The 53,431-nt window shown below is 62.0% G+C and carries 63 protein-coding genes (1 of these 63 cut by a window edge); 53 read left to right on the top strand and 10 right to left on the bottom strand.

Annotated features, from left to right (window positions below; all coding sequences use genetic code 11):
- The 38 genes from AB4Z43_RS32110 to AB4Z43_RS32295 form a co-directional block, all read left to right on the top strand.
- On the top strand, positions 1-454 hold a 454-nt coding region (locus tag AB4Z43_RS32110), incomplete at its 5' end, for an EF-Tu/IF-2/RF-3 family GTPase (RefSeq protein ID WP_441940753.1).
- Between the two features lie 69 nt (positions 455-523).
- Positions 524-832 (top strand): 30S ribosomal protein S10, encoded by a 309-nt coding sequence (gene rpsJ, locus AB4Z43_RS32115; RefSeq protein ID WP_010909272.1) that lies wholly within the window; start codon positions 524-526, stop codon positions 830-832.
- Between the two features lie 61 nt (positions 833-893).
- On the top strand, positions 894-1,607 hold the full coding sequence (gene rplC, locus AB4Z43_RS32120; protein WP_010909273.1) for a 50S ribosomal protein L3: 714 nt from the start codon (positions 894-896) through the stop codon (positions 1,605-1,607).
- On the top strand, positions 1,607-2,227 hold the full coding sequence (rplD, locus tag AB4Z43_RS32125) for a 50S ribosomal protein L4 (protein WP_019857964.1): 621 nt from the start codon (positions 1,607-1,609) through the stop codon (positions 2,225-2,227). The genes rplC and rplD overlap by 1 nt, the downstream gene beginning before the upstream one ends.
- Positions 2,224-2,517, top strand: a complete 294-nt coding sequence (locus AB4Z43_RS32130; protein ID WP_010909275.1) for a 50S ribosomal protein L23 — start codon at positions 2,224-2,226, stop codon at positions 2,515-2,517. The genes rplD and AB4Z43_RS32130 overlap by 4 nt, the downstream gene beginning before the upstream one ends.
- Positions 2,518-2,539: 22 nt before the next feature.
- Positions 2,540-3,373 carry a 50S ribosomal protein L2 gene (gene rplB / locus AB4Z43_RS32135; protein ID WP_010909276.1) on the top strand — a complete coding sequence of 278 codons (834 nt, stop codon included), beginning with the start codon at positions 2,540-2,542 and terminating at the stop codon, positions 3,371-3,373.
- A 16-nt stretch (positions 3,374-3,389) separates the two neighbouring features.
- On the top strand, positions 3,390-3,668 hold the full coding sequence (gene rpsS / locus AB4Z43_RS32140; protein WP_006205463.1) for a 30S ribosomal protein S19: 279 nt from the start codon (positions 3,390-3,392) through the stop codon (positions 3,666-3,668).
- Between the two features lie 2 nt (positions 3,669-3,670).
- Entirely contained in the window at positions 3,671-4,060 is a 390-nt protein-coding gene (gene rplV, locus AB4Z43_RS32145) for a 50S ribosomal protein L22 (RefSeq protein ID WP_010909277.1), read from the top strand.
- The gene (gene rpsC / locus AB4Z43_RS32150) at positions 4,060-4,785 is read left to right on the top strand and encodes a 30S ribosomal protein S3 (protein WP_010909278.1); all 726 of its coding nucleotides are present in this window, start codon (positions 4,060-4,062) and stop codon (positions 4,783-4,785) included. Before rplV ends, rpsC begins: the two co-directional genes overlap by 1 nt.
- 27 nt (positions 4,786-4,812) lie before the next feature.
- On the top strand, positions 4,813-5,226 hold the full coding sequence (rplP, locus tag AB4Z43_RS32155; protein WP_010909279.1) for a 50S ribosomal protein L16: 414 nt from the start codon (positions 4,813-4,815) through the stop codon (positions 5,224-5,226).
- 13 nt (positions 5,227-5,239) lie between these two features.
- Entirely contained in the window at positions 5,240-5,440 is a 201-nt protein-coding gene (rpmC, locus tag AB4Z43_RS32160) for a 50S ribosomal protein L29 (RefSeq protein ID WP_006205459.1), read from the top strand.
- A gap of 11 nt (positions 5,441-5,451) precedes the next feature.
- Positions 5,452-5,691: a 30S ribosomal protein S17 gene (gene rpsQ / locus AB4Z43_RS32165; protein ID WP_010909280.1), complete on the top strand. Its 240-nt coding sequence runs from the start codon at positions 5,452-5,454 to the stop codon at positions 5,689-5,691.
- A gap of 84 nt (positions 5,692-5,775) precedes the next feature.
- Positions 5,776-6,144 (top strand): 50S ribosomal protein L14, encoded by a 369-nt coding sequence (gene rplN / locus AB4Z43_RS32170; protein ID WP_006205457.1) that lies wholly within the window; start codon positions 5,776-5,778, stop codon positions 6,142-6,144.
- 12 nt (positions 6,145-6,156) lie between these two features.
- Entirely contained in the window at positions 6,157-6,471 is a 315-nt protein-coding gene (rplX, locus tag AB4Z43_RS32175) for a 50S ribosomal protein L24 (RefSeq protein ID WP_441940761.1), read from the top strand.
- A complete protein-coding gene (gene rplE / locus AB4Z43_RS32180; protein WP_010909281.1) occupies positions 6,464-7,042 on the top strand; it encodes a 50S ribosomal protein L5 in 579 nt (192 codons plus the stop codon). Before rplX ends, rplE begins: the two co-directional genes overlap by 8 nt.
- A 27-nt stretch (positions 7,043-7,069) precedes the next feature.
- Positions 7,070-7,375, top strand: coding sequence for a 30S ribosomal protein S14 (gene rpsN, locus AB4Z43_RS32185; RefSeq protein ID WP_010909282.1), 306 nt, complete (start codon positions 7,070-7,072; stop codon positions 7,373-7,375).
- Between the two features lie 12 nt (positions 7,376-7,387).
- Positions 7,388-7,786 (top strand): 30S ribosomal protein S8, encoded by a 399-nt coding sequence (gene rpsH / locus AB4Z43_RS32190; protein WP_006205453.1) that lies wholly within the window; start codon positions 7,388-7,390, stop codon positions 7,784-7,786.
- Positions 7,787-7,874: 88 nt separating this feature from the next.
- A complete protein-coding gene (rplF, locus tag AB4Z43_RS32195; protein ID WP_441940764.1) occupies positions 7,875-8,408 on the top strand; it encodes a 50S ribosomal protein L6 in 534 nt (177 codons plus the stop codon).
- Between the two features lie 86 nt (positions 8,409-8,494).
- Positions 8,495-8,854 carry a 50S ribosomal protein L18 gene (rplR, locus tag AB4Z43_RS32200; RefSeq protein ID WP_010909284.1) on the top strand — a complete coding sequence of 120 codons (360 nt, stop codon included), beginning with the start codon at positions 8,495-8,497 and terminating at the stop codon, positions 8,852-8,854.
- Positions 8,855-8,930: 76 nt separating this feature from the next.
- The gene (gene rpsE, locus AB4Z43_RS32205) at positions 8,931-9,500 is read left to right on the top strand and encodes a 30S ribosomal protein S5 (protein ID WP_027046810.1); all 570 of its coding nucleotides are present in this window, start codon (positions 8,931-8,933) and stop codon (positions 9,498-9,500) included.
- 24 nt (positions 9,501-9,524) lie between these two features.
- Complete coding sequence (gene rpmD / locus AB4Z43_RS32210; protein WP_006205449.1) at positions 9,525-9,722, top strand: 50S ribosomal protein L30; 198 nt, start codon at positions 9,525-9,527, stop codon at positions 9,720-9,722.
- A 22-nt stretch (positions 9,723-9,744) separates the two neighbouring features.
- Positions 9,745-10,218 carry a 50S ribosomal protein L15 gene (gene rplO / locus AB4Z43_RS32215; protein ID WP_010909286.1) on the top strand — a complete coding sequence of 158 codons (474 nt, stop codon included), beginning with the start codon at positions 9,745-9,747 and terminating at the stop codon, positions 10,216-10,218.
- A 194-nt stretch (positions 10,219-10,412) separates the two neighbouring features.
- On the top strand, positions 10,413-11,753 hold the full coding sequence (gene secY / locus AB4Z43_RS32220; RefSeq protein ID WP_019857971.1) for a preprotein translocase subunit SecY: 1,341 nt from the start codon (positions 10,413-10,415) through the stop codon (positions 11,751-11,753).
- Positions 11,750-12,346, top strand: a complete 597-nt coding sequence (locus AB4Z43_RS32225) for an adenylate kinase (RefSeq protein ID WP_019857972.1) — start codon at positions 11,750-11,752, stop codon at positions 12,344-12,346. Before secY ends, AB4Z43_RS32225 begins: the two co-directional genes overlap by 4 nt.
- A gap of 218 nt (positions 12,347-12,564) precedes the next feature.
- The gene (gene rpsM / locus AB4Z43_RS32230; protein ID WP_006205445.1) at positions 12,565-12,933 is read left to right on the top strand and encodes a 30S ribosomal protein S13; all 369 of its coding nucleotides are present in this window, start codon (positions 12,565-12,567) and stop codon (positions 12,931-12,933) included.
- 158 nt (positions 12,934-13,091) lie between these two features.
- The gene (gene rpsK, locus AB4Z43_RS32235; protein WP_006205444.1) at positions 13,092-13,481 is read left to right on the top strand and encodes a 30S ribosomal protein S11; all 390 of its coding nucleotides are present in this window, start codon (positions 13,092-13,094) and stop codon (positions 13,479-13,481) included.
- Positions 13,482-13,585: 104 nt separating this feature from the next.
- Positions 13,586-14,596 (top strand): DNA-directed RNA polymerase subunit alpha, encoded by a 1,011-nt coding sequence (locus AB4Z43_RS32240; RefSeq protein ID WP_006205443.1) that lies wholly within the window; start codon positions 13,586-13,588, stop codon positions 14,594-14,596.
- Positions 14,597-14,700: 104 nt separating this feature from the next.
- A complete protein-coding gene (gene rplQ / locus AB4Z43_RS32245; protein ID WP_010909289.1) occupies positions 14,701-15,132 on the top strand; it encodes a 50S ribosomal protein L17 in 432 nt (143 codons plus the stop codon).
- Positions 15,133-15,313: 181 nt separating this feature from the next.
- Complete coding sequence (locus AB4Z43_RS32250) at positions 15,314-16,807, top strand: DegQ family serine endoprotease (protein ID WP_441940769.1); 1,494 nt, start codon at positions 15,314-15,316, stop codon at positions 16,805-16,807.
- 41 nt (positions 16,808-16,848) lie between these two features.
- Positions 16,849-18,156, top strand: a complete 1,308-nt coding sequence (locus tag AB4Z43_RS32255) for a replication-associated recombination protein A (protein WP_441940771.1) — start codon at positions 16,849-16,851, stop codon at positions 18,154-18,156.
- A gap of 17 nt (positions 18,157-18,173) precedes the next feature.
- Positions 18,174-18,845, top strand: a complete 672-nt coding sequence (locus tag AB4Z43_RS32260; RefSeq protein WP_441940773.1) for a DUF930 domain-containing protein — start codon at positions 18,174-18,176, stop codon at positions 18,843-18,845.
- A 176-nt stretch (positions 18,846-19,021) separates the two neighbouring features.
- Positions 19,022-19,852 (top strand): aspartyl/asparaginyl beta-hydroxylase domain-containing protein, encoded by an 831-nt coding sequence (locus AB4Z43_RS32265; RefSeq protein ID WP_064982878.1) that lies wholly within the window; start codon positions 19,022-19,024, stop codon positions 19,850-19,852.
- Positions 19,853-20,180: 328 nt separating this feature from the next.
- On the top strand, positions 20,181-21,833 hold the full coding sequence (locus AB4Z43_RS32270) for a hypothetical protein (RefSeq protein WP_202379242.1): 1,653 nt from the start codon (positions 20,181-20,183) through the stop codon (positions 21,831-21,833).
- 47 nt (positions 21,834-21,880) lie between these two features.
- Positions 21,881-22,255: a fluoride efflux transporter CrcB gene (gene crcB, locus AB4Z43_RS32275; protein ID WP_038652633.1), complete on the top strand. Its 375-nt coding sequence runs from the start codon at positions 21,881-21,883 to the stop codon at positions 22,253-22,255.
- Positions 22,256-22,316: 61 nt separating this feature from the next.
- Complete coding sequence (locus AB4Z43_RS32280; protein ID WP_019857981.1) at positions 22,317-23,297, top strand: RluA family pseudouridine synthase; 981 nt, start codon at positions 22,317-22,319, stop codon at positions 23,295-23,297.
- A gap of 47 nt (positions 23,298-23,344) precedes the next feature.
- On the top strand, positions 23,345-24,214 hold the full coding sequence (locus tag AB4Z43_RS32285) for a DMT family transporter (RefSeq protein ID WP_064983542.1): 870 nt from the start codon (positions 23,345-23,347) through the stop codon (positions 24,212-24,214).
- A gap of 12 nt (positions 24,215-24,226) precedes the next feature.
- Positions 24,227-25,018, top strand: a complete 792-nt coding sequence (locus AB4Z43_RS32290) for an ATP12 family chaperone protein (protein WP_038646671.1) — start codon at positions 24,227-24,229, stop codon at positions 25,016-25,018.
- A 183-nt stretch (positions 25,019-25,201) separates the two neighbouring features.
- Positions 25,202-27,091 carry an MFS transporter gene (locus AB4Z43_RS32295; protein ID WP_069092115.1) on the top strand — a complete coding sequence of 630 codons (1,890 nt, stop codon included), beginning with the start codon at positions 25,202-25,204 and terminating at the stop codon, positions 27,089-27,091.
- Positions 27,092-27,172: 81 nt separating this feature from the next.
- Here the strand turns inward: AB4Z43_RS32295 and AB4Z43_RS32300 are convergent, their stop codons facing one another.
- Entirely contained in the window at positions 27,173-27,364 is a 192-nt protein-coding gene (locus tag AB4Z43_RS32300; RefSeq protein ID WP_019857985.1) for a DUF2735 domain-containing protein, read from the bottom strand.
- 316 nt (positions 27,365-27,680) lie between these two features.
- On the opposite strand from AB4Z43_RS32300, the gene AB4Z43_RS32305 reads away from it, so the two are divergent.
- Positions 27,681-28,721 carry a glutamine synthetase beta-grasp domain-containing protein gene (locus tag AB4Z43_RS32305; protein WP_010909300.1) on the top strand — a complete coding sequence of 347 codons (1,041 nt, stop codon included), beginning with the start codon at positions 27,681-27,683 and terminating at the stop codon, positions 28,719-28,721.
- Between the two features lie 112 nt (positions 28,722-28,833).
- On the opposite strand, the gene AB4Z43_RS32310 is transcribed toward AB4Z43_RS32305, so the two are convergent.
- The 3 genes from AB4Z43_RS32310 to AB4Z43_RS32320 form a co-directional block, all read right to left on the bottom strand.
- Positions 28,834-28,998 carry a P1 family peptidase gene (locus AB4Z43_RS32310; protein ID WP_317452340.1) on the bottom strand — a complete coding sequence of 55 codons (165 nt, stop codon included), beginning with the start codon at positions 28,996-28,998 and terminating at the stop codon, positions 28,834-28,836.
- Between the two features lie 696 nt (positions 28,999-29,694).
- Positions 29,695-31,104: a type I glutamate--ammonia ligase gene (gene glnA / locus AB4Z43_RS32315; protein WP_010909302.1), complete on the bottom strand. Its 1,410-nt coding sequence runs from the start codon at positions 31,102-31,104 to the stop codon at positions 29,695-29,697.
- A gap of 62 nt (positions 31,105-31,166) precedes the next feature.
- Positions 31,167-31,505, bottom strand: coding sequence for a P-II family nitrogen regulator (locus AB4Z43_RS32320; protein WP_006205430.1), 339 nt, complete (start codon positions 31,503-31,505; stop codon positions 31,167-31,169).
- A 356-nt stretch (positions 31,506-31,861) separates the two neighbouring features.
- Here AB4Z43_RS32320 and AB4Z43_RS32325 point away from each other — a divergent pair, with 356 nt between their 5' ends.
- Positions 31,862-33,400, top strand: a complete 1,539-nt coding sequence (locus AB4Z43_RS32325; RefSeq protein ID WP_064982885.1) for a bifunctional ADP-dependent NAD(P)H-hydrate dehydratase/NAD(P)H-hydrate epimerase — start codon at positions 31,862-31,864, stop codon at positions 33,398-33,400.
- The gene (locus AB4Z43_RS32330; RefSeq protein ID WP_064982887.1) at positions 33,397-35,397 is read left to right on the top strand and encodes a hypothetical protein; all 2,001 of its coding nucleotides are present in this window, start codon (positions 33,397-33,399) and stop codon (positions 35,395-35,397) included. The genes AB4Z43_RS32325 and AB4Z43_RS32330 overlap by 4 nt, the downstream gene beginning before the upstream one ends.
- A 36-nt stretch (positions 35,398-35,433) precedes the next feature.
- Here the strand turns inward: AB4Z43_RS32330 and AB4Z43_RS32335 are convergent, their stop codons facing one another.
- Positions 35,434-36,966, bottom strand: coding sequence for an acyl-CoA carboxylase subunit beta (locus AB4Z43_RS32335; RefSeq protein ID WP_064982888.1), 1,533 nt, complete (start codon positions 36,964-36,966; stop codon positions 35,434-35,436).
- Between the two features lie 63 nt (positions 36,967-37,029).
- On the opposite strand from AB4Z43_RS32335, the gene AB4Z43_RS32340 reads away from it, so the two are divergent.
- The 3 genes from AB4Z43_RS32340 (at position 37,030) to AB4Z43_RS32350 (ending at position 39,325) form a co-directional block, all read left to right on the top strand.
- Positions 37,030-37,278, top strand: coding sequence for a hypothetical protein (locus tag AB4Z43_RS32340; RefSeq protein ID WP_019857993.1), 249 nt, complete (start codon positions 37,030-37,032; stop codon positions 37,276-37,278).
- On the top strand, positions 37,279-37,560 hold the full coding sequence (locus AB4Z43_RS32345; protein ID WP_081296011.1) for a type II toxin-antitoxin system RelE/ParE family toxin: 282 nt from the start codon (positions 37,279-37,281) through the stop codon (positions 37,558-37,560). It abuts the gene before it with no gap.
- 343 nt (positions 37,561-37,903) lie between these two features.
- On the top strand, positions 37,904-39,325 hold the full coding sequence (locus AB4Z43_RS32350) for a DEAD/DEAH box helicase (RefSeq protein WP_038646681.1): 1,422 nt from the start codon (positions 37,904-37,906) through the stop codon (positions 39,323-39,325).
- A 107-nt stretch (positions 39,326-39,432) separates the two neighbouring features.
- On the opposite strand, the gene AB4Z43_RS32355 is transcribed toward AB4Z43_RS32350, so the two are convergent.
- Positions 39,433-40,407, bottom strand: a complete 975-nt coding sequence (locus tag AB4Z43_RS32355) for an alpha/beta hydrolase (protein ID WP_441940779.1) — start codon at positions 40,405-40,407, stop codon at positions 39,433-39,435.
- 93 nt (positions 40,408-40,500) lie between these two features.
- Complete coding sequence (locus AB4Z43_RS32360; RefSeq protein ID WP_064982892.1) at positions 40,501-41,322, bottom strand: SDR family oxidoreductase; 822 nt, start codon at positions 41,320-41,322, stop codon at positions 40,501-40,503.
- Between the two features lie 226 nt (positions 41,323-41,548).
- Here AB4Z43_RS32360 and AB4Z43_RS32365 point away from each other — a divergent pair, with 226 nt between their 5' ends.
- The 6 genes from AB4Z43_RS32365 (at position 41,549) to AB4Z43_RS32390 (ending at position 46,152) form a co-directional block, all read left to right on the top strand.
- Positions 41,549-42,583 carry a cysteine synthase A gene (locus AB4Z43_RS32365; protein ID WP_019857998.1) on the top strand — a complete coding sequence of 345 codons (1,035 nt, stop codon included), beginning with the start codon at positions 41,549-41,551 and terminating at the stop codon, positions 42,581-42,583.
- The gene (locus tag AB4Z43_RS32370; protein ID WP_441940801.1) at positions 42,583-43,326 is read left to right on the top strand and encodes an alanyl-tRNA editing protein; all 744 of its coding nucleotides are present in this window, start codon (positions 42,583-42,585) and stop codon (positions 43,324-43,326) included. The genes AB4Z43_RS32365 and AB4Z43_RS32370 overlap by 1 nt, the downstream gene beginning before the upstream one ends.
- A 38-nt stretch (positions 43,327-43,364) precedes the next feature.
- Positions 43,365-44,261 carry a 3-mercaptopyruvate sulfurtransferase gene (gene sseA, locus AB4Z43_RS32375; protein WP_064982893.1) on the top strand — a complete coding sequence of 299 codons (897 nt, stop codon included), beginning with the start codon at positions 43,365-43,367 and terminating at the stop codon, positions 44,259-44,261.
- A 5-nt stretch (positions 44,262-44,266) separates the two neighbouring features.
- Positions 44,267-44,830 (top strand): GNAT family N-acetyltransferase, encoded by a 564-nt coding sequence (locus AB4Z43_RS32380; RefSeq protein ID WP_027046818.1) that lies wholly within the window; start codon positions 44,267-44,269, stop codon positions 44,828-44,830.
- A gap of 116 nt (positions 44,831-44,946) precedes the next feature.
- Positions 44,947-45,504 (top strand): OmpA family protein, encoded by a 558-nt coding sequence (locus AB4Z43_RS32385; protein ID WP_064982894.1) that lies wholly within the window; start codon positions 44,947-44,949, stop codon positions 45,502-45,504.
- A gap of 180 nt (positions 45,505-45,684) precedes the next feature.
- Positions 45,685-46,152 (top strand): DUF1203 domain-containing protein, encoded by a 468-nt coding sequence (locus AB4Z43_RS32390; protein WP_064982896.1) that lies wholly within the window; start codon positions 45,685-45,687, stop codon positions 46,150-46,152.
- Between the two features lie 230 nt (positions 46,153-46,382).
- Here AB4Z43_RS32390 and AB4Z43_RS32395 read toward each other — a convergent pair whose 3' ends face one another.
- Together AB4Z43_RS32395 and ald are read right to left on the bottom strand one after the other, a co-directional pair.
- Positions 46,383-47,678 carry an outer membrane protein gene (locus AB4Z43_RS32395; protein WP_441940803.1) on the bottom strand — a complete coding sequence of 432 codons (1,296 nt, stop codon included), beginning with the start codon at positions 47,676-47,678 and terminating at the stop codon, positions 46,383-46,385.
- A 211-nt stretch (positions 47,679-47,889) separates the two neighbouring features.
- Positions 47,890-49,005 (bottom strand): alanine dehydrogenase, encoded by a 1,116-nt coding sequence (gene ald / locus AB4Z43_RS32400; protein WP_019858003.1) that lies wholly within the window; start codon positions 49,003-49,005, stop codon positions 47,890-47,892.
- Between the two features lie 156 nt (positions 49,006-49,161).
- Between ald and AB4Z43_RS32405 the strand changes: the two genes are divergently transcribed.
- The gene (locus tag AB4Z43_RS32405; RefSeq protein ID WP_010909317.1) at positions 49,162-49,635 is read left to right on the top strand and encodes an Lrp/AsnC family transcriptional regulator; all 474 of its coding nucleotides are present in this window, start codon (positions 49,162-49,164) and stop codon (positions 49,633-49,635) included.
- 32 nt (positions 49,636-49,667) lie between these two features.
- On the opposite strand, the gene AB4Z43_RS32410 is transcribed toward AB4Z43_RS32405, so the two are convergent.
- Positions 49,668-50,315 (bottom strand): 5-formyltetrahydrofolate cyclo-ligase, encoded by a 648-nt coding sequence (locus tag AB4Z43_RS32410; protein WP_441940783.1) that lies wholly within the window; start codon positions 50,313-50,315, stop codon positions 49,668-49,670.
- Between the two features lie 162 nt (positions 50,316-50,477).
- On the opposite strand from AB4Z43_RS32410, the gene AB4Z43_RS32415 reads away from it, so the two are divergent.
- Entirely contained in the window at positions 50,478-51,743 is a 1,266-nt protein-coding gene (locus AB4Z43_RS32415) for an NAD(P)/FAD-dependent oxidoreductase (protein WP_441940785.1), read from the top strand.
- 150 nt (positions 51,744-51,893) lie between these two features.
- Positions 51,894-53,431, top strand: the 5' portion of a protein-coding gene (locus AB4Z43_RS32420) for a bifunctional 2',3'-cyclic-nucleotide 2'-phosphodiesterase/3'-nucleotidase (protein ID WP_441940787.1). The gene runs 442 nt beyond the window's last position; 1,538 of the gene's 1,980 nt are visible here — the first part of the coding sequence; its start codon is at positions 51,894-51,896; its stop codon lies off the right edge, out of view.

Here is a 53,431-nt window from a genome sequence, read left to right on the forward strand (position 1 = left end):
ATCCGTCCGAATCCGTCCGACGACCAAGACGACCTGCACGGGCGTGGAAATGTTCCGCAAGCTGCTCGATCAGGGCCAGGCTGGCGACAACATCGGCGCGCTGCTGCGCGGCGTTGATCGTGAAGGTGTCGAGCGCGGCCAGGTTCTGGCCAAGCCCGGTACGGTGAAGCCGCACAAGAAGTTCGTGGCCGAGGCCTACATCCTGACCAAGGACGAAGGTGGCCGTCACACGCCGTTCTTCACCAACTACCGTCCGCAGTTCTACTTCCGCACGACGGACGTGACCGGCATCGTGTCGCTGCCGGCTGGCACCGAGATGGTCATGCCTGGCGACAACATCACGGTCGATGTCGAGCTGATCGTGCCGATCGCCATGGAAGAGAAGCTGCGCTTCGCCATCCGTGAAGGCGGCCGCACCGTCGGTGCCGGCATCGTCGTCACCATCAAAGAGTAATTTGGACTTAAACCGATCTGTCGCGGGCGCGGAAGTTGCCCGCGCCGCGCCAGAACAAGGAAGTGACGCATGAACGGACAGAATATCCGCATCCGCCTGAAGGCGTTTGATCACCGCGTGCTCGACGCCTCGACGAAGGAAATCGTGTCGACGGCCAAGCGCACCGGCGCAAACGTCCGCGGCCCCATTCCGCTGCCGACGCGGATCGAAAAGTTCACGGTGAACCGGTCGCCCCACGTCGACAAGAAGAGCCGCGAGCAGTTCGAGATGCGCACGCACAAGCGTCTGCTCGACATCGTCGATCCGACCCCGCAGACCGTCGATGCTTTGATGAAGCTCGATCTGGCCGCCGGCGTCGACGTCGAGATCAAGCTCTAAGGGAATGAGAGCGCGGTAAGGGGCGGTGCCCCTGGCCCGGAACTCTAAAGGAATTGAACCGATGCGTTCAGGTGTGATTGCAAAGAAGGTGGGAATGACCCGCATCTATAACGATGCCGGGGAACATGTTCCCGTCACCGTTCTCCAGATGGAGAACTGCCAGGTCGTGGCGCAGCGCACGCAGGAGAAGAATGGCTACACCGCCGTTCAGCTCGGCGTTGGCCTCGCCAAGGTGAAGAACACGTCGAAGGCGATGCGCGGCCATTTCGCGACCGCTTCCGTCGAGCCGAAGGCGAAGGTTGCCGAGTTCCGCGTCTCGGCCGACAACATGATCGATGTCGGCGCCGAGATTACCGTCGAGCACTTCGTCGCCGGCCAGAAGGTCGATGTGACGGGCACGACGATCGGCAAGGGTTTCCAGGGCGTCATCAAGCGTCACCACATGGGTGGTGGCCGCGCGACGCACGGTAACTCGGTCTCGCACCGTACGCACGGTTCGACCGGCCAGCGCCAGGACCCCGGCAAGGTGTTCAAGGGCAAGAAGATGGCCGGCCACATGGGCGATACCCGTGTGACGACGCAGAATGTCGAGATCGTCTCGACCGATGCCGACCGCGGCCTGATCCTGATCCGCGGAGCGGTTCCCGGATCGAAGGGCGCCTGGATCCTGGTCCGCGATGCGGCCAAGGTGGCACTGCCGGCGAATGCGCCGAAGCCCGCCGCGATCCGCGCCGCTGTTAAGAACGAGGCTCCGGCCACAGAGGGAGCGGAATAATGGATCTCAAGATCACAACGCTTGGCGGCAAGGACGCCGGCAAGGTGAAACTCTCCGAGGAGATTTTCGGCCTTGATCCGCGCGAGGACATCCTGCAGCGCGTCGTGCGCTGGCAGCTCGCCAAGAAGCAGCAGGGCACGCACAAGGCCAAGGGCCGCGCCGAAATCGCGCGCACCGGCGCCAAGATGTACAAGCAGAAGGGTACGGGCCGCGCCCGTCACCATTCGGCACGCGCTCCGCAGTTCCGCGGCGGCGGCAAGGCCCACGGCCCGGTCGTTCGCAGCCACGAGCACGACCTGCCGAAGAAGGTGCGTGCTCTCGGCTTGAAGCATGCTCTCTCGGCCAAGGCCAAGAGCGCGTCGATCATCGTCATCGACGAGCTGAAGCTGACCGAGGCCAAGACCAAGGCGCTGATCGCGAATTTCGCGACGCTGGGCCTGAGCAACGCACTGGTGATTGGTGGTGCCGAGCTTGACAAGAACTTCAAGCTGGCCGCGACCAACATCCCCAACATCGACGTGCTGCCCATCCAGGGCATCAACGTCTACGACATTCTGCGCCGCGGCACGCTGGTCCTTTCCAAGGCCGCCGTCGAGGCTCTCGAGGAGCGCTTTAAATGACCGACCTTCGTCACTACGACGTGATCGTCAGCCCGGCGATCACCGAAAAGTCGACCATGGCTTCCGAGCAGAACCAGGTCGTCTTCAACGTCGCCAAGAAGGCGTCGAAGCCGGAAATCAAGGCCGCCGTCGAAGCGCTGTTCGGCGTCAAGGTGATGGCCGTGAACACGCTTGTCCGCAAGGGCAAGATCAAGCGCTTCCGCGGCACGATCGGCCGCCAGAGCGACGTCAAGAAGGCGATTGTGACGCTGGCCGACGGCCAGTCGATCGACGTCGCGACGGGTCTCTGAGCAAGGCCGCGAGGACAGAACAATGGCACTGAAAAAATTCAACCCGGTAACGCCGAGCACCCGCCAGCTGGTCATCGTCGACCGCTCGGGCCTCTACAAGGGCAAGCCCGTCAAGGGTCTGACCGAGGGCCTGACCAAGTCGGGCGGCCGCAACAATTACGGCCGCATCACCGCCCGCTTCATCGGCGGTGGTCACAAGCGTTCGTACCGCATCATCGACTTCAAGCGCCGCAAGTTCGACGTCGTCGGCACGGTCGAGCGCATTGAATACGATCCGAACCGCACCGCCTTCATCGCGCTGATCAAGTACGACGATGGTGAGCTGTCCTACATCATCGCCCCGCAGCGACTTGCCGCCGGCGACAAGATCGTGGCTGGCGAAGCGGTCGACGTGAAGCCGGGCAATGCGATGCCGCTGGCATCGATGCCGGTCGGTACGATCGTCCACAACATCGAGCTGAAGCCGGGCAAGGGTGGCCAGGTCGCCCGTTCGGCCGGCGGTTACGCCCAGCTCGTCGGTCGCGACCAGGGCATGGCGATCCTGCGCCTCAATTCGGGCGAGCAGCGTGTCGTTCACGGCTCCTGCATGGCCACCGTCGGTGCCGTGTCGAACCCCGACCACGGCAACATCAACGACGGCAAGGCCGGCCGCACGGTTTGGCGTGGCAAGCGCCCGCACAATCGCGGCGTGACCATGAACCCGGTCGACCATCCGCACGGCGGTGGTGAAGGCCGCACCTCCGGTGGCCGTCATCCGGTCAGCCCGTGGGGCAAGCCGACCAAGGGCAAGAAGACGCGGTCCAACAAGGCGACCGACAAGTTCATCCTGCGCTCGCGCCATCAGCGCAAGAGCTAAGAAGAGGTAACGCCAAGTGACTCGTTCTATTTGGAAAGGCCCCTTCATCGACGGCTACCTTCTCAAGAAGGTGGACAAGGTTCGTGAAGGTGGTCGCAATGAGGTGATCAAGATGTGGAGCCGTCGCTCCACCATCCTGCCGCAGTTCGTCGGCTTCACCTTCGGTGTCTACAACGGCCAGAAGCATGTTCCCGTCTCGGTGAACGAGGACATGGTCGGTCATAAGTTCGGTGAATTCGCTCCGACGCGGACTTATTACGGTCACGGCGCGGATAAGAAGGCGAAGAGGAAATAATCATGGGCAAGGCCAAAGCTCCGCGCAGGCTTGCTGACAACGAAGCGCGCGCCGTGTTGCGCACGATCCGTATCAGCCCGCAGAAGCTGAACCTCGTTGCCGCGCTGATCCGCGGCAAGAAGGTCGCGACAGCGCTTTCCGACCTCGAATTCTCGGCCAAGCGGATTTCCGGCACGGTCAAGAAGACGCTGGAATCGGCGATCGCCAACGCGGAAAACAACCACGACCTCGATGTCGATGCGCTGGTGGTGGCGGAAGCCTATGTCGGCAAGTCGATCGTCATGAAGCGGTTCCACGCTCGTGGCCGTGGTCGCGCCAGCCGTATCGAGAAGCCGTTCTCGCACCTCACGATCGTCGTTCGTGAAGTCGAAGAAAAAGGGGAGGCCGCATAATGGGCCAGAAAGTCAATCCGATCGGTCTTCGCCTCGGCATCAACCGCACCTGGGATTCGCGCTGGTTCGCGAACACCGGCGAGTACGGCAAGCTGCTGCATGAGGACATCAAGATCCGCAAGTATCTTGAGAAGGAACTCAAGCAGGCCGCGATCTCCAAGGTCGTGATCGAGCGCCCGCACAAGAAGTGCCGCGTTACCATCCATGCCGCGCGCCCGGGTCTGATCATCGGCAAGAAGGGCGCCGACATCGAGAAGCTTCGCAAGAAGCTGATGGAGATGACGAAGTCCGAGACGCACCTCAACATCGTTGAAGTGCGCAAGCCGGAAATCGACGCGACCCTGGTCGCCCAGTCGATCGCCCAGCAGCTCGAGCGCCGTATCGCGTTCCGCCGCGCCATGAAGCGCGCCGTGCAGTCGGCGATGCGCCTCGGTGCCGAAGGCATCCGCATCAACTGCTCGGGCCGTCTCGGCGGCGCCGAAATCGCCCGCATGGAGTGGTACCGTGAAGGCCGCGTGCCGCTGCACACGCTGCGCGCCGATGTCGACTACGGCACGGCCGAGGCGAATACGGCGTATGGCATCTGCGGCGTCAAGGTCTGGGTATTCAAGGGCGAGATCCTCGAGCACGATCCGATGGCTTCGGAACGTCGCGCGACCGAGGGTGATGCTGCGCATGGCGGTGGTGGTGATCGCGAACGCGGTCGTCGTCGCGAAAACGCCTGAGACATTTAGGAATTTGGAGTTAGAACGATGCTGCAGCCAAAGCGCACAAAGTTCCGCAAGCAGTTCAAGGGCCGTATCCATGGTACCGCAAAGGGCGGCACCAACCTGGATTTCGGTGGTTTCGGGCTGAAGGCGCTTGAGCCGAACCGCGTCACCGCGCGTGAGATCGAGGCGGCCCGCCGCGCGATCACTCGTGAAATGAAGCGTGCTGGCCGCGTCTGGATCCGCATTTTCCCGGATCTGCCGGTCACGTCGAAGCCGACCGAAGTCCGCATGGGCAAGGGCAAGGGTGCCGTCGACTACTGGGCGGCGCGCGTCAAGCCGGGCCGCATCATGTTCGAGATCGACGGCGTCAGTGAAGAAACCGCCCGTGAGGCGCTGCGTCTCGGCGCGGCCAAGCTCTCGGTCAGGACGCGCTTCGTACAGCGCATCGCAGAATAAGGACGGGCTGATCATGAAAGCCGAAGACATCCGGACCAAGACCCAGGACCAGCTGACCGACGATTTGGCCAGCCTGAAGAAGGAGCAGTTCAACCTGCGCTTCCAGAAGGCCACCGGCCAGCTCGAGAAGACCGCGCGCGTGAGGCAGGTCCGTAAGGACATTGCGCGTATCAAGACCATCGCTGCGGAAAAGTCCGCGGCCAAGAAGGCTTAAGGACGAAAACCATGCCAAAGCGCATTCTGCAGGGCACCGTCGTCAGCGACAAGAACGAGAAGACGGTTGTCGTCAAGGTCGAACGGCGCTTCACGCATCCCGTGATGAAGAAGACCGTGCGCATGACCAAGAAGTACAAGGCGCACGACGAGAACAACGCCCACAAGGTTGGCGATCAGGTGTTCATCCAGGAATCGAAGCCGATTTCCAAGGACAAGCGCTGGATCGTCGTGTCTTCGGACCAAGCCTGACCTCCGGGCGTAAACAACGAATTTTGGACAGACCGGGGAGGGGCTTCGAGCCCGTCCCGTTAGAAAAGAAGAAGGCGGCCAGTCATGATTCAGATGCAAACAAACCTCGACGTGGCGGATAATTCCGGCGCGCGTCGTGTCATGTGCATCAAGGTGCTGGGCGGCTCGAAGCGGAAATACGCTTCCGTGGGCGACATCATCGTGGTGTCCATCAAGGAAGCCATTCCGCGCGGCCGCGTTAAGAAGGGCGATGTGATGAAGGCGGTCGTGGTTCGCACGGCCAAGGACATCCGCCGCCCGGACGGCAGCGTGATCCGTTTCGACAAGAACGCGGCCGTTCTCGTCGACAACAAGAAAGAGCCGATCGGCACGCGTATCTTCGGACCGGTTCCGCGCGAACTCCGCGCCAAGAACCACATGAAGATCATCTCGCTCGCGCCTGAAGTGCTGTAAGGAGCCGGACCAATGCAAAAGATTAGAAAAGGCGACAAGGTCGTCGTGCTGGCCGGCAAGGACAAGGGCCGTTCGGGCGAAGTCCTCTCGGTTCAGCCGAAGGATGACACCGCGCTGGTGCGCGGCGTCAACATGATCCGTCGTCACCAGAAGCAGACCCAGTCCCAAGAGGGCGGGATCATTACCAAGGAAGCGCCGATCCAGCTGTCGAACATCGCGCTGGCCGACCCCAAGGATGGCAAGCCGACCCGCGTCGGTTTCACCTTCCAGAAGGACGGCAAGAAGGTGCGCGTCGCCAAGCGCTCGGGAGAAGTCATCAATGGCTAAGGCTCAAAGCAAGCAGGCGACTGCCACCAACACGCCGCGTCTGAAGCAGGTCTACAACGAGACCATCCGCAAGGCGCTGCAGGAGCAGTTCGGCTACGACAACGACATGCAGGTTCCGCGCCTCGACAAGATCGTGCTGAACATGGGTGTCGGCGAAGCGACCGCCGATTCGAAGAAGCCTTCGGTTGCGGCCGAAGACCTGGCGCTGATCGCCGGCCAGAAGGCCGTCGTCACCCGCGCCCGCAATTCGATCGCCGGCTTCAAGGTCCGCGAGAACATGCCGATCGGCGCCAAGGTCACGCTGCGCAAGGAACGCATGTACGAGTTCCTCGACCGCCTCGTGAACATCGCGCTGCCGCGCGTCCGCGACTTCCGCGGACTGAACCCCAAGAGCTTCGATGGCCGTGGCAACTACGCCATGGGCATCAAGGAGCATATCGTGTTCCCGGAGATCAACTACGACAAGGTTGATCAGATCTGGGGCATGGACGTCATCGTTTGTACGACTGCGAAGACGGACGACGAAGCCCGGGCATTGCTCAAGGCTTTCAACTTCCCCTTCCGCCAGTAACGGCAGCGAGAAAAGGAAAAATCTGAAATGGCAAAGACCAGCTCAGTCGAGAAGAACAACAGGCGCCGCAAGCTTGCCGACCAGTACGGTCCCAAGCGCGCTGCCCTGAAGGCGATCATCATGGATCAGTCCAAGCCGATGGAAGAGCGCTTCCGCGCTCAGCTCAAGCTTGCTGCCCTGCCGCGCAACTCGGCCAAGATCCGCATCCGCAACCGCTGCGAAGTCACCGGCCGTCCGCGTGCCTACTATCGCAAGCTCAAAGTATCGCGCATCGCGCTTCGTGATCTCGGCAACAACGGCCAGATCCCGGGCCTGGTCAAGTCGAGCTGGTAAGGAGGACATAACATGTCATTGAGCGATCCTCTCGGCGATATGCTGACCCGCATCCGCAACGCCTACGGCCGCAAGAAGTCGAGTGTCTCGACGCCGGCCTCGCGTCTGCGCACCCGCGTCCTCGACGTGCTGAAGGCTGAAGGCTATATCCGCGACTACAGCCAGACCGACTTCGACAACGGCAAGTCCGAGATCGAAATCGAGCTGAAGTATTTCGACGGTGCGCCGGTCGTGCGCGAAATCGCCCGCGTCTCGAAGCCGGGCCGCCGCGTTTACGTCTCGGCCAAGTCGATTCCGCACGTCGCCAACGGCCTCGGCATCGCCATCCTTTCGACGCCGAAGGGCGTGATGGCCGATCACGAAGCCCGCGAACAGAACGTCGGCGGCGAGATCCTCTGCCAGATCTTCTGATCTGGCAGCTGACCGAAAATTGGAATCCGGTCTTCGGATCGTTCCGAAGACAGAGACCTGAAACAAGAGAAGTGACGAGGACAACAAAATGTCTCGTATTGGAAAGAAACCCGTTTCGCTGCCGCAGGGCGTGACCGCGACCGTCAACGGCCAGACCGTGACGGCGAAGGGCCCCAAGGGCGAGCTGAAGTTCGTGGTGAACGACGAAGTCCTGGTCAAGATGGAAGGCGGCGAGATCGCTGTCCAGCCGCGCGACCAGACCAAGACCGCCCGCTCCAAGTGGGGCATGTCGCGCACGCAGATCGTCAACATTCTGCAGGGCGTCAAGGACGGCTTCGAGAAGAAGCTCGAGATCACCGGCGTCGGCTATCGCGCCGCCATGCAGGGCAAGAACCTGCAGCTGGCTCTTGGCTTCAGCCATGACGTCGTCTATGAGACGCCGGCCGGTGTCACCATCGCTGTGCCGAAGCCGACGGAAATCACCGTGACCGGCATCGACAAGCAGCAGGTCGGCCAGGTCGCCGCCGAGATCCGCGAATATCGCGGTCCGGAGCCCTACAAGGGCAAGGGCGTCCGCTACGCTGGCGAGAAGATCGTCCGCAAGGAAGGCAAGAAGAAGTAAGTGTAACGCCGCGGGGAGCGGTCGCGGGAGGCGCTTCGCCTACCGCATATGGCGGCCCCCGTTTTTTGAAGGCAAGGAAGACCATCATGGGTACCAAGGAATCCACGCAGCGCCGTGCGCAGCGCGTTCGCCGCCAGATCAGGAAGGTCGCCGGTGAGCGTCCGCGCCTGTCGGTTCACCGCACCTCGAAAAACATCTATGTCCAGGTGATCGACGACGCCAAGGGCCACACCATCGCTGCCGCTTCGACGCTCGAGAAGGACCTCAAGGGTTCGCTCAAGACCGGCGCCGACACGGCCGCCGCCGCCGCGATCGGCAAGCTGATCGCCGAGCGCGCCACCAAGGCCGGCGTCAAGGAAGTCGTCTTCGACCGTGGCCCGTACATCTATCACGGCCGCGTCAAGGCGCTGGCTGAAGCTGCCCGCGAAGGCGGTCTGAGCTTCTAATTTCGCCCCCGGTGACCCACAGAGGCGCCGGATCGTATCATCAACCGTGCTTCCGGAAAAAAACAAGGAACAGGATATGGCACAGGAACGTAGGGAAGGCGGCCGCGGCCGCGAGCGTGAGCGCGAAGAGCGCGACGACGGCATGGTGGACAAGCTGGTCCACATCAATCGCGTCGCCAAGGTCGTCAAGGGTGGCCGTCGCTTCGGCTTCGCCGCACTCGTCGTCGTCGGCGACCAGAAGGGCCGCGTCGGCTTCGGTCATGGCAAGGCACGCGAAGTGCCGGAAGCCATCCGCAAGGCAACTGAATCGGCCAAGCGCGACATGATCTTCGTGCCGCTGCGCTCGGGCCGTACGCTGCATCACGACGTCGAGGGACGCTGGGGCGCCGGACGCGTTCTGCTGCGCGCCGCCAAGCAGGGTACCGGCATCATCGCCGGCGGCCCGATGCGCGCCGTTTTCGAGACGCTCGGCATGCATGACGTGGTCGCCAAGTCGATGGGTTCGTCGAACCCTTACAACATGGTTCGCGCCACGTTCGATGCGCTGAAGAGCCAGATGCATCCCAAGGATGTGGCTGCCGCTCGCGGCATCAAGTATTCGACCCTTCAGGCCCGCCGCGGCACCGCCGTTGCGGCTGAAGAATAGTCGATCTGACCAGGGATTTTGACCATGGCCAAGAAAGCAACCAAGACCATCACCGTTGAGCAGATCGGTTCGCCGATCCGCCGCCCGAAGGAACAGCGCGCGACGCTGGTCGGCCTCGGCCTCAACAAGATGCACAAGCAGCGCACCCTGGAAGATACGCCTTCCGTGCGCGGCATGATCGCCGCCGTTCAGCATCTCGTCCGCGTCGTGGACGAGGGCTGAGCCAAAGCGCAGGAGAACTCAGATGAAACTCAACGATCTGCGTGACAAGGACGGCGCGACGCATTCCAAGAAGCGTCTCGGCCGCGGCATCGGTTCCGGCTCGGGCAAGACCGCCGGTCGCGGCGTCAAGGGTCAGAAGGCGCGCTCCGGCGTCGCCATCAACGGCTTCGAGGGTGGCCAGATGCCGCTCTACCGGCGCCTGCCGAAGCGTGGCTTCAACAACATCTTCGCCAAGAGCTTCGTCGTCGTGTCGCTGGCCCGCATCCAGGAAGCCGTCGATGCCAAGAAGCTCGACGCCAAGGCAACCGTGACGGCCGAGGCGCTCGTCGCCGCCGGCGTCATCCGCCGCGTCAAGGATGGCGTGCGCGTGCTGTCCGATGGCGAACTCAAGGCCAAGCTTGCCTTCGACGTCGCCGGTGCTTCCAAGGCGGCGATCGAGAAGATCGAAAAGGCCGGCGGCTCGGTCAAGTTGCCGGAAAAGGCAGCTGCCGAGTAACGGCAATTTGAAGCGCGATCGGCAAGAGTGGGATCCCGTTTTTGCTCACGATTGCGCTTTGATCTGCTCAATTAAGCGGCCGCGTCAACGCGGCCGCTTGCATGTTTAGAGCCCGGAGCTTATCTCGTGAGCTTCGGTGAAACGCACCGCCTGACCTCACGGGCCATCAAGCGTTACCAAGCGGAGAATCAGGCATGGCTTCGGCTGCTGAACAACTAGCCTCGAATCTGAATTTCTCGGCCTTCGCCAAGGCGGAGGACCTGAAGAAACGCATCTGGTTCACCATTGGCGCGTTGCTCGTCTACCGCCTCGGCACCTATATCCCGCTGCCCGGAATCAATCCCGACGCCTTCGCCCAAGCCTTCTCCTCGCAGAGCAAGGGCGTGCTCGGCATGTTCAACATGTTCGCCGGCGGCGCCGTGCAGCGCATGGCGATCTTCGCGCTCGGCATCATGCCTTACATCTCCGCCTCCATCATCATGCAGCTGATGACCTCGGTCATTCCGTCGCTGGAAGCGCTGAAGAAGGAAGGCGAACAGGGCCGCAAGGTCATCAACCAGTACACGCGCTACGGCACCGTGCTTCTGGCACTGGTACAGGCCTATGGCATTTCGGTGGGGCTGGAGAACGGCAACGGCATCGTCAGCGATCCCGGCATGTTCTTCCGCGTTTCGACCGTCGTCACGCTGGTCGGCGGCACCATGTTCCTGATGTGGCTCGGCGAGCAGATTACCGCGCGCGGCATAGGCAACGGCATTTCGCTGATCATCTTCTCCGGCATCGTCGCCGGCTTGCCGCATGCCATTTCCGGCACGCTGGAACTTGGTCGCACCGGCGCCCTGTCGACCGGCCTGATCCTGGCGATCATCGTCCTGGCCATCGTCGTCATCGCGCTCATCGTGTTCTTCGAACGCGCCCAGCGCCGCCTGCTGATCCAGTATCCGAAGCGCCAGGTCGGCAATCGCATGTTCCAGGGCGACACCTCGCATCTGCCGCTGAAGCTCAATACGTCGGGCGTCATCCCGCCGATCTTCGCCTCGTCGCTGCTCCTGCTGCCGGCCACCATCGCCGGCTTCTCGCAGACCACCAACATGCCCGCCTGGGCGAGCACCATCCTGGCCTCGCTCGGCCATGGCCAGCCGCTCTACATGGCGTTCTACGCGGCGATGATCGTGTTCTTCGCCTTCTTCTACACAGCGATTGTCTTCAACCCGAAGGACACCGCCGACCAGCTCAAGAAGCATTCGGGCTTCATCCCGGGCTATCGCCCGGGCGAGCGCACCGCCGATTACATCGATTACGTTCTCACCCGCATCACCGTCGTCGGCGCCATCTATCTGGTGCTGGTGTGCCTGCTGCCGGAGTTCCTGATCTCGGCGACTGGCGTACCATTCTACCTTGGTGGCACATCGCTTCTGATCGTGGTCAGTGTCACGCTCGATACGGTTGCGCAGATTCAGGGCCACCTGATCGCGCACCAGTATGAAGGCCTGATCAAGAAGTCGAAGCTGCGCGGGGGGAAGAAAGCCAGATGAGGTTGATTTTGCTTGGGCCGCCAGGGGCGGGCAAGGGGACACAAGCACAAAGACTGGTAGAAAAACACGGCATACCCCAACTCTCGACGGGAGACATGCTGCGTGCCGCCGTTCAGGCCGGTTCCGAAGTCGGCAAGCGTGCCAAGGCGGTGATGGATGCCGGTGAACTGGTGTCCGACGCCATCGTCAATGCCATCGTCGCCGAGCGGATCGACCAGGCCGACTGCGCCAAGGGATTCATCCTCGACGGCTACCCGCGCACACTGGTGCAGGCCGATGCGGTTGAATCGATGCTTTCTGAGCGTGGCATCGGCCTCGACACGGTCATCGAACTGGTCGTCGACGACAGGGCCCTGGTCGGCCGCATCGTCAAGCGCGCCGAGGACGCCAAGGCCGCCGGGCAGCCGGTGCGCAAGGACGACAATCCGGCGGTGTTCGAGGAGCGCCTGCGCGAGTACTACAAGAAGACCGCTCCGCTGACCGGCTATTATTACGCCAAGGGCAAGCTTAAGACGGTCGACGGCATGGCCAGCATCGACGCGGTGACCGCCGAGATCGAAGCCGTGCTCGCGGCCGCCGCCAAGGCGCGGTAACGGAATCTAAAGATTAGGCTTGACGGGAGCGGCTCGCTGCGGTATGGCGGCCCGTCTTCCTATCAGGTGCGAACTTTGCTTGTCCGCAAGGGCAAGGCAGTCGCTTTGAACTGGAAACTCCCGCAAGGGCCGGCCTCCACCGGACGCGGGGCAACTTTGACAGCGCCGGGACTACCTTGTTTTAAAGGTTGGCCGGCCCACATGGAGAAGGAAAGAACATGGCTCGTATAGCCGGCGTCAACATTCCGACCAACAAGCGCGTCGTCATCGCGCTTCAGTACATTCACGGCATTGGCAAGAAGTTCGCCCAGGAGATCGTCGACAAGGTCGGCATCCCGGCCGAGCGCCGCGTCAACCAGCTGACCGACGCGGAAGTCTTGCAGATCCGCGAGACCATCGACCGTGACTACCAGGTCGAAGGCGACCTGCGTCGCGAAGTGTCGATGAACATCAAGCGTCTCATGGACCTCGGCTGCTACCGCGGCCTGCGTCACCGTCGCTCGCTGCCGGTCCGCGGCCAGCGCACGCACACCAATGCACGCACCCGCAAGGGCCCGGCCAAGTCGATCGCCGGCAAGAAGAAGTAATTTGGGTGAATAAGGGAGTAGGGGAGTAAGGCAGTAGGGAATGCCCGCCAGTCGGGTCGCATTTCTCCCTACTCCCTTACTGCCCTATTCCCCTACTCCCTTACGAAGGTGGAGCCGCTGGCATTACGGCGGTGTAGAGATCAACTGAAAGGAATACCATGGCCAAGGAAGCCGCTCGTGTTCGCCGTCGCGAACGCAAGAATATCTCGTCGGGCGTTGCCCACGTCAATTCGACCTTCAACAACACGATGATCACCATCACCGACGCGCAGGGCAATTCGATTGCCTGGTCGTCGGCCGGTGCCCAGGGCTTCAAGGGTTCGCGCAAGTCGACCCCGTTCGCCGCCCAGATGGCTGCCGAGGACGTCGCCAAGAAGGCCCAGGAACACGGCATGCGCATGCTCGAAGTCGAGGTCTGCGGACCTGGCTCCGGTCGTGAATCGGCGCTGCGCGCCCTGCAGGCGGCCGGCTTCACCATCACCTCGATCCGTGATGTGACGCCGATCCCGCACAATGGCTGCCGCCCGCGCAAGAAGCGCCGCGTCTAAGAAATTACCGAACGCCGCGCGAACGCCCACAGGGGCGTTCCTCCGCGGTATTCCAGGTCGCCCGCCACGATTGGATGGTGGCGGGTCAACGGAAGGAAAGCATCATGATCCAGAAAAATTGGCAGGAACTGATCAAGCCGAACAAGATCGAGTTCTCGTCGAAGAAGAAGACGCTGACCACGCTGGTCGCCGAGCCGCTTGAGCGTGGCTTTGGCCTCACGCTGGGCAACGCGCTGCGCCGCGTGCTTCTGTCTTCGCTGCGCGGTGCGGCTGTGACCGCCGTGCAGATCGACGGCGTTCTGCATGAATTCTCGTCCATCGCCGGTGTGCGCGAGGACGTGACCGACATCGTCTTGAACATCAAGGAAATCGCCATCCGCATGGAAGGCGACGGCCCCAAGCGCATGGTCGTGCGCAAGCAGGGACCGGGTGCGGTTCTCGCCGGCGACATCCAGACGGTTGGCGATGTCGAGATCCTCAATCCCGACCACGTCATCTGCACGCTGGACGAAGGCGCTGAAATCCGCATGGAATTCACCGTCGACACCGGCAAGGGCTACGTGCCGGCCGAGCGCAACCGCGCCGAGGACGCGCCGATCGGCCTGATCCCGGTCGACAGCCTCTATTCGCCGGTCAAGAAGGTCTCCTACAAGGTCGAGAACACCCGCGAGGGCCAGGTTCTCGACTATGACAAGCTGACCATGACCATCGAGACCGACGGTTCGATCTCGGGCGAGGACGCGGTGGCTTTCGCCGCCCGCATCCTGCAGGACCAGCTCGGCCTGTTCGTCAACTTCGACGAGCCGCAGAAGGAAGTCGCCGCCGAAGCCGTCACCGAGCTCGCCTTCAACCCGGCGCTGCTCAAGAAGGTCGACGAGCTCGAGCTTTCGGTGCGTTCGGCCAACTGCCTGAAGAACGACAACATCGTCTACATCGGCGATCTCATCCAGAAGACCGAAGCCGAGATGCTGCGCACCCCGAACTTCGGCCGCAAGTCGCTGAACGAGATCAAGGAAGTGCTGGCGGCAATGGGCCTGCACCTCGGCATGGAAGTGCCGGACTGGCCGCCGGAAAACATCGAAGACCTCGCCAAGCGCTACGAAGACCAATATTGAGCATGAATTCCAAGGATCGGCGGCGTGAGCCGCTCGATCCGACGGTCATGCGGAAAACCATCAGAGGCCTTGGCCTCTTGAACAACTGAAGAAGGAAAAGAGCCATGCGCCACGGTTTCAAAGGCCGTCGCTTCGCCCGAAGCATTAGCCATCGCAAGTCGATGTTCGCCAACCTCGCCGTGTCGCTGCTCGAGCACGAGCAGATCGTCACCACCCTGCCGAAGGCGAAGGACCTGCGTCCGATCGTCGAGAAGCTGGTAACACTCGGCAAGCGCGGCGACCTGCACGCCCGCCGCCAGGTGATCGCGCAGATCGGCAATGAAGGCGTCGTTAAGCGCCTGTTCGACACCATCGCCCCGCGCTACGCCAACCGCAACGGCGGTTATTTGCGCATCATGAAAGCCGGCTTCCGTCACGGCGACAACGCCGCGATGGCCGTCATTGAGTTCGTCGATCGCGACACCTCGGCCAAGGGCGCTGGCGACCGCGCCCGCCTCGAAGCCGAAGGCACCGACGCGGAAGCCGCGGCCGCATAAGGCCACCTCTTTCCGGAATGAATTGAAGGGGCCTGCGGGCCCCTTTTTCATGCCCTACGCCTACCAAGGCGCACCTTAAACGATCTGCCGGCGCGAAAATAATCGGATTTCAGCGGCTTAGCCTTTCATTTTGCACAATCGTCGGGACAATGCGCCCGAACTTGCCTTGGAGGATTCGCGAATGCGCGCCAAAAGACTGTCCCTTGTTCTGCTCTGCGCCTTCATGGTGTTCGCAGCCGCACCGGCAGTCCGGCAGGCGTTCGCCGAAGACGCGGCAAAACCCGCCGATCCGGGCCTGTCGGACGTGCTGACCGATCTGCTGCACGGTGTCGAAGGCGAGAATGCCACCTCGGGGCCTGACAAGCGCGTGCCGTTCGGCCGTGAGGAGGTACAGCTTTCGTTCGCGCCGCTGGTCAAGCAGACGGCGCCGGCCGTGGTCAATGTCTATGCCTCGCAGACGGCCAAGGTCACATCGCCTTTTGAAGGCGATCCGTTCTTCGAGGAGTTTTTCGGCCGTGCGCAGCCGCGCGCCCAATCCTCGCTGGGCTCAGGTGTGCTTGTCGATCCGAGCGGCGTCATCGTCACCAATTTTCACGTCATCAAGGATGCCGACGAGGTCAAGGTGGCGACCGCCGACGGGCGCGAATTCACCAGCAAGGTGATGCTGAAGGACGAGACGCTGGATCTAGCCGTGCTCAAGATCGAATCCGACAAGCCGTTCCCGGTCATCGCCATTGGCGATTCCGACGCGCTGGAGGTCGGCGACCTAGTGCTGGCCATCGGCAATCCCTTCGGCGTCGGTCAGACCACCACCAGCGGCATTGTTTCGGCACTTGCCCGCAGCCATATCGGCGTCTCGGATTCGGGCTATTTCATCCAGACCGACGCGGCCATCAATCCCGGCAATTCCGGCGGCGCGCTGATCAACATGGGCGGCCAGCTGGTCGGCATCAACACCGCCATCTACAGCCGCAGCGGCGGCTCGATCGGCATCGGTTTCGCCATCCCGGCCAACATGGTGCGGGCTTTCGCCGATGCGGCCAAGGCCGGCCTCGATTTCTTCGAGCGGCCCTATATCGGCGCCGAGTTCGAGGCGGTGACGCCGCAGATCGCCGAATCGCTCGGCATGGAAAAGCCGACCGGTGCGCTGGTGTCTTCGGTCGATGCTACTGGGCCAGCCGGCAAGGCCGGGCTGAAGGCTGGCGATGTCGTGCTGCAGATCAACGGCAAGCCGGTCGAGAGCATCGAGGCGCTGGACTATCGCATGGCGACGCTGTCGATCGGCACAAAGGCGAATTTCGCGATCCTGACCAAGGGCCAGCAAGCAGCCATGGACATCGCGCTGGAGCGCGCGCCGGAAGGTGCGAAAGCCTCGGAAGTGACGCTGCATGGCCGCAGCCCGTTCTCGGGCGCGAAGGTCGCGGAACTGTCGCCGCGGCTTGCCCAGAAGCTTGGCCTGCGCACCGATCTCAAGGGCGTGACGGTGATCGACATCAACCGCGACTCGCCGGCCGCCGATTTCGGCTTCATCCCGGGCGACATCGTGCGCGAGGTCAACGGCACCACCATCGATACCGCCGCGACCCTGGCGCAGGTAGCCCAGCAGGATACGCGCTGGTGGCGCTTTACCGTCGAGCGCGGCGGGCAGATACTGCGCCAGGTGCTGCGTTACTGAGTTCGATCTGAAGGGATCGCGCTCCAAACCAAAAGAAGTACATGGCCGATCTGTTCAGTGTCGATGAACCGGAAAAGGCGCCGCCCGGGCGGCCGCTGGCCGACAGGCTGCGGCCGAGAAATCTTGGCGAGGTCGTCGGCCAGGAGCATCTGACCGGCCCCGATGGCGCGCTGACCCGGCTGATCGGCTCGGGCTCACTCGGCTCGATGATTTTCTGGGGGCCGCCGGGCACCGGCAAGACCACGGTGGCAAGGCTGCTCGCCGGCGAGACCAGCCTTGCCTTCGAGCAGATTTCGGCGGTGTTTTCCGGCGTTGCCGACCTGAAGAAAGTGTTCGAGACGGCCAAGCTGCGCCGCGCCAACGGCCGCCAGACCTTGCTGTTCGTCGACGAGATCCATCGCTTCAACCGCGCCCAGCAGGATTCCTTTCTCCCTGTCATGGAGGACGGGACGGTCGTCCTGGTCGGCGCCACGACGGAAAACCCGTCCTTCGAGCTCAACGCGGCTCTGTTGTCGCGCGCGCGCGTCATGGTTTTCCATTCGCTCGGCGAGGAGAGCATCGCCAAGCTGATGGTGCGGGCTGAGGAGATGGAGGGCAGGGCGCTGCCGCTCGATGACGAGGCCCGCGCCATGCTGATCCGCATGAGCGATGGCGACGGCCGCGCATCGCTGACGCTGGCCGAGGAAGTCTGGCGCGCCGCCAAGCCCGGTGAGGTCTTTGATCCCGAAGGGCTGCAGCGTATCGTCCAACGCCGTGCGCCGATCTACGACAAGGGCCAGGACGGCCACTACAATCTGATCTCGGCGCTGCACAAATCGGTGCGCGGTTCCGATCCCGACGCGGCACTCTACTATCTCGCGCGCATGTTCGACGCCGGCGAGGATCCGCTCTATCTTGGCCGCCGGCTGGTGCGCATGGCGATGGAAGACATCGGCCTAGCCGATCCGCAGGCGCTGGTCGTCGCCAATGCCGCCAAGGACGCCTACGACTATCTGGGCTCTCCGGAAGGCGAGCTCGCCTTTGCCGAGGCCACCGTCTATCTCGCCACCGCGCCCAAATCCAATGCCGTCTACACGGCCTTCAAGGCGGCGACGCAGGCAGCCAAGCAGCATGGCTCGCTGCTGCCGCCGAAGCATATCCTCAATGCGCCGACCAAGCTGATGAAGGAAGAGGACTACGGCGCGGGCTATCGCTACGATCATGATGAGCCCGACGCATTTTCGGGCCAGGACTATTTTCCGGAGAAGATGGGCCGCCAGACCTTCTACGATCCGCCTGAGCGTGGTTTCGAGCGCGACATCAGGAAGCGGCTCGACTATTGGGCGAAGCTGCGCAAGGAACGGGAATAGCGGATTTGCGTGGCCCGGTGGTCGTCACGCTTCGAAGCGAGGCCCCGCCATGGGGTATCTCAACCTCGGTTGCTCTCCACGCACTGCTGGCCGCGATGCTGGCGCTCATGCCGCTGCCAAAGCGGCCGAAGCGGCTGGACGAGGAAGGGGTGTCGGTCGACATTCTGACACCCCAGCAGTTCGAGGCCTCGACAAGGCCGCCGCCGGCGCCAGCACCGCCTTCAGCGCCCGAGGCGCAAGCGTCCGTACCAACACCAACAACACCATCAACCACTCCTCGATCTATATCGCCCACCGCGCCGACCATGATTCGGCCGACCGAAATGCTGTCGGCCAAGACGCTCGCCGATCCGCGCAGCCGGCAGGCGCGCGCCGATCTCGCGACCTTCGCTTCCGACGAACGCATGGTGCAATTGTGCAATCTCGAGGCCATGGACCAGATCCGGCGATGGCGCGTGGACTTTCAGCCGGAACGCGTCGTGCCTTATGCGACAGCTGAGGAGAAGATCGGCGGCACCACGATCACCGCGGACGGCGCGGCTTTCCGCAGTCGCAAAAACTGGTATGGTCTGAAGTTCAAATGCCAGCTCGCGCGGGACGGCGAAAGCGTCATCGGCTTTGAGTTCCTGGTCGGCGATCCCGTGGCCAGGGAGAAATGGAACGAGCTCGGCTTGCCAGCGGTGCATTGACCCCAGCGATGCATTGACCGAAGTCTGGCAAATTCCACCAGGCAACTGCCAGGCCACGATGTCGTGGCGTTGTGCGGCGACCCAAAAAACCTTATCAAGGCGCACGGCCGGGCGGTGGTCGTTGCCGAGATTTGGCACACTCATTCGCAACAGGATCGCGCTCCGCGCGTGGAAAAATGACAAAAACCCTTCGCAAAACCCTTCGCAAATTCGCCATCGCCATCCCGCTTCTCGCCCTTGGCTTCTACTTCATCCCCATTCTGACGACGATCTTCATCGTCTGCGGCCTGATCGACGTGCTGCGCAACGACAGGAAGGATCTGGCGCTGTTCTCAGGCTACTTCCTAGGCAACGGCCTGTTCACCTGGCTCTTGTCGCCGTTCAACCTGCTGGTCGATCTGCTCTGCTACCGCAATCCCGGTGTGTGGAAGCTGGAGCAGTTTCCGGAGGATTATCAGCGCGAGGTCAATGAGGTCCTGGACATCTTCAAGGCGCGCAAGGATGAGATCATCGCCGATATCGATGCCAATTTCGGCGCCGGCCGGCGTGGCATGTATGTCTACCAGTGGTATGGCAAACACCGGATCGACAACGTCGCCGAGTTCAACAAGGATTTCAAATACATCAAGACCATCGCCGTTTCGGTCTTCAGCAAGCGCGAATCGACCTCCTGGCACTTCGGCCCGCTGCGCCTCAGCCTTCGCATCCTCTACAATCTGATCCCGGTGAAGGCGGAAATCTTCGTCGAATGCGGCAACGTCAAGAACTACTGGTACGACAATCCGCAGTTCATCTTCGACGACACGCTGCTGCACCGTTCGGTCAACGAATATGACGGCCGCCGCTACTGCGTGTTCATGGACATCATCAGGCCGTCCCCGTTCCCGAGACTCATTGCCGGCATGCTCGCGGTTGTCTCGGTCAGCGTCGAGCGCATCAATTCGATGTTCTACAAGAACTGGAAGATGATCGGCTCGACCAAGCCGAAGAAGATCGAAACCACCTGACCTGAAAACGTCGACGCTGCCGGCTCTGCTGGCAGCGTCAGGGTGCGATGCATTATCTTTTGCCGACTTCTCGCGCACGGCTTCTGTATATCACATATGAATAATATATCGAACGGCTGCTTGGAAGAAGCGGTCCCTTCGGCGGTATTTCTGTGTGTCGTCGACGCTTGCGACGTCCATGCGTTCAAGTATACATCTTTATCAAGTCATCAATAATTCGTGATACGAATTGGCAAATCCCGATCGCGGAAACGGCATTCGAGTGTATTAGAAATAGCTTAAATAAGACTTAGGCGGACCCCGTCTCTTCCATTCTTGGCGGCTTCAAGTGATCGGGAAAAAAATCTTCGGATTCTGGGGGGCTTACATCTGCGCCGTGTTACTTGGCGCTGCTGTGAGCGCCGCGTACATAAGTCTCGAAGAGTCCGTCTATTATTGGGACTTCGCGGCCTATTTCAACATGTTCAACCAGCAGGGCGCACTTCTGGTCGAAAGCCCTTTCGAATGGCTGAGCCAATTGGGCACCTCTATCGCCACGGAAGATTACGGCGTGGCGATCCTGGTGCCGCTGATGCCGTTTCACCTTGTTTTTGGCGGTTCAAGGCTTTCCTTCGTTACCGGAATAGTCGCGGTCTACCTGGTTCCAGCGGTTCTTTTGATAGGCAGAATAAGCTATCAGGAGGCGGTCTCCGAGATACCGTCCCGTAGCTGGATCGCCGTCTGGATCGCGGCCTTCCTGTACACGCCGTTCTGGGCGCCGACGCTTCGGGGAATGCCTGACATTGCCGGCTGTCTCGCCCTGACCGCGGCAACCTATTTTTTCTGGAAATCCAAATTCCTGACCCGCGAACCGGTGGTGAGCGGAATAGCCGTCGGCGCCTGCCTGTGGTTGGCGTTCATGCTGCGCCGCTGGTACGCCTATGCGGACATAGGGATCACCGTTTCCGCGGCATTCCTGGGTTTGCTGCAGATCGCAAGGGAGCGGGATTTGCCGGCCTTCCGCAACGCGGCTCTGGGCGGCGCGTGCGCGATTTTCCTTATTGCCGCGACGGCGTTGAACTTCCAGCTGCCGCTAATTGCCAAGATTCTGCAAACCAGCTACGCCGACCTTTACAGCGGATACAAGACGACCTTTGTCACCCAGCTCGGTGACGTCGGATCCCGGCTCAGCTATCTGAACTGGGCGTTGATTGTGGTGGGCCTCTACATCTCGGTTGTGCGCCGCAACAGATTTGCCGTCTTCTGTGCCATGGCCTCGGTGCTTACCTTCTTGGCTTTCATCCGGACGCAGGACCCGGAACGTCATCATTCCTTGCCGATTTTTCTTTGGCTCTTTCCCGCCTATGCCCAGGCAATCGTTTCGATCGTCTCCGTGCCGGGACTGAAATCACGATGGCCGACCGTCGCCATGGCCGCTGTTGCCGGATTTGCTTTTTTGGGCACGTTTTTTCCAGCCGGCCGTCAGTTGTTGTCCCCGGTTGGCTTCGTCTTCGCCAGGGAAGCCACGCTTCCCCTTCACCTTGACAATCTCCCCGAATACAGCCGCCTGATCGATGACCTCGTCGACAGGATGGAACCGAAGGACCGCTTTTCGGTATTTGCGTCGGGTCCTGTGATGAGCGACGCCCTGTTGTTCGGCATGAAACGGGATCTTGTTACCCATGTCGGATGGATTTGCCAGGTGGACAGTCGTGATCGGTTCCGACCGGACGCATTGAAATCCAGATATGTTGTCGTGACCGACCGGCCGGTTACTCATCTGCAACCGGGCGCGCAGATCTGCGTCACGCTCCCGAACCAGTATATTCTTGAAGGCAAGGGTATCGGTGCCGCGTACAGGCGCATTGCGCAGTACCGATTGTCAGGCGGTGTCGCCGGCTATCTCTACGAACAGGTACGCCCGGTCAGAAAGGCCGAGGTCGATGCCCTCTACGTCGAATTCAAGAAGAAGTATCCAGACTGGACGGTGCCTGAATGGTGATTGCGAAGGGATTGACGCCACGGCCTCGACACGGGCAGTAGACGATGATGTTCAATCTGCTTCTCGTGGTCGTCGGCGGCGGCATCGGCGCCGGCATCCGCCATCTCACCAACATGGGCGCGCTGCGTCTTGTCGGCCCCAACTACCCCTGGGGCACGATGGTCATCAACATCGTCGGCTCCTTTGCCATGGGCCTGTTCATCGCCGCCCTGGCGCGCCGCGGCGGGTCGAACGAAGTCAGGCTGTTCGTCGCCACCGGCATCTTTGGCGGCTTCACGACTTTTTCCGCCTTTTCGCTCGATTTCGCGACGCTGTGGGAGCGCGGAGCCACGCTGCCGGCATTTGGGTATGCGCTGGCCAGTGTCATTGGCGCGATCATCGCCCTGTTTTTGGGTCTTTGGCTCGCAAGAAGCCTGCCTTAATGCTATTGCCGCGCCAAGCGCAGGCCGAGTCCTGCTTTGGAAACGGATAAGCGAAGAAAAAATGGCAGGCGTTGAACAGATCACGGTGGAGGCCGGCGAGGCGGGCATGCGGCTCGATCGCTGGTTCAAGACGCATTTCCCGGGCCTTGGTTTCGGCCATTTGCAGAAGCTGCTGCGCTCCGGCCAGATCCGCGTCGACGGCGGCCGCGTCAAGGCCGACAGCCGTGTCGAGCCCGGCCAGGTGGTGCGTATCCCGCCACTCGAGGTCGACAAGAAGGGCGAGAGCGCGCTGACTGGCCATTCGATCCGCAACCAGGGCGATGCCGACGTCCTGGCGAAAATGCTGATCCATGAGGATCCGAAGGTTTTCGTCTTCAACAAGCCGGCGGGCCTTGCGGTGCAGGGCGGCTCGGGCGTCACCCGCAATGTCGACGACATGCTGGAAGCCTGGCGCAACCAGAAGGGTGAGAAGCCGCGGCTGGTCCACCGGCTCGACCGCGACACGTCGGGCGTGCTGGTTGTCGCCCGTACGAGACTGGCCGCCATGAAGCTGTCGGAAGCGTTCCGCGCCCGCGAAACGAAGAAGACCTACTGGGCGCTGGTCAAGGGCGTGCCGCCGAAGCGCGAGGACAAGATCTCGACCTGGCTGATCAAGGAGCCGACCGAGGATGGCGACCGCGTCCGGGTCGCAGCGCATGGTGAAAAAGGCGCCGACCATGCCGTGTCCTACTACCGCATCATCGAGCAGGCGGCGCAGACCATGACCTGGCTGGAGATGGAACCTTACACGGGCCGCACCCACCAGCTTCGCGTCCATGCCGCCTATATCGGCTGCCCGATCATCGGCGATCCGAAATATTTCGAGGCCGACACCAACTGGGATTTCCCCGGCGGTATCCAGAATCGCCTGCATCTGCATGCGCGCCGCATCATCATTCCGCATCCCGACAAGGGCGTCATCGACGTCACCGCGCCGATGCCGCCGCACATGCGCCAGAGCTGGAACCTGATCGGCTTCGACGACGCCAGCGCGGAGGATTGATCTTGAGCGGCGCCACTGACGCGCTCGATCGGCGCGACACAGTCGACATGGCCGCCGCCGCCATCATGGTCGGCCTGACCTTTTCCTGGGGCCTGAACTATGTCGCCGCCAAAATCTCCTATGCCGGCTACGATCCCGTCTTCCTGTCGATCGCACGCTCGATCATCGGCGGCTTCTGCGTCTTCCTCTGGTGCCGCTGGCGCGGCATCGCTCTGTTCAGGCGCGATGGCACATTGCTCGCCGGCATTGCCGTAGGCGTGCTTTTCGGCATCGAGTTCCTTTGCCTCTATGTCGGCCTGGAGCATACGACTGTTGCCCGCAACACGCTGCTGGTCAACTCAATGCCGTTCTGGATGCTGATTGGCGGTCACTTCCTGCTTGGCGAACAGATCACCATGCGCAAGTTCCTCGGCCTGCTGCTGGCTTTTGCCGGCCTCACCGCCGTCTTTTCCGACAAGCTTGGCGGCGGCGACATGCTGTTCGGCGATCTGCTCAGTCTTGGCTCCGGGTTCTTCTGGGCTTTGACCAATATCCTCATCAAGCGGTCGAAACTGGTCGTGGCGAGCGCCGAGAAGCTGCTGCTCTACCAACTCGCCGGCGCGGCTATCGTCGGCATATTGGTGCTGCCTCTCGCCGGCCCGCCGGTGCGCGATCCGTCCTTGTTGCCAACTTTGGCGCTGCTTTTCCAGGCGATCTATATCGTCGCCTTCACCTATGTCCTGTGGTTCTGGCTTCTGCGCCGCTATCCGGCCTCCGGCCTGTCCAGCTTTACCTTCCTGTCGCCGGTTTTCGGTGTCCTGTGCGGCGCGATCATCTTGAACGAGCCGCTGACCATTCGCATTTTTCTGGCACTTGGCTTGATTGCGGCGGGCCTGATCATCGTTAACCGGCCGGCGCGCAAGCCGACACCGGTGTGAGAGTGACTTTTCATGCGTGACATCCTCAACGACCTCGAAGCGGGCAAGTATCTTTCCGATCCGGATCCGGTCCGCCGCGCCCAGATTCAGATGAAGACGCCGCTGCCCAAGCGCTTCTACAAAACCGCTTCGGTTGTGCCGATAGAGGGAGGTTTTGCCGTGCATCTCGACGGCAAGCCGGTGCGCACGCCGGGCAAGGCGCTGCTGGCGCTGCCGACCGAGGCGGCGGCAGTGCTGGTTGCAGGCGAGTTCGCGGAACAGGGCGAGACGATCAATCCGGTGACGATGCCGGTGATGCGCCTGGTCAACACTACCATCGACGGCGTTGCCAACGATCCGCAGGCGGTGCTGGAAGACATACTGCGGTTTGCCTCATCGGATCTGCTCTGTTACCGCGCCGACGCTCCCCAAGGGCTGGTCGCGCGGCAGAACGAGCAGTGGGATCCGGTCATCGATTGGGCGCGCACGACATTGGGGGCTCGCTTCAACCTTGCCGAGGGCATCATCCATGTCGAGCAGCCACGCGAGACGATCGCCGTTCTGGGCAGTCATCTCAATCAGCGCGCCGAGCCGCTGCGGTTGGCCGCCATCCACCTCATGACCTCGCTGACGGGTTCGGCGCTGCTGGCGCTGGCGGTCGATTTCGGCGAGCTCGATGCCGAGACTGCCTGGGCCGCCGGCCATGTCGACGAGGACTGGCAGATCGAGCATTGGGGGCAGGACGCCGAAGCGGTCGCGCGCCGTGCCGCCCGCAAACGCGATATGATGGCTGCCGTCAGCCTTCTCGAGGCGCTCAAGGGTTGACCCTGCGGCGATTGCCGCACCGCACCTAATACCAAAGTCATAATCCCATCGTCGCTCTGCCGCCGGCGGGCGCTTTCTGTCATTTTTCCCGTGATGGCCCGGCATTTCCGAGTCCGCGTTCGGAGGAGAACGCTGACACTGGCGCCCGGCATCGAGGACAGCGTCTCACGGGAGGACAACTCAATGGCAATGGCATCGACCGCCGGCAGAACGAGCCGCGGCATGACTCGGGAAGAGAAGAAGGTCATCTTCGCTTCCTCACTCGGCACCGTTTTCGAATGGTACGATTTCTATCTCTACGGTTCATTGGCGGCCTTCATTGGCTCGACCTTTTTCAGTCCGACCATTCCGGAGGCGACGCGCAACATCTTCGCGCTGCTGGCTTTTGCCGCCGGTTTTCTCGTCCGCCCGTTCGGCGCCCTGGTGTTTGGCCGTATCGGTGACCTCGTCGGCCGCAAATATACCTTTCTCGTCACCATGACGATCATGGGTCTGTCGACCTTCCTGGTCGGCTTGCTGCCCGGTTATGCGACCTTGGGTATCGCGGCTCCGGTGATCCTGATCGTGCTACGCATGTTGCAGGGTTTGGCCCTCGGCGGCGAATATGGCGGTGCGGCGACCTATGTCGCTGAGCACGCGCCTGACGACCGTCGCGGCTTCTACACGTCGTGGATCCAGACGACGGCGACACTTGGCCTGTTCCTGTCGCTGATCGTCATTCTGATTGTTCAGGGCTCCTTGAGCAAGGAAACCTACGCCGCTTGGGGCTGGCGTATTCCGTTTATCGTCTCCTTCGTGCTGCTCGCCGTCTCGATCTGGATTCGACTGTCTCTCTCGGAGTCTCCGACCTTCCAGAAGATGAAGGACGAAGGTAAGGGCTCGAAGGCACCGCTTTCGGAAGCCTTCGGTCAGTGGAAGAACGCCAAGATCGCACTGCTGGCGCTGCTTGGCCTCACTGCTGGACAGGCCGTCGTCTGGTACAATGGCCAGTTCTACGCGCTGTTCTTCCTGCAGAACGTACTGAAAGTCGATGCGCAGTCGGTCAACATCATGATCGCGATCGCGTTGGCACTCGGCTCGATCTTCTTCGTCGTGTTCGGCTGGCTCTCCGACAAGATCGGCCGCAAGCCGATCATCATGGCTGGCCTTGCGCTCGCCATCGTCTGCACCTTCCCGTTGTTCAAGGCATTGACCTGGGCCGCCAATCCGGCACTCGCCAAGGCGCAGCTGAATACAAAGGCAACGGTCACGGCAGCACCCGGCGACTGCAAGTTCCAGTTCAACCCGGTCGGCACCGCCAAGTTCACGACGTCATGCGACATCGCGACTTCGTTCCTGACCAAGAACTCGGTTCCCTATGACGTGGTATCGACGGCGGCAGCCGGTACGGCTGCTACCGTCAAGATCGGCAACGAGACGGTGTCGTCCTACGACGCGGTCGCCGCTGGCGATCAGGCCAAGGCCAAGGACGCGGCCTTCGTCAAGGCGGTCAACATGTCGCTGCAGGACGGCGGGTATCCGCTCAAGCGTGCGGCGATCAAGGTAGCGGACCAGAAGCTCGACGCCTTCGTCGCGGCCAATCCTGAACTCAAGCTCGACGCGGCTGCCATTCGCGGCGGCGAAAAGACCGCGGTGCCGATCGATCAGGCGGTCAAGGACAAGTTGTTGACGTCGGAGGAGGCCGCCGGCGCGCCAGAGGTCACCGTCTACAACATACCGGGCGGCGGTGCCTTCGCCATGTTCGCCGATCCGGCCGCCGTGAACTGGCCGATGACGATCGGCATCCTGTTCATCCTGGTCCTGTTCGTGACCATGGTCTACGGGCCGATCGCGGCGATCCTGGTCGAGATGTTCCCGACCCGCATTCGTTACACCGGCATGTCGCTGCCCTATCATATCGGCAATGGCTGGTTCGGCGGTCTGTTGCCGGCAACAGTCTTCGCGCTCAGCGCCTACAAGGGCGATATCTACTATGGTCTGTGGTATCCGGTGGTGATCGCGGCGATGACGCTGATCATCGGCATGATCTTCGTCAAGGATACGCTTGGCACCGACCTACACGGCAAGGAATAGCCTAGCCGTCATCGGCCAAGAGAAAGCCCGGCGTGATCGCTCACGCCGGGCTTTTCCATGTCTGAGACCCGAAGAAGCGGATCAGCTCTTTGGCTGATTATCTTCCTCGATGGCCGCCTCGTGATACCAGCCGTCAAAATCGGCGTACGTGTAGCGCAACGAGGCGACCTCTGCCGCGAATTTCGCCTTTGCGCCTAAATTTGAGGCAGATTTGCGCGCTGCCAGAGGGAACATCAGAATTTTTGCCGACGGACGGGAGGGGACGACTTCCATGGGCGGTCTCCTTTCTTTTTCAGGAGCTTGTCGATTCAGCTTTCCTACAAGATAAGTCCTGCGATTCCTTTAGGCAATATGCCTACGAAAAGATCAGCAATTGCCTAATATTTATGCATAATTCGCGTTTGATTGATTTGGACCCAGTGCTGAGGCGGCTCAGCAAATTCGACGCGATATCCCTGCCATTTTGCCGCACCCGCCGAAGTCGGAGTGGCACATGAATTGCATTTTAGGGATCGGCAGCGCCGGCTGCCGACGGCAGACGCGTGTCGAGGCCGTTTGGTGTTCGGTGAACAAGCAACGAGAGGCTAGAATGACGAAATACAAGCTCGAGTACATTTGGCTCGATGGTTACACCCCGGTCCCCAACCTTCGCGGCAAGACGCAGATCAAGGAATTCGCGGAATTCCCGACGCTCGAACAGCTGCCGCTGTGGGGCTTCGACGGTTCCTCGACCATGCAGGCCGAAGGCCGCAGCTCCGATTGCGTGTTGAAGCCTGTGGCGCTTTACCCGGATCCCGCCCGCACCAATGGCATTCTCGTCATGTGCGAGGTCATGATGCCCGATGGCGTCACCCCGCATGAATCGAACAGCCGCGCGACCATCCTCGACGACGAGGACGCCTGGTTCGGCTTCGAGCAGGAATATTTCTTCTACAAGGACGGTCGCCCGCTCGGCTTCCCGGAGAGCGGTTATCCCGCGCCGCAGGGTCCGTACTACACCGGCGTCGGCTACAAGAACGTCGGCGACGTCGCGCGCAAGATCGTCGAAGAGCATCTCGACCAGTGCCTTGCTGCCGGCATCAACCACGAAGGCATCAACGCCGAAGTGGCCAAGGGCCAGTGGGAATTCCAGATTTTCGGCAAGGGCTCCAAGAAGGCCGCCGACCAGATCTGGATGGCGCGCTACCTGCTCCTGCGTCTGACCGAGACTTACGGCATCGACATCGAGTTCCACTGCAAGCCGCTCGGCGACACCGACTGGAACGGCTCCGGCATGCACTGCAACTTCTCGACCAAGTTCATGCGCGAAGTCGGCGGCAAGGCCTATTTCGAAGCCCTGATGGCGCAGTTCGACAAGAACCTGATGGACCACATCGCCGTCTACGGTCCGGACAACGACAAGCGCCTGACCGGCAAGCACGAGACCGCGCCGTGGAACAAGTTCAGCTATGGCGTCGCCGACCGTGGCGCCTCGATCCGCGTGCCGCACTCCTTCGTCAAGAATGACTACAAGGGCTATCTGGAGGACCGTCGTCCGAACTCCCAGGGCGACCCCTACCAGATCGCCTCGCAGGTGCTGAAGACGATCTCGCAGGTTGCGACCGACGCTAAGGTCTCGGCCGCCGCCTGATTGTTTTCGCGGCGCGGATCGCAAGGTCTTCGCCGCGACCAGAACTCGACAACAAAAAGCCCTGGCGGAAACGCCAGGGCTTTTTCGTGTTTGCGAGGCGCGTCTGCCGTTCTCAACCGGCGACAGCCCCACGTGCCTTCAGCGCCGCCAGCACCTTGGCATGGGGCAGAGCAGGGCTCCGGTTGCCGTCGCGGCCGATCATGTCATCGTTGGCGACGAGCGCGTTGAGCACCGCCTCCTCGGTCGCCTGTACGACGGCTGCGTAGAAATCGTCCATGCAGGATAGGCGTCGCCCTCCGACGCCCTGTCCTTGCGAGAATCCCGGCCTTCGCCGTGATTCTTTTTTGCAGTGCTGGCCGGCGAAGCGAATACCCCCAAAAAAAGTCAGGTTGAAAAGGCCAGGGCAAATACGCCGGATGGAGAGGCTTTTGGCTGATGCTGCTTGCCGCCACTGGTGTCGTACGCTCTCGACTTCGTCGAAAAAGCCCGGAAAACGGCGTGTTCCGGCTCATCCGCACTCCAACGATCCCCAGTATAAGCCTCTGTTCATACATCGAAATCGGCGATTTATGCATTCGTCGGGCGACGTTGACAGATCACGCTGCGGCATGCGTATTCGTGGCCATGGGTTACGCCAAAGCGATGCTGTTCGAACGGGGCGGGGTTTCTTGAACGACGGCATTGGCGGGGGCGCCGGACGAGCGGGCATTGCAGCCTGAGGCAGTGCGCCGCTCGCTCCTGGCGTTCGATTGCGCGCTCGAAACTGCCACGCACCAGCCTTCATTTGCGATTTCCGCCGGCGGCCACGAAGCTGGCAAGTCGCGCCATCAAACGATGCTTTGGAACCGAGCGAGAGTGTTCGCGCTTGCGTGGCTGACCACTCGCGCGCTCATCGATGCGCATTGACGACAGCAAAAAGCCCTTGAAGGCGGAAATCCTTCAAGGGCCTTTTCAACGCTATCGGTACGGGTTCTTACACCGAATAGTACATGTCGTATTCGACCGGATGCGGGGTCATTTCGAAGCGCATCACCTCAGCCATCTTCAGTTCGATGTAGCTGTCGATCTGGTCGTCGTCGAAGACGCCGCCGGCCTTCAGGAAGCCGCGGTCCTTGTCGAGGCTCTGGAGGGCTTCACGCAGCGAACCGCAGACGGTCGGGATCTTCTTCAGCTCCTTCGGCGGCAGATCGTAGAGGTCCTTGTCCATCGGCTGGCCGGGGTGGATCTTGTTCTTGATGCCGTCGAGGCCGGCCATCAGCATGGCGGCGAAGGCAAGGTAAGGGTTCGCGCCCGGATCGGGGAAGCGGACCTCGACGCGCTTGGCCTTTGGCGACGAGCCGAACGGGATGCGGCAGGAGGCCGAACGGTTGCGCGCGGAGTAGGCGAGCAGCACCGGCGCTTCATAGCCGGGCACCAGACGCTTGTAGGAGTTGGTCAGCGGGTTGGTGAACGCGTTGATCGCCTTGGCGTGCTTGATGATGCCGCCGATGTAGAACAGGCAGCTTTCCGACAGGCCGGCATATTCATTGCCGGCGAAGGTCGGCTTGCCGCCTTTCCAGATCGACTGGTGGACGTGCATGCCCGAGCCATTGTCGCCGAAGATGGGCTTCGGCATGAAGGTGGCCGTCTTGCCATAGGCGTTGGCGACCTGGTGCACGACATACTTGTAGATCAGCATCTTGTCGGCGTTGCGGACCAGCGTGTCGAACTTGATGCCGAGTTCGTGCTGCGCAGCCGCGACCTCGTGGTGATGCTTTTCGACGCGCACGCCCATTTCGGCGAGCACGGTCAGCATCTCTGAGCGCATGTCCTGCGCACTGTCGATCGGCGGCACCGGGAAATAGCCGCCCTTGATGCGCGGGCGGTGGCCGAGATTGCCGGTCTCGTAGTCGGTGTCGTCGTTGGACGGCAGTTCGGTGGAGTCGAGCTTGAAGCCGGTGTTGTAGGGATCGGCCTTGTACTTGACGTCATCGAAGACGAAGAACTCGGCTTCCGGGCCGACGAAGATCTGGTCGCCGATGCCTTCCGACTTCATGTAGGCCTCGGCCTTCTTGGCCGTGCCGCGCGGGTCGCGGTTGTAGGATTCGCCCGAGACCGGGTCGAGGATGTCGCACAGGATGACCATGGTCGACTGGGCGAAGAACGGGTCCATGTGGACCGTGTCCGGATCGGGCATCAGCACCATGTCGGACTCGTTGATGGCCTTCCAGCCGGCGATCGAGGAGCCGTCGAACATGACGCCATCGGCAAACATGTCTTCCTCGACCTCCACGACATCCATCGTCACGTGCTGCAGCTTGCCCTTCGGGTCGGTGAAGCGCAGGTCGACGAATTTCACGTCGTTGTCCTTGATCTGCTTCATGATGTCTTTGGCTGTCGTCATGTCATGTATCCCTGTTTGATGACGTTTTTTGATGGATGACGTTTCTTAGAAGGCTGGTCGCGTCAGACTGCGTCCATTCCGGTCTCACCGGTGCGGATGCGCACGACTTCCTCGATATTGGAGACGAAGATCTTGCCGTCGCCGATACGGCCGGTCTGGGCCGCCTTGCGGATGGCTTCGATGGCGCCTTCGACCGCGTCGTCGCCGAGCACGACCTCGATCTTCACCTTCGGCAGGAAATCGACGACATATTCGGCGCCACGATAGAGTTCGGTATGGCCTTTCTGACGTCCGAAGCCCTTGGCCTCGGTTACGGTGATACCTTGCAGTCCGGCCTCCTGAAGCGCTTCCTTCACTTCGTCCAGCTTGAATGGCTTGATGATCGCTTCGATCTTTTTCATGTAAAAAGTGGCCTCCACTGCCAAAAAAACGGGTTGTGAACCCCCGCTTGCGCCTCCATCAAGCACGAACTGTGCCAGATAGCTGGATTCGAAGCGGTTTCATACGATTTCCAACCCATGCCGCACCGAGATGCAAATTCGCGTCATTCACTGCATCGGATGCGGCATGGCCTGCTGAAGCCTACACAGTCCCCATGCTTGCGTCCGCCTAATAATTAGGCGGAATGCTCATCTGGTGTGCGCTTTTTGCCTTGATGCCCGCCTTGGTGGCATGGCCGCAGTTGCTGATGCGCTCCTCTTTGTTTGCTTCGGCTCGAAAACTGGACAATGCTTGATCGAATGCGGATCGGCAATCCATGAGCGATGAACTTCTTACTTCCGCCGAAATGGGCGAGGCGGACCGGCTGACGATTGCCGCCGGCCCGGTCGACGGCATCGGCCTGATGTGCCGCGCCGGCGAAGCGGTCGCGGGCGAAGTTCTCAGGCGTTACCCCTCAGCGACCCATGTCCACGTGCTGTGTGGTCCCGGCAACAATGGTGGCGACGGCTATGTCGTCGCCCGTATCCTGGCTGACAGCGGCGTTGCCACGACGATCTGGGCGTCCGGTGCGCCGAGGCCGCGAAGCGACGCAGCACTTGCCGCGGCACAGTGCCCGATCGCGTCCCGGCCATTGTCCGGGTTCGAAGCCGAGCCTGGCTCGATCGTGGTCGATGCGCTTTACGGGGCAGGGCTGTCCAAACCGCTGTCCGGCGATGCCGCCAGGGCGGTGGCTGTCGCCACCGATCGGCGTTTGCCGGTTGTCGCGGTCGATCTGCCCTCGGGCGTTTCCGGCGACAGTGGCAAAGTTTTGGGCGTGGCATTTACCGCCGCCGTCACCGTGACCTTCGCGCGCAAGAAGCCAGGCCATTTGCTCCTGCCTGGCCGTGAGCGATGCGGCGAGATCGTGCTTGCCTATATCGGCATCGGCGATGACATCATCGCACGGCTCCAGCCCCGGACGTTCGAGAACAGGCAAGTGCATTGGCTGCGCGATTTCCCGGTGCCGGCTGTCGATGCACACAAGTACAAGCGCGGCCATGTCGGCGTCTTTTCCGGCGGGCCGAGCGCTACCGGGGCGGCGCGGCTGTCGGCGCTTGCCGCGGCTCGAAGCGGGGCAGGGGCGGTGACCGTGCTGTCGCCGGGCAACGCCATGCAGGTCAATGCCGGCCATCTGACCTCGATCATGCTGCGCAAGACCGATGATGTCGCGGACATCCGGGAATTTGTCGGCGAACGCCGGCCTTCGGCCTTCATCCTTGGTCCGGGCTTCGGCGTTGGTGACAAAACGCGAAGCTTTGGGCTGGCGCTCCTCGCCTCCGGACAAGCTCAGGATGCCGCCACACAGGTCGATGGCCTTGTGTTCGACGCTGACGCGATCACCGCGTTTCGTGAGGCGCCAGAAATCTTGTTCGAAGCGGCGCGCCGGCCGAATGCACCGGCCCTGGTGATGACCCCGCACGAAGGGGAGTTCGCCAGGCTGTTTCCTGATATCGCCGATGACAATGCCTCGTCCAAGCTCGACAAGGCGCGCGCGGCGGCCGCACGTGCCAATGCCGTTATCGTCTACAAGGGCGCTGACACGGTGATCGCTGCGCCCGATGGCAGGGCGGCGATCAATTCCAATGGCGCGGCGTGGCTTGCCACTGCCGGGTCTGGCGACGTGCTGTCCGGCATATCAGCCGGTCTGCTGGCGCAAGCCATGCCGGCGTTCGAAGCGGCCTGCGCGGCGGTGTGGATCCATGCCGAGGCCGGCAGCCGGTTCGGACCGGGGCTGATTGCCGAGGATCTGCCGTTGGCGCTGGTGCCTGTGTTGCGCGAACTGGTCGAAGCACGTCGCAAGGTGCCCGTCGAATGAAGCGTTTCGCGCTCGCCGTCGCGGCCGTCATCGCGCTATTTGCATCGCAAGGCGTGCGCGCCGAGCAGCCGGTGACCATCGTCGACGATCCGGCGGTGCTCGCCGCCCTCGATGCCGGGGGTTTTGGCTTCGCCGGCATTTTCGCCGTCGATGGCGAGGACAACCTGAAGACACTCTATGAAAGGGCGCCGGCCTATCATGCGGTCGTCGATACGGCGGCATCAGACATTGCCACGCTGCGCGCCGAGATGAAGGCCGGCGGGCGCACGCTCTACGAGGTGACCGACGCCAATGTCGGCCGCATCATGGATATGCGCTGGCTGAAGACGGAGGCGGCGCGCTTCCGGCTGGTCGGCGTCGTCAACCGGCTCGACCGGCGTGATTTCGCTGCCCTGGAAGGTGACAAGAGCTGCGGCGAGGTGCGGTTCATCTATCGCCTGGCCTACAGTTTCAAGAAGGACGGCAAGGTCCTGGCCTCCCGGCTGCCGTTCAACTTCAACGCCGTCTACCGTGCGGCACCCGATGCCGACGGCGGCTGCGTCGGCGTTGCCGGGCGCTGGACGCCGCAACTCGATGAGAGCGTCGATGCCGGCTGGCTGACCGGTGGGCCGCTGGAGCGGGCCGGTCTGACCTTCAAGCAGCTTGAACTCAATGCGCAGATCGTGCGTTTTCCCTCCGGCCAGGAGACCGAATTCGGCGGGCAGGCCGCCTATCTCATGCGGATATTCGGCATCGATGGCGCCGCCGTCAGTGAGAAGCCGCTGGAGAACACGCCGGACACCCCACGGCTCTCGCAAGACGCAGCGCTCAAGAAAAAGCTCGCCGATTATGTCAGCGCCAATGTCGGGGCGGTCGATCTCGGCGTCTACGAACTCCCCAGCGAATTCCTGGCGAAGAAGGTCATCTCATGGTCGACCTTCGGCAGCGCAAGACAGGCCAACCATCCGTTCACGCCGCTGTTCAAGCCCACGGATTTCGCCGGCCTGGACTATGCGGCGCTGAAGCTGGTGCGCACACCGGAGGCACTGGTCGAGCGGCTGGACAATGGCGCCTGCCAGGGCTGCCACCAGGCGGGCTCCACGGCCGGCTTCCACTTCATCGGCCTCGACGACAGCACGACATCACCGCTCAATCGCATCGAGGTCGGTATCTCGCCACATCTGCATGCCGAGGTCCCCCGGCGCCAGGCCTGGCTGCGCGCAACGCAAGAAGGCAAGGAGCCGAACCGGTACCGGCCGCTGTCCTTCGCGCCGCCAGCCACATGGAGCGATGCCGGCGAAATCGACTACGCGCCGGCAGAAATGGCGATGCCGTGCCTGATGCCGGACGATGCCAAGCGTTTCGGAGCGACCTGGCGATGCGGTGGCGGTACGGTCTGCACGCCGCTGGTGGCCGCGTCCGGCGTGCGCACCACTCTGGCGCAGTGTCTGTTGCCCAAGGACAGCGAAAGGATGTTCTCCGGCCATCCCTGCCTGAACGGGTCGATCGCCAGCAACCAGTCGCAGCCCTTCAACGATCGCTACAAAATTACCGGCCAGTTCGCCGCCTTCGCGCCGGGGATTTCGCGGACAGCCTATACCTGCCGGCCGCCCAAGATCGGTGTGCCGGCCGGCATCGCCTACCGCGCTTGCGACGACAAGGATCGCAGCTTCGCCGCCTTCAAGAAGGGCAAGCCGATGCCGAACGAAATCTGCGGGCTGGTCGGCGGCAAGAAATTCGATACTTGCGTGGCGACCAACAATTTCGACCAGTGCCTCGGCGGCGCAGTCAATCGCGGCAACCGGCCGGCCTGCTCGGCCGATCATTTCTGCCGCGAGGACTATATGTGCCAGTCGCTACCGCCGGACACGCCGGGCGCTCCTAAAGTGAAAGGCATCGGCTTCTGCTCGCCGACCTATTTCATCTTCCAGATGCGCATCGACAACCACGCGACACCCTGGGCGAGCGCTACCAGCATGCCCAGGGACGCTGGGTTCGGCGCGACTGAGGAGGAATGAGCGGCTACTGCTTCCCGGTAAACGCCCTTCGGCGGCTTACAACGGGATGTTGTCGTGCTTCTTCCAGGGGTTCTGCATGTCCTTGTTGCGCAGCATCCGCAGCGCCCGGGCGATGCGGCGGCGGGTCGAGTGCGGCATGATCACCTCGTCGACATAGCCACGCTCGGCGGCGACGAAGGGCGACAGGAAGCGATCCTCGTAAGTCTTTGTATGGGCCGCGATCTTGTCCGCGTCGCCAATGTCCTTGCGGTAGATGATCTCGACCGCGCCTCTCGCGCCCATCACCGCGATCTGCGCCGTCGGCCAGGCATAGTTCATGTCGCCACGCAGATGCTTTGACGCCATCACGTCATAGGCGCCGCCATAGGCCTTTCTGGTGATGACGGTGATCTTCGGCACGGTCGCCTCGGCATAGGCGAACAAGAGCTTGGCGCCGTGCTTGATCAGCCCGCCATATTCCTGCGCGGTGCCGGGCAGGAAACCAGGAACATCGACAAAGGTGACGATCGGGATGGAAAAACAATCGCAAAAACGCACGAAGCGTGCCGCCTTGCGGCTGGCGTCGGAATCGAGCACGCCGGCCAGCACCATCGGCTGGTTGGCGACGAAGCCGACCGTGCGGCCCTCGACGCGCCCGAAGCCGGTCACGATGTTTTTGGCGAAACTCTGCTGGATTTCGAAGAAGTCACCCTCGTCGGCGACCTTCAGGATCAACTCCTTGATGTCATAGGGTTTGTTGGCGTTGTCGGGAATCAGCCGGTCGAGCGACAGATCGTGGTCGGTGACCGACTGGTAGCATTCGATCTCGGGAATGTCCGATGTGTTCGAAGCCGGCAGCAGGTCGACCAGCCGGCGCATCTGCAGAAGCGCCTCGACGTCGTTGTCGTAGGCGCCGTCGGCGATGGAGGATTTGGTTGTGTGCACCGAGGCGCCGCCGAGGCTTTCGGCCGTCACCGTCTCATTGGTGACGGTCTTCACCACATCCGGGCCGGTGACGAACATGTAGGAGGTGTCGCGCACCATGAAGATGAAGTCGGTCATTGCGGGCGAATAGACGTCGCCGCCGGCGCATGGACCCATGATCACGGAAATCTGCGGAATGACGCCGGAGGCCAGCACGTTGCGCTGGAAGATTTCGGCATAGCCGCCGAGCGCCGCAACGCCCTCCTGGATGCGCGCGCCGCCGGCATCGTAAAGCCCGATGATCGGCGCGCGGTTGCGCAGCGCCATCTCCTGCACCTTGATGACCTTTTCGGCATGCGCTTCCGACAGCGAGCCGCCGAATACGGTGAAATCCTTGGCGAAGAGGTAGACCGGACGACCGTTGACCGTGCCCCAGCCGGTGACGACGCCATCGCCGGCGATCTTGGTCTTCTCCATGCCGAAATCGGTCGAGCGGTGTTCGACATACATGTCGAACTCTTCGAACGAGCCTTCGTCGAGGAACACCTCGATGCGTTCGCGCGCGGTGAGCTTGCCCTTTTTGTGCTGGGCGTCGATGCGCGCCTGGCCGCCACCCATGCGGGCGATGTCGCGCCGGCGCTCGAGTTCCTTCAGCACGTCCTTCATCGCTCGGTCCCCCATGCGCGATACTTCTTGGCAGGCATTCGCCAGATATGGCAGAATAAGCCTATGAAGAACAACGTAGAAATATCCGAGGATTTGAACCGCCGGATTGATATGCTCACGTCCCGCTCGACACTGACACGTGATCAGATCATTGAGGATGCGCTGTCCCATGGACGTTCGCTGGCGTGGCAAGAAAAATGGGTCGCAGGCGTTCAGGCGGGAATAGAGGGCGCCGACCGTGGCGACTTCGCCAATGAGGAAGAGATCGCGACCGTTCTCAACAAGTACAGTCAGGCATCAGCCTCTGTGTGAATTGTCTGGACCCGACACTATCTGATCGAGCTAGCGTCAATCGGCGACTACATTGGCCAACATAAGCCGCGGGCCGCTGCCCGGATCGTCAGTGAGATCCATTCAAAGACCCCCCGGCTGTTATCCGCCAACCCGTTCATCGGACGAGTTGGGGAGATCAAGGGCACGCGTGAACTGGTGATTCCCGGCACACCCTACATCGTCGCCTATCGGGTCACGGACACTCAGATAGAAATTCTGTTTGTGCAACATGGCGCCAGGAAGTGGCCGGATGAGGTCTGAGCGGACATTTCGGACTGCTCTCTAGCCGGCTTTTGCTGCGCTGCAACATTACGCCCCTTGCATTCCGGGGCGAACTCAGCCATATGCAGCCCATAGGCGCTTGGGCCGGGAGATTCCGGCCTTCTCGACAAATGAGACTGGTTGCGTCTGTTTTCCCTCTTTCCGGCAAATCGGCAAGGCGGCGAAAAAGCCCCGTGGCATGATGCCTGCGGGCACGACAGCGCAGCCGAGTGGACGCACACGTCCGCCCGCCTTGTCGTTTCATATCAAATTTTTCGACGGCAGGTTGCGCCCTGCCGCCATTGATGTTTGCGGCAAAGAAGCCGCGTGAAAGAAGATTATTTTGACCAACGAAAACACATTGCCCGGCAACGATACCGCGGAACTCTTCGGTTTCGCAGCGCTGGGAATCACGGGTGCGCTGCTCAAGGCCACCCACAATGCCGGATTCACCGAACCGAAGCCGATCCAGATGCAGGCAATCCCGCCCCAGCTGGAAGGCCGTGACATTTTCGGCATCGCGCAGACGGGCTCCGGCAAGACCGCGGCCTTTGCGCTGCCTATCCTGTCGAAGATCATCGCGCTCGGCACCAAGCGGCGCGCCAAGACGACCCGCGCGCTCATCCTGGCGCCGACCCGCGAGCTCGCCGTGCAGATCGAGGACACCATCAAGATCCTCGCCAAGGGCGCGCATGTCTCGACGGCACTCGTGCTGGGCGGCGTCTCGCGCTTCAGCCAGGTGAAGAAGGTTGCTCCCGGCGTCGACATCCTCATTGCTACGCCCGGCCGATTGACCGACCTGGTGCGCGAGGGCGACCTCATCCTCTCCGACACCAAATGGCTGGTGCTGGACGAGGGCGACCGCATGCTCGACATGGGCTTCATCAACGACGTCAAGCGCATCGCCAAGGCGACCGCGCCTGACCGCCAGACGGCGCTGTTCTCGGCCACCATGCCTGACGAGATCGCCGAACTGGCCAAGGGTCTTCTGAAGAACCCGGTCCGTATCGAAGTCTCGCCGCAAAGCACCGCGGCGGCCGAGATTGTCCAGGGCGTCGTCTTCGCCCGCACCAAGCAGAAGCGCCAGGTTCTGTCGACGATGCTCGCTGACGAGGCGATGAAGTCCGTCATCATCTTTTCGCGCACCAAGCATGGCGCCGACCGGGTGACCAAGGACCTCGAGCGCGATGGCTTCAAGGCGGCCGTCATCCATGGCAACAAGTCGCAGAATGCCCGTCAGAAGGCGCTGAACGATTTTCGCGATGGATCGGTCCGCATTCTGGTCGCGACCGACATCGCGGCGCGCGGCATCGACGTCCCCGGCATCAGCCATGTCGTGAATTTCGACCTGCCGGATGAGGCGGAAAGCTACGTCCACCGCATCGGCCGCACCGGCCGCAACGGCATGGACGGCATCGCGATCACACTTTGCGATCCTTCTGAGAACAGCAAGCTGCGCCAGGTCGAGCGCATCATCCGCACCAAACTGCCGATCGTCGCCGACCATCTCGGCAGCCCCGATCCGCAGCGCAATCCGGCTGAAAAGAACGAGCGCTTCGAGCCCGCCAATGATCGCAACGACCGCAATGGCCGTCGTGACGGCCGGCGGCCGGGCGGCGAAAACAAGGGCAACGGCTTTGGCAAGAAGCGGTTCGGCGACAAGCCGGCCTTTGCCGGTGAGCGCAAGCCGGAAGGCGCCAAGCCCTTCAAGGGCAACAACAAGCGCCGTTTCGGCGGCAAGCGTCCGGCAGCGCGGGCTGCTTAACCAAGCCTCGTCGCGGTCGGCCAAGTCTTAGCGCTTGGCTGGTTGCCTGACCGATTAGAGAAAGGGCGGCCGAAGCGATGCTTCGGCCGCCCTTTCCGTCTGCGCACCTACTTCGCCACCGCCTCGACCCAGACGGCAATCCGTTGCGCGAGAAATGCCGTGGTCGATGGCGACAGCACGTCGCCGGCAATGACATGGTTGTCCGGGTCGCCGGTGTCGTCGACCGGCACCAGCTCGTGCGGTGCGCCCCAGCGCCCTGCGATTTCGCGGGTGCGGTCTGGCCGCACCACTTTGTCCGAATCCGAGAAGATGAACAAAGCCGGGATATCAGCCTTCTCCACCGGCGCCCTGTAGGCGAGTTCCGTCAACGCTTGCATCGGCAGCGTCGCGGCAACCGGATATTTGATGGTCCAGAACTTCTCGTGCAGCGCGTTGCGCGCCACAAAACTGCGCTCCTTGCCGATCACGAGTTCGGCGATCTGTTTGCCCCAGGGCATGGTCAGGATCTCGGCGCCGGATGCCTTCACACCGAAATTGGGCGAGATGAATGCAATGGCAGCCACCCCATTCGATGCCGCGGGCTGCGTAGCCGCCCATGCCGCCAGCGAGCCGCCGGTCGAGGTCGAGATGACGATCACCTTGTCGCCGATGGCGCGGCCGATGGCGAGCGCTTCCTCATAGTCGTTGATCCAGGCATTGACGCTGCCTTGCGTCATCGCCGCGCCGTCCTGCCCGTGACCGGTCAGGCGGGTGTAGAAGAGATTTGCGTCGAGCAGGTCGGCCACGTCGTCGGGCAGGGGGCGGACCTCGCCCTTCGAAGCCGAGAAACCGTGGATGTAGACGATCGACAGCGGCGTCTTGGCATGCACCATGGGATTGGCCCAGACGATCTCCTTCTCCAGCCCGTCGTGGATACCGGGCACGGCGGCCTCCACCTTTGCCACATAGGCCTGCGGATCGTCACCGACGACGGAAGGATCGAAGCGGATCGTGGTGTCGACGGGAACGCGCGGACCGAGGACGAAGGCCAATGCAAGGACGGCGACCAGGGCCAGCACAGCAAGCACGATCCGTCGCCCCATCGCAGACTCCACGCAACAACAACAAGCCTATGGTGGTGGCCATGAACAGGCAACGGCCGTTCAGGCAGCCACACCACCAATCCTGTGGGCATCCTATTCGTTGGGTGGCTTGCGCTCGTAATGCAGCGGCCTTGCCTTCCAACTGGTCATCAAGATGATCACCCATCGGCTTATCGGCCTCGGCAACATGGCGAGAAATTTCAGTGGCCAGCTCGTGCGGTAAGGAAACGTGGTTTCGAAGCCGCCGGATTTGATAGCCTTCACCATGCGGCGTGTTGCCCGGGTGACCGGCATCAGGCCTGGCATTGGCAGCATATTCTTTTCGGTCAGCGGCGTGTCGACAAAACCGGGGTTTATCACCTGGACGCGGATGTTCATCTTGTCGAAATCATACTTCAGTGACTCGGCCAGGATGTTGATCGCCGCCTTGGTGCCACCATAGGCGGCCGTGGTTGGCCAGCCGAAATAGGCGGTGACCGATCCGACCAGCACGACGTGGCCGCGCGACCGCACGCGCATATACTCCACGACCGGCACCAGGCCGTTGATGATGCCGAAATAGTTGACCTCGAAGGACCGGCGAAAGTCCTTGACGACCAGAGCCTCTCCAGGCGTCGAAATGTAGTTTCCGGCATTGAAGACGGCGAGCACGATGGGGCCGAGTTCGCTCTCGATCGCGGCCACCGTTCTTGCCATGCGCGGCTCATCCGTGACGTCACAGGGAAAGGCGGTGACGCTGCCCGGCATCTGCGCGGTCTCGACGATGAGCGTGTCGATCGGATCATCGTCCAGTGCCGTTACGGCCACCGTATAGCCCCGTGACGCCAGATCCCTGGCCAGCGAGCGGCCGATGCCGCTGCTGCCGCCCGTGACCCAGGCGACGCCGTGTTCCGGATCGGCCCGATAGAGTGTCATGTTGCGCCCTGCCGAGTTGTTGGTGCCTTGCTCTAGCGGTCAGGAAATCGAATGAAAAGAGTGCTTTTCGACCACGGGTGCAAATGAACTTTGGGATATCGAGCAGGCTGCAAGGGGTGTAGACGCACAGCAGTGCCGGAAATGCGACTGGACCAGGTGAATTCTTGCCTTGAAACCGAAGCTTCGGGTTTCTAGGGTTTCGGCGCATGCACACAAGGAATCTTGAATGCCCCGTTCTGTGATCGACGTGATCGGCAACACGCCTCTGATCCGCCTTAACAAAGCGTCCGAAGAAACCGGCTGCGAGATCCTGGGCAAGGCCGAATTCATGAATCCGGGGCAATCGGTCAAGGATCGCGCCGGCCTTTTCATCATCCGCGACGCCGAACGGCGCGGCCTGTTGAAGCCGGGTGGCGTCATCGTCGAGGGAACGGCGGGCAATACGGGCATCGGGCTGACGCTGGTCGCCAAGGCGCTGGGTTATCGCACGGTCATCGTCATTCCCGATACGCAGAGCCAGGAGAAGAAGGACACGATCCGGTTGCTCGGCGCCGAGCTGATCGAGGTGCCGGCCGTGCCCTACAAGAACCCCAACAATTACGTGAAACTGTCGGGACGGCTGGCCGAGCAGATGGCGAGGACCGAGCCCAACGGCGCCATCTGGGCCAACCAGTTCGACAACGTCGCCAACCGCGATGGGCATATCCGCACCACGGCGGAAGAAATCTGGGCTCAGACCGGCGGCAAGGTTGACGGTTTCGTCTCGGCGGTGGGTTCCGGCGGCACGCTGGCCGGCGTCGCTTTCGGGCTGAAGGCCAAGAACAAGGATGTGAAAATCGCGCTTGCCGACCCGCTTGGCGCCGCGCTCTACAGTTTCTACACCAGCGGCGAATTGAAGTCCGAAGGCAGTTCGATCACCGAAGGCATCGGGCAAGGGCGTATTACCGCCAATCTCGAAGGGTTCACGCCGGATTTCTCGTTCCAGATCAAGGACGAGGACGCGCTGCCGATCGTCTTCGACCTGATCCAGGAAGAAGGCCTGTGCGTCGGCGGCTCGACCGGCATCAACATTGCCGGCGCCATCCGGCTTGCCAGGGAATTGGGCCCCGGCCACACCATCGTGACCATTCTTTGCGACTACGGCACGCGCTACCAGTCGAAGCTGTTCAATCCGGAATTCCTGCGCGAGAAGAATCTCCCGGTGCCGGGCTGGATGGAACTGCAGAGCAAGATTTCGGTGCCTTTCGAAAAGGTCGCATGATGGCGCACAAGACGGAAGCGCTGTTTCGCGACGATGCCTATCTCGCCATGGCGGATGCGGCGGTTGCTGCCGTCAATGATCGTGGCGGCATCATTTTCGATCGGACGATCTTCCACGCCACCTCGGGTGGCCAGCCGGGCGATACCGGCTATCTCGAACGTGCCGACGGCAGCCGCATCGTCATTGCCGCCACCATCACAGGTGAGACCAAGGACGAGATCATCCACGTGCCGGCGCCGGAGCAGGCGGCCCTGGCGGTTGGCGAGAAGGTCAAACTCGCGATAGACTGGGAACGTCGGCACCTGTTGATGCGCATGCACGCGGCTTGCCATCTGCTTACCGTCGTTTGCCCGTTTCCGATCACCGGTGCGGCGGTTTCCGAGGACGATAGCCGGGTCGATTTCGACATTCCGGACGCCAGCTTCTCGAAGGAAGAGGTCACCGCGAGCCTGATGGATCTGGTGCGCGCCGATCATCCGATTTTCACCAGGCTGATCAGCGACGAGGAACTCGCCGCGAACCCAGGCCTGGTCAAGTCGAAGAATGTCCTGCCGCCGGTCGGCACCGGCAAGATCCGCCTGGTCTGCATTGGTGAGAATGGCGCGGTCGATAGCCAGCCCTGTGGTGGCACGCACGTGAAAAGCACCGGCGAAATCGGTGAAATCCACATCGGCAAGATCGAAAAGAAGGGCCGTGAGAACAGGCGCTTCCGCATTCGTTTCGGCCCGATGCCGGCCGCCTGACACGCAACCTAGCCCTACCCGGAACAGAAAGAACCAGAATGGCCGAAGACAGTCCTTTCACCGTCGATGCGGACTGGCTGCAGGCGCGCCTGGGCGAGCCCGGCCTGACCATCGTGGACGCGTCCTGGTACCTGCCGGCGCAGAAGCGCGGCGCGCGCGCCGAATATAATGCCGCCCACATTCCAGGCGCCCGCTTCCTGGATCAGGACGCGGTGTCGGATCCCGACGCTGCCTTGCCGCACACGCTGCCTTCGCCTCAGCATTTCGCGCAATATGTCGGTGCGATGGGCGTGTCCGCCGACGACACCATTGTCGTCTATGATGGTCCGGGTTTCTTCTCGGCACCCCGGGCATGGTGGATGTTCCGCATCATGGGTGTTTTCCAGACCTATATTCTGGATGGCGGTTTCGACGCTTGGAAGGCGGCCGGCCGCCCGGTAACGTCCGAGCCGACGAAGATCGCGCCAAGCGTGTTCCATGCCGACTTCGACGCCGGCCGCGTCGCCAGCCTCGCCGACATGCGCCGGATCGTCGAGACCGGCGCCAGCCAGATTGCCGATGCCCGTGGATCCGGCCGCTTCACCGGCGTCGAGCCCGAGCCGCGCGCGGGGATCCGCTCCGGCCATATGCCGGGCGCACGCAACGTGCCGTACTCCGCACTGTCGGAAAACGGCATGCTGTTGTCGAAGGACCGTTTGCGCAAGGTGATCGAGGACGCCGGCATCGACCTGTCGAAGCCCGTCATCACATCTTGCGGCTCCGGTGTCACCGCCGCGGTGGTTACGCTCGCGCTGGAGACGCTTGGCCACACCGACAACAGGCTTTATGACGGCTCATGGACGGAATGGGGCGGGCTCTCCGACACGCCTGTCGTGACCGGCCCCGCGACGGCCGGCCCCGCTAAGACCGGCCCCGCCAAGGCCAGCAAGGAATGAACGCGATGGAAAACGGTGTGCTGCAGGACATTGAAGTCACCGTGACTTTTCTCGAAATGCATGCCCCCCCTGCGGTCTCCCCGCCAGTGCCCTACAACCGCCAGGTCGCGCTGTTGAAGACCAAGGACATCCCCTTGCATTTCTATCGCTATTTGATGGACCGGGTCGGGCGCAAATGGCATTGGGTGAATGTTCTCAGGCTGGACGATGAGGAGCTTTCGGCCGGCATCCACCGCGAGGACCGTGACATCAGGGTGCTCTACCTCGACGGCGCGCCAGCCGGCTTCTTTGACCTCAAGCCGCATCTGCCTGATGAAGTCGAACTCGCCTATTTCGGCATGATGGAACATGCCACCGGGCAAGGCATTGGCCGCTGGTTCCTGGGTTCGGCGATTTCAGCCGCCTGGTCGTATGGGCCAAAACGAGTGACGGTGCAGACCTGCACGCTGGACCATCCGGCGGCTCTGCCGCTCTACCAGAAGCTCGGCTTCAAGCCGGTCGCGCAGAAGAAGGAGGTCGTGCATCCGCTGCCTTTCGCCGAGCGCTCGGCCAGCGTCATGCGGCCCTGATTTCAGCTGGAATCCGAAATCGGCCGGAACCTGAACCGGCCGTTCATCGGCGCTTCAGCCTGCCTTTGGCATCTTGCCCGCATCATCAATGCGGCTGAGGCCGAAGGAGGATAGACATGCTGACACGCCGTACACTTGTCGTCGCGCTGATCGCAGCGATCGCCATGCCGAGCCTTGCCGCCGCCCAGGCGACGACGCCTTCGGCCGCGACGATCGAGCGCAAGCTCGAGGCGACGCCCCGGGTGAAGTTGCGGCCGAACGAGCGTGTCACCATCCGCGAATTCAAGCGCCGGCCGGATTTGCGCCGCATGGCGCGCTCGATCGACATCCAGTCGATCAATTTCGCTTTTGGCTCGGCCGCTATTTCCAGTTCGCAATACGACAAGATCGAGAATATCGCCGACGCGCTGCAGCGCATCCTGCGCCGCGATCCCGGCGCCCGCGTGCTGATCGAAGGGCATACCGATGCCGTCGGTTCCTTCCAGTCGAACCAGATCCTGTCCGAACAACGGGCCGCTTCGTTGAAACGCACGCTGGTGCGCGAATTCGGCGTGCCCGGCTATGCCCTGGAAACCGTTGGCTACGGCGAGGAGTTCCTGCTCGTGCCGACGCAGAACGAAAACTGGCGGAATCGCAGGGTGACATTGCGACGCTTCGACGATTTCATTCGGTGAACCAGGGTTCGGTCAACTTTAATGAGCTGGCGTATTTTAATCGGCTGGCGCTATCGATGATGCTTTTGATCTATGGGAGGGACCGACATCGGATCGGTCCCTCTATGCCTTGGCAAGAATCGGGTGGGAAGCATTGGCCCGACCACATAATTTCCGGTCAGCAAACCGGAGGTTTTCACCATGGCCATTCAGTTCAAAGCGCTACCCAGCGAACAAGTCAGGACGCTGCAACGCGGCGGTCCCGATGCTTACGGCCAGACGCCAGAGCTGAGGATTTCCGACGGCGACGGCATGCCTTGCCGCCATTGCCTGAAGAACATCGCCGCCGGCGATGCCTATCTCATTCTTGCCTACCGCCCCTTTCCGGAGCTTCAGCCCTATGCCGAAACCGGGCCGATCTTTCTGCATGCGGAAGAGTGCGAGCGTGCGGCCGAGACCGAATTGCTTCCCGAGGTCCTCGAAAGCCCGGACTACATCGTGCGCGGCTATGGCAGGGATGATCGAATCGTCTACGGCAGTGGCGGGGTCATTCCTACCGACGCAATTGCGGCACGGGCCGAGACCTTGTTCGAGCGCGATGACATCGCCTACGTGCATGTCCGCTCGGCGCGTAACAACTGCTACCAGTGCCGGATTGAGCGAGCCTGAAACGCAAAGGATTGCGCCCAGGAAGCCTGTCGTACTCCCGTCGCATAGGTCGGATAGAACGCGAGTGTCGATAGATTGGCCGACCGCGGATGAACCGGCGGCGATCTCGATATCGAGGAAGCGGGGCTTTGGCTCCGCTTTTTTGTTGCCTTGGGTTCTGCGCAAGCCTTCAACGCAAAAAAGAGCCCGCCGGCTAGGCCGGCGGGCCGCAACTTTAGCCTGGAGGGCTTTTAGTTGAACTTGTACTTCGCGCCGATGCGCACGGTCTGGAACGAAGCTTTGTCGGTGAGTGTACCATCCGGTGCGCCAAATTCCGACGAGAAGTCCTTCTTGGCGAATTGCGAATAGCGATATTCGAGGCCGACCGTCACATTGTTCGAGACAGCTGTTTCGAGGCCGCCACCCACCGTGAAGCCGCTCTTGCTCCAATCGATGATATCGCCGACCGGGTCCGAAGCGTGCAGATCGAAATGCTGGTAGCTGTAGCCGCCGATGACATAGGCAAGGGTCGATTCGTTGACCTTGGCGCCAACGCGGGCCAAAGCATCGAAGCCATAATCGTTGTCGAGCTTGATCGAGCCGCCAGGGATGTCGAGTTTGGAGCGAATTCCAGAATAGCTGCCATCGAGCTGTACACCGGCAACCCAGCTGCCGAAATCGTAGTCATAACCAATGCTGGCTTCGCCGAGCACGCCTTCGCTGCCAATGCCATTGAGATCGAGAGCGCCGCCGCCGCCAAGGTCGACGCCAAGGTCGTGAACCGCCGTGCCGGCGCCAAGCGCACCACCAACATAGAAGCCGGTCCAGTTGTAGGTCGGGGCCGCAAATGAGGCGCCGCCACCGCTCTGAGCGCCGAAGCGATAGTTGGCGGCGATATGGAAGGTGTGGGTGGACGGCTCGACGTTCAGAGAACCTCCGCCAAAATCAATAACCGACTTGTCACCATAGTTCGCGTAGCGATACTCGGTCTTCAGCGTCCAGTTACCGCGCAGCACGGTTTCCATGCCCACGCCGAGAACATAGCCACCACGATCCTCGGTGAATTCGAGCCCATCGGCATCTCCAGACCCGTCCAACTTGAAATGCTGCCAGCTATAGCCGCCGAGCACATAGCCGAGCGTGCTTGGATTGAGGAGGTAGCCAGCGCGAAGGCCAACGTCGAAGCCGTAGGCATTGGTCAGGTCGATATCGGCGTCCGGAATGCTGATCGACGGGCCGATATTGCCGATATTGGCATCGATAAAGCCGCCGAGCAGGAAACGTTCATTGACCATATAGTCGTAGCCAGCGGTCAGTTCGCCGAAGACGCCATTGCCGCCGATACCGTTGAAGTCGACAATCGGCGCCACGCTGAACTTGTGCACGCTGGCGCCAAATCCGCCACCGATGCCGACATAAGCACCGCTCCAGTTGAAACCGGACGCCTCGACCGGCTGCACCACATCAGCCGCATGCGCGGCGGAGATCAAAGCCACTGCAGAAACGGCACCCAAAAGGAAAGATTTCGCAGAAACGCGAAGAAACATAGCCCAACCCCTAATCAATAAACCCACCACGTCTCTAGCAGGGAGTCGGTCAGACCAGGAATGACAAATATGCAACAGTTTTGGGCAAACCAAAACCTGCGGTCGACACTGTTCTGCCCAGTAACCAGGCCGCTGCCCTAGATCGGCCAATAAAAAGCCCGCCGGCGTGGACCGGCGGGCAAGAATAGCAAGTTGACTTTTTCTGGGTGTATCAGGCGGCCAGAACAGCTTTCGGCTCGACCAGCTCGTAGCCGAGCGCTTCGGCGACCGCCCGGTTGGTGATCTTGCCCTTGTGGACATTGAGGCCGTTGCGCAGGTGATGGTCGTCGACCAGCGCCTTCAGGCCCTTGTCGGCGAGCTGCAGGCCGTAGTGCAGCGTCGCATTGTTGAGGGCGTGGGCCGAGGTGACCGGCACCGCACCTGGCATGTTGGCGACGCAATAGTGGATGACGCCATCGACCTCGTAGGTCGGCTCGGCGTGGGTCGTCGCATGCGAGGTCTCGAAGCAGCCGCCCTGGTCGATGGCGACGTCGACCAGCACCGAGCCCTTCTTCATGCCCGATAGCATTTCGCGGGTGACGAGCTTCGGCGCCGCGGCACCGGGAATCAGCACGGCACCGACGACGATGTCGGCCGAGAAGCATTCTTCCTCGAGCGCCTCGACGGTGGAGTAGCGGGTGTGCACACGGCCGGCGAAGAGGTCGTCGAGCTGGCGCAGGCGCGGGATCGAGCGGTCGATGATGGTGACATCGGCGCCAAGGCCGGCGGCCATGCGGGCCGCGTGCAGGCCGACGACGCCGCCGCCAAGCACGGTGACCTTGCCGGGCAGCACGCCAGGCACGCCGCCGAGCAGCACGCCGCGGCCGCCATTGGCCTTCTGCAGCGCCGTGGCGCCGGCCTGGATCGACAGGCGGCCCGCGACTTCCGACATCGGCGCGAGCAGCGGCAGGCCGCCACGATCGTCGGTCACGGTTTCGTAGGCGATCGCCGTGACGCCCGAAGCGAGCAGGCCCTTGGTCTGCTCCGGATCCGGAGCCAGATGCAGGTAGGTGTAGAGGATCTGGCCTTCGCGCAGCTGAACCCACTCATTGGGCTGCGGCTCCTTGACCTTGACGATCATGTCCGACTTGGCGAATACGTCGGCGGCGGTCTTGGCGATGGTGGCGCCGGCGGCGCGATAGGCGTTGTCATCGGCACCGATGCCGGCGCCGGCGCCGGCCTCGACCAGCACTTCGTGGCCGTGCGCCACATATTCGCGGACCGAGCCTGGCGTGAGGCCGACACGATATTCGTGGTTCTTGATTTCCTTGGGGCAGCCGACGCGCATTTTCTTCTCCTGATCCGGCCCTTTTGGGCTCACTCCCTGTATTGTCGGAGTGAACCATGAATCGGCTCGCAAGTGTTTGCGAATGCGCTTGCGCGGGCAGGTCGGTTTCGATAATCCTTGCGTGAATTAGCAGGATATTCGCAGGATTCACGAAAAATGCCGCTCGACAGGATCGATATCGCCATTCTTGAGACTTTGCAGAAGGACGGCAGGATACCCAATGCGGCGCTCGCCGAGAAAGTTGGCCTGTCGCAGTCGGCCTGTTCGCGCCGGCTCGATAATTTGGAAAAATCCGGAACCATTCGCGGCTACCACGCCCGGCTGTCAAATGCCGCGCTCGGTCATCAGATGACGGCGATCGTGCATATATCGCTGTCGGGCCAGTTCGAGAAGACGCTGTCGGATTTCGAAGCAGCCATCAAGCGCTGCCCCAATGTCTTGTCCTGCCACCTGATGTCGGGCGAGTACGACTACATCCTGCGCATCGCGGCGAAAGATCTGGTCGACTATGAGCGCATCCACAAGGAATGGCTGTCGGCCATGCCGCACGTGACCAAGATCAACTCGTCCTTCGCCTTGCGCGAAATCGTCGACCGCACCGCCATGGGCATGAAGCCTGAGATGGCTTGAGCTTGCCGGCCTGACCTTGCTCTAGACGGGCTTCAGGCTTCAGTGACGATCCGATCCATCGGAATGTCATGCGGCTGCGGATAGATGGTGGCGATGCGCTGCAGTTCGTAGCCGACGCCGATGACCAGCGGCTTGACGGGCATGGCGGCCAGTGTGCGGTCGAAGAAGCCGCCGCCATAACCCAGGCGATAATTTGCCGGATCAATGCCGACGATCGGCGCGATGACGATGTCCGGCAGCACCGGATCGCCCTCGGCCGGGATCGGAATGTTCCAGACGCCCTTTTCCAATCGGTCGCCCGGTTTGTAGGCACGGAAGATCAGGGGGTGTCCTTTCTCGACGACGATGGGCAACGCTGTGCGGCCGCCGCGCTCGTTGACGGACGCCATCCATGATCGCAGATCCGGTTCGCCGCGAAACGGCCAGTAAAGGCTGACCATGCGGCCGCGGATCTCGCCGATGATCGTGTCGAGCCCTTTGGCGATGCGCCGAGACATTGCTGCTCGCGCGTCGGCCGAAACAGCAAGGCGGGCCGCGATCAGTCGCTCGCGTTCGGCCTTGCGCCAGCGCCGCACATCGGTCCAGTCGGACAGCGGCGCCCGGAATTCCGGATCGAACTCGTGCATGAAGCAGGGAGGCGAGGCATACTGTCCCGGACCTTGGTCATGATCGTTGGCCATGCGTCACCTCATAGCGTGTTCGGTGACGCTATACCTCGCGACACGATACAACTTGTGCATTCACGACATGGGACGGCGAGTCCCGGGCACTATCCTTCTGTTGTTGCATTGCACAAAAATACCTACATCCGGGACAGGTATCTTGCCATCAGGGTGAATGAGATGAACCAGGCCAGCCACCATGTTTTCGTCGTCGGCGCGGGGTTCGGCGGCCTCGAACTCACCCACGCGCTGGCTGGACAGCCCGTGCGCATCACCATGATCGACAAGCGCAACCACCATCTTTTCCAGCCGCTGCTTTATCAGGTGGCGACGACCGCGCTGGCGACCTCCGAGGTTGCCTGGCCGATTCGCCATCTTCTGCGCAAACGCAAGGACGTGACGACGCTTCTGGCCAACGTCGCCGGCGTCGACCGTACCGGCAAACGCGTGTTGCTCGATGACGGCAGCGCCGTCGCCTATGACACGTTGGTGCTCGCCACCGGCGCCCGTCACGCCTATTTTGGCCACGACGAATGGGAGCCTTTCGCGCCTGGCCTGAAGACACTGGAGGACGCCACCACCATTCGGCGGCGCATTCTCCTGGCCTTCGAGCAGGCCGAGCGGGAAACCGATCCCGCCAGACGCCAGGCGCTGCTGACCATTGCAATCGTCGGCGGCGGGCCGACTGGCGTCGAACTGGCCGGCACCATCGTGGAACTGGCGCACGACACCCTGCGCGGCGAGTTCCGCAACATCGACACGCGGCAAACGCGCGTGGTGCTGATCGAGGCCGGTGACCGCATCCTGGCCAATTTCGCGCCAGAACTCTCCGAATACGCCAGCAAGGCGCTCGAGCGGCTCGGCGTGACGGTCGAGCTCGGCCGGGCCGTCACGCGCTGCGACGCCGAAGGTGTCGTGTTTGGCGACAAGCAACTGGCAGCCCGAACGATCCTGTGGGCAGCCGGCGTTGCCGCCTCGCCCGCCGCCGAATGGCTGGGTGCGAAGGCGGACCGCGCGGGCAGGGTGCTCGTCGAGCCTGACCTCAGCGTGCCCGGCAGCCGGGAGATTTTCGTCATCGGCGACGCCGCCCTTGTGCTGCGGCCCGATGGTCGGCCGGTACCCGGCGTGGCGCCTTCCGCCAAGCAGGAGGGTCGCCACGTCGCCGCGACGATCAAGGCCAGGCTCGCCGGTGACAACACCGTGCGGCCATTCCACTACAAACATGCCGGCGATCTGGCGACGATCGGCAAACGCGCAGCCGCGATCGATTTCGGCTGGATCAAGCTCACGGGCTGGCTCGCCTGGTGGCTGTGGGGCATCGCGCACATCTATTTCCTGATCGGTTTCCGCAACCGGCTTGCGGTTTCCCTGAGCTGGCTATGGATCTACGTCACGGGCCAGCGCAGCGCCCGGCTGATCACCCATGGCGATGACGACAAGGCCTGACTTTTCTCCACTGTCCCATTCATCCGCCCGTCATCTCTCGCTGATGGATTGATGTGCGGATGCGCGCGACTTGTTGAGTGGACTTGAGCCGAATTCGGCGCGAAGTTCGCTGCGGGGCAGGGCGTGTCACGTTGTCAATGAGGAGAGAACATGTCGCAACTGCTCCATCCCGTCTCCCGCCGCGGTTTCCTCGCCGGCGCCGCAGCCACAGGGGCGCTGATCGTGCTTCATCCCTTCTCCGCCCGGGCGCAGGCCAACCAGGCGCATCTTCGGATCATGGAAACCACTGACATCCATGTGAACGTGCTGCCTTATGATTACTACGCCGACAAAGCCAACGACACGATGGGCCTGTCGCGCACGGCGTCGCTGATCGACGCGGTGCGCAAGGAAGCCGTCAATTCGATGCTGATCGACAATGGCGACCTGCTGCAGGGCAATCCGATGGGCGACTACATCGCCTACGAAAAAGGCCTGAAGGACGGCGATCTGCATCCGATCATGAAAGGCATGAACCTGCTTGGCTACGAGTGCTCGACGCTCGGCAACCACGAATTCAACTATGGCTTGTCTTTCCTGGACAAGGTGCTGGCGGGCGCCAATTTCCCCTTCGTCTGCGCCAATCTGATCCGCGGCACGGAGCTTGCCGCCAACCCGCGCGACGACAAGCTCTATCTCAAGCCGTATGTGATCCTCGACAAGAAGATCAAGGACGGCTCGGGCGCCGAGCAGCCGATCAGGATCGGCATCATCGGCTTCGTGCCGCCGCAGATCATGGTCTGGGACCTCAAGAATCTCGAAGGCAACGTCAAGACGCGAGACATCGTCGAGGCGGCGAAGGCCTGGGTGCCGCAAATGAAGGAAGAAGGCGCCGACATCGTCATCGCGCTCTCGCATTCCGGCATCGACGTGAAGCAGGGCGACATGATGGAGAACGCCTCGTTCTTCGTTGCCGGTGTCGATGGCATCGATGCCGTCTTCACCGGCCACCAGCATCTGGTGTTCCCCGGCAAGAAGGACTTCCAGTCGCTCGAAGGCGTCGACACGCAGAGAGGCACGCTGCGGGGCAAGCCCGCCGTTATGGGCGGTTTCTGGGGCTCGCATATGGGGCTGATCGACCTGATGCTGGAGCGTGACGGATCGAAATGGAAGGTCGTCTCCGCGACCTCCGAGGCGCGGCCGATCTGCGAGCGCGTCGACAACAAGAACAAGCCGACTGTTCCTGACGACAAGCGCATCATCGCCGCCCTCGAACAGGACCATCAGGCGACCCTGGCCTATGTGCGCCGTCCGGTCGGCAAGACCTCCGCGCCGCTCTATTCCTATTTCGCGCTGGTCGCCGACGATCCGTCGGTGCAGGTCGTCAGCCAGGCGCAGACCTGGTACTTGAAGGATATTCTCAAAAACACGCAGTGGAAGGACGTGCCGCTGCTGTCGGCCGCTGCTCCCTTCAAGGCGGGCGGGCGCAACGGCGCCGACTACTACACCGACGTGCCGGCCGGCGACATTGCCATCAAGAACGTCGCCGACCTCTATCTCTACCCGAACACCGTGCGGGCCGTTGAGATCACGGGGGCGCAGGTGAAAGAATGGTTGGAGATGTCGGCCGGCATTTTCAACAAGATCGAGGTGGGGAAGGCTGATCAGGCGCTCATAAACACCGATTTCCCGTCCTACAATTTCGACGT

This window comes from Mesorhizobium sp. 2RAF45, from assembly GCF_052115225.1.
GTDB lineage: Bacteria > Pseudomonadota > Alphaproteobacteria > Rhizobiales > Rhizobiaceae > Mesorhizobium > Mesorhizobium jarvisii.

Excerpts from the sequence above, each read along its gene's own strand:
- rplC (WP_010909273.1), top strand. The coding sequence starts at position 894 with ATGCGTTCAGGTGTGATTGCAAAGAAGGTGGGAATGACCCGCATCTAT.
- AB4Z43_RS32370 (WP_441940801.1), top strand. The coding sequence starts at position 42,583 with ATGGCGCACAAGACGGAAGCGCTGTTTCGCGACGATGCCTATCTCGCC.
- rplP (WP_010909279.1), top strand. The coding sequence starts at position 4,813 with ATGCTGCAGCCAAAGCGCACAAAGTTCCGCAAGCAGTTCAAGGGCCGT.
- AB4Z43_RS32415 (WP_441940785.1), top strand. The coding sequence starts at position 50,478 with ATGAACCAGGCCAGCCACCATGTTTTCGTCGTCGGCGCGGGGTTCGGC.
- AB4Z43_RS32255 (WP_441940771.1), top strand. The coding sequence starts at position 16,849 with ATGGCCGATCTGTTCAGTGTCGATGAACCGGAAAAGGCGCCGCCCGGG.
- AB4Z43_RS32290 (WP_038646671.1), top strand. The coding sequence starts at position 24,227 with ATGCGTGACATCCTCAACGACCTCGAAGCGGGCAAGTATCTTTCCGAT.
- AB4Z43_RS32320 (WP_006205430.1), bottom strand. The coding sequence starts at position 31,505 with ATGAAAAAGATCGAAGCGATCATCAAGCCATTCAAGCTGGACGAAGTG.
- AB4Z43_RS32250 (WP_441940769.1), top strand. The coding sequence starts at position 15,314 with ATGCGCGCCAAAAGACTGTCCCTTGTTCTGCTCTGCGCCTTCATGGTG.
- AB4Z43_RS32335 (WP_064982888.1), bottom strand. The coding sequence starts at position 36,966 with ATGAAGGACGTGCTGAAGGAACTCGAGCGCCGGCGCGACATCGCCCGC.
- rplF (WP_441940764.1), top strand. The coding sequence starts at position 7,875 with ATGTCTCGTATTGGAAAGAAACCCGTTTCGCTGCCGCAGGGCGTGACC.
- AB4Z43_RS32325 (WP_064982885.1), top strand. The coding sequence starts at position 31,862 with ATGAGCGATGAACTTCTTACTTCCGCCGAAATGGGCGAGGCGGACCGG.
- AB4Z43_RS32410 (WP_441940783.1), bottom strand. The coding sequence starts at position 50,315 with ATGGCCAACGATCATGACCAAGGTCCGGGACAGTATGCCTCGCCTCCC.
- rpsM (WP_006205445.1), top strand. The coding sequence starts at position 12,565 with ATGGCTCGTATAGCCGGCGTCAACATTCCGACCAACAAGCGCGTCGTC.
- AB4Z43_RS32240 (WP_006205443.1), top strand. The coding sequence starts at position 13,586 with ATGATCCAGAAAAATTGGCAGGAACTGATCAAGCCGAACAAGATCGAG.
- AB4Z43_RS32395 (WP_441940803.1), bottom strand. The coding sequence starts at position 47,678 with ATGTTTCTTCGCGTTTCTGCGAAATCTTTCCTTTTGGGTGCCGTTTCT.
- AB4Z43_RS32225 (WP_019857972.1), top strand. The coding sequence starts at position 11,750 with ATGAGGTTGATTTTGCTTGGGCCGCCAGGGGCGGGCAAGGGGACACAA.
- rplB (WP_010909276.1), top strand. The coding sequence starts at position 2,540 with ATGGCACTGAAAAAATTCAACCCGGTAACGCCGAGCACCCGCCAGCTG.
- AB4Z43_RS32385 (WP_064982894.1), top strand. The coding sequence starts at position 44,947 with ATGCTGACACGCCGTACACTTGTCGTCGCGCTGATCGCAGCGATCGCC.
- rpsC (WP_010909278.1), top strand. The coding sequence starts at position 4,060 with ATGGGCCAGAAAGTCAATCCGATCGGTCTTCGCCTCGGCATCAACCGC.
- AB4Z43_RS32295 (WP_069092115.1), top strand. The coding sequence starts at position 25,202 with ATGGCAATGGCATCGACCGCCGGCAGAACGAGCCGCGGCATGACTCGG.
- rpmD (WP_006205449.1), top strand. The coding sequence starts at position 9,525 with ATGGCCAAGAAAGCAACCAAGACCATCACCGTTGAGCAGATCGGTTCG.
- AB4Z43_RS32280 (WP_019857981.1), top strand. The coding sequence starts at position 22,317 with ATGGCAGGCGTTGAACAGATCACGGTGGAGGCCGGCGAGGCGGGCATG.
- AB4Z43_RS32300 (WP_019857985.1), bottom strand. The coding sequence starts at position 27,364 with ATGGAAGTCGTCCCCTCCCGTCCGTCGGCAAAAATTCTGATGTTCCCT.
- rpsH (WP_006205453.1), top strand. The coding sequence starts at position 7,388 with ATGTCATTGAGCGATCCTCTCGGCGATATGCTGACCCGCATCCGCAAC.
- AB4Z43_RS32360 (WP_064982892.1), bottom strand. The coding sequence starts at position 41,322 with ATGACACTCTATCGGGCCGATCCGGAACACGGCGTCGCCTGGGTCACG.
- rplO (WP_010909286.1), top strand. The coding sequence starts at position 9,745 with ATGAAACTCAACGATCTGCGTGACAAGGACGGCGCGACGCATTCCAAG.
- AB4Z43_RS32405 (WP_010909317.1), top strand. The coding sequence starts at position 49,162 with ATGCCGCTCGACAGGATCGATATCGCCATTCTTGAGACTTTGCAGAAG.
- AB4Z43_RS32380 (WP_027046818.1), top strand. The coding sequence starts at position 44,267 with ATGGAAAACGGTGTGCTGCAGGACATTGAAGTCACCGTGACTTTTCTC.
- AB4Z43_RS32330 (WP_064982887.1), top strand. The coding sequence starts at position 33,397 with ATGAAGCGTTTCGCGCTCGCCGTCGCGGCCGTCATCGCGCTATTTGCA.
- AB4Z43_RS32310 (WP_317452340.1), bottom strand. The coding sequence starts at position 28,998 with ATGGACGATTTCTACGCAGCCGTCGTACAGGCGACCGAGGAGGCGGTG.
- AB4Z43_RS32265 (WP_064982878.1), top strand. The coding sequence starts at position 19,022 with ATGACAAAAACCCTTCGCAAAACCCTTCGCAAATTCGCCATCGCCATC.
- rpmC (WP_006205459.1), top strand. The coding sequence starts at position 5,240 with ATGAAAGCCGAAGACATCCGGACCAAGACCCAGGACCAGCTGACCGAC.
- ald (WP_019858003.1), bottom strand. The coding sequence starts at position 49,005 with ATGCGCGTCGGCTGCCCCAAGGAAATCAAGAACCACGAATATCGTGTC.
- rpsK (WP_006205444.1), top strand. The coding sequence starts at position 13,092 with ATGGCCAAGGAAGCCGCTCGTGTTCGCCGTCGCGAACGCAAGAATATC.
- rplD (WP_019857964.1), top strand. The coding sequence starts at position 1,607 with ATGGATCTCAAGATCACAACGCTTGGCGGCAAGGACGCCGGCAAGGTG.
- glnA (WP_010909302.1), bottom strand. The coding sequence starts at position 31,104 with ATGACGACAGCCAAAGACATCATGAAGCAGATCAAGGACAACGACGTG.
- rpsQ (WP_010909280.1), top strand. The coding sequence starts at position 5,452 with ATGCCAAAGCGCATTCTGCAGGGCACCGTCGTCAGCGACAAGAACGAG.
- crcB (WP_038652633.1), top strand. The coding sequence starts at position 21,881 with ATGTTCAATCTGCTTCTCGTGGTCGTCGGCGGCGGCATCGGCGCCGGC.
- AB4Z43_RS32390 (WP_064982896.1), top strand. The coding sequence starts at position 45,685 with ATGGCCATTCAGTTCAAAGCGCTACCCAGCGAACAAGTCAGGACGCTG.
- rpsN (WP_010909282.1), top strand. The coding sequence starts at position 7,070 with ATGGCAAAGACCAGCTCAGTCGAGAAGAACAACAGGCGCCGCAAGCTT.
- secY (WP_019857971.1), top strand. The coding sequence starts at position 10,413 with ATGGCTTCGGCTGCTGAACAACTAGCCTCGAATCTGAATTTCTCGGCC.
- sseA (WP_064982893.1), top strand. The coding sequence starts at position 43,365 with ATGGCCGAAGACAGTCCTTTCACCGTCGATGCGGACTGGCTGCAGGCG.
- rplE (WP_010909281.1), top strand. The coding sequence starts at position 6,464 with ATGGCTAAGGCTCAAAGCAAGCAGGCGACTGCCACCAACACGCCGCGT.
- rplR (WP_010909284.1), top strand. The coding sequence starts at position 8,495 with ATGGGTACCAAGGAATCCACGCAGCGCCGTGCGCAGCGCGTTCGCCGC.
- rplV (WP_010909277.1), top strand. The coding sequence starts at position 3,671 with ATGGGCAAGGCCAAAGCTCCGCGCAGGCTTGCTGACAACGAAGCGCGC.
- AB4Z43_RS32340 (WP_019857993.1), top strand. The coding sequence starts at position 37,030 with ATGAAGAACAACGTAGAAATATCCGAGGATTTGAACCGCCGGATTGAT.
- AB4Z43_RS32285 (WP_064983542.1), top strand. The coding sequence starts at position 23,345 with ATGGCCGCCGCCGCCATCATGGTCGGCCTGACCTTTTCCTGGGGCCTG.
- AB4Z43_RS32355 (WP_441940779.1), bottom strand. The coding sequence starts at position 40,407 with ATGGGGCGACGGATCGTGCTTGCTGTGCTGGCCCTGGTCGCCGTCCTT.
- rplX (WP_441940761.1), top strand. The coding sequence starts at position 6,157 with ATGCAAAAGATTAGAAAAGGCGACAAGGTCGTCGTGCTGGCCGGCAAG.
- AB4Z43_RS32130 (WP_010909275.1), top strand. The coding sequence starts at position 2,224 with ATGACCGACCTTCGTCACTACGACGTGATCGTCAGCCCGGCGATCACC.
- AB4Z43_RS32305 (WP_010909300.1), top strand. The coding sequence starts at position 27,681 with ATGACGAAATACAAGCTCGAGTACATTTGGCTCGATGGTTACACCCCG.
- AB4Z43_RS32365 (WP_019857998.1), top strand. The coding sequence starts at position 41,549 with ATGCCCCGTTCTGTGATCGACGTGATCGGCAACACGCCTCTGATCCGC.
- rpsE (WP_027046810.1), top strand. The coding sequence starts at position 8,931 with ATGGCACAGGAACGTAGGGAAGGCGGCCGCGGCCGCGAGCGTGAGCGC.
- rplN (WP_006205457.1), top strand. The coding sequence starts at position 5,776 with ATGATTCAGATGCAAACAAACCTCGACGTGGCGGATAATTCCGGCGCG.
- rpsJ (WP_010909272.1), top strand. The coding sequence starts at position 524 with ATGAACGGACAGAATATCCGCATCCGCCTGAAGGCGTTTGATCACCGC.
- rplQ (WP_010909289.1), top strand. The coding sequence starts at position 14,701 with ATGCGCCACGGTTTCAAAGGCCGTCGCTTCGCCCGAAGCATTAGCCAT.